This window comes from Vibrio sp. La 4.2.2, from assembly GCF_027586995.1.
In the GTDB taxonomy this organism is placed as follows: domain Bacteria; phylum Pseudomonadota; class Gammaproteobacteria; order Enterobacterales; family Vibrionaceae; genus Vibrio; species Vibrio mediterranei.
Map to the genome: position 1 here is coordinate 403,701 of NZ_JAPPTJ010000001.1, position 57,671 is coordinate 461,371.

A 57,671-nucleotide genomic window follows, 5' to 3' on the forward strand; every position below is an offset into this window, starting at 1 on the left:
ATGGGACCACATTAAAGCGGTCGGCCAATTACCAGAAGTAAAAGTGCGCTGGGTTGCGCAATTCGGCAAAGAGATGAGTGACTCAGATGTAGACGCTATTTACGCTGCTTTCATGCCTTTGCAAAAAGCCAAAGTCGCCGATCATGCCGAGCCTATTCTTAATGCCGTTGAGGTGGTGAATTCATTTAAAGATAAAGGAATCAAGATTGGCTCTTGCTCTGGTTACCCGAGAGAGGTCATGGATGCACTTATTCCTGTCGCTGCGGACTATGGCTACAAACCGGATTATGTGGTTGCCACAGATGATCTTCCTCAAGGTGGCCGCCCTGCACCATTTATGGCACTGAAAAACGTTATTGAGCTTGGTGTTGGCTGTGTTGGCGCTTGTGTGAAAGTCGATGACGCTGCGCCGGGCATCGAAGAAGGTCATAATGCGGGAATGTGGACCGTTGGCCTGCTGCTATCAGGCAACGAAGCAGGCTTAACTTTTGACGAATACCAATCAGCGGATCACGCCACTCTTAATGCAGCTCGTGAGCGCGCTCGCACGAAACTTGGCAAAGCATCACCGCACTACCTCATCGATACCATCGCCGACCTCCCAGACGTCGTAGCGGATATCGAAAAACGTCTTGCTGCTGGCGAACGTCCTTAACGAGGACACTTCGACAGTACAAGAAGCGCGCTAAGCTCCTTTGGCTTATCGAGCATTTGAACGCAAAACCCGCAGCTAGGCTGCGGTTTTTTGCGTTAATGTCGTTTAGCCACCAAGGTAAATTTATATTCACTAGATTTAAAGTAGTTACGACTATACTCGAACACCGTATCTCCGCGTAAATAACCTCTAGTTCGCTTCTCTATGATGGGCTGAGCTGGGTTAATTTGCAGTAGATCAGCAATATCTTCCGGTGGTAATACAGGAATGATCTCTTGTTCGCTGCGATCGATGACCAAGCCTTTTTGTTTCTCAATAAAATCGTACTTAGAGCCTTGCATGACCTGATAAGTCAGGTCTGGGAACATACTCGTTGGCATCCAAGTTTCTTCCACTGTGATTGGGTTATCGTCCAAAAAGCGAACGCGTTTAATGTAAAAGATACGTTCTCCTTCTGAGATCTCTAAATGTTCAGCCATAGTGATAGATGCGGCCTGAATCTCAAAGGCCAGTACATCACTGTGAGTCACACCTTGTAAGTGAGCCCATTTCTCAGCAAAACTGGTTTGTTGGTATATATCGTAATTAACACGGTTTTCTTTTACATATGTACCGCTACCTTGAATACTCTCTAGCTCCTGGTTCTCTACCAATAACTTGATAGCCTGCCTGACAGTCACCCGACTCACAGAAAACTCTTCACGCAACTGAGCTTCAGTGGGCAACGCTTCCCCCACCTTATATTCTCCACTACTAATTTTTTCGCGGATCGCATCGGCAATTCTGCGATACATCGGTAATCTCGCCATACTAACCTCTACTACCTGATTACGGCGTCAATTGAGTCGGAGCACTCAACATTAACTATATTTAACCAATATGATACGAATTGATAGACTAATGACAAGCAGTTGTTACTACAAAAAACTTAAATTTAAATACAACAACAATACATATTTCCAGATAAATGAGATCTTGATCATGGATCATTTGTATCAAATAGGTATTATTCACTCATTGTTGACAGGACAACAATAGATGAATGTAACAATGGGACAAAAGTTATGAACCTAACATCTCTTACCAACCCATCGCTGATAAACCTACAAACGACATTTGAAAGTCGTGATGCAGCGATTGAAGCCCTTGCCGAACAATTACACCAACAAGGCAAGTTGTACAATAAGGAAGAATATTTAAAGGCTGTATTCGAGCGTGAAGCTCAAGGCCCAACAGCGCTAGGTGAAGGCTTAGCGGTACCACATGGGAAAACTGACGCGGTGAAAGAAGCCGCTTTCGCAGTCGCCACCCTTTCAAAAGATCTCAAATGGCAAGGACTTGATGAAGATGAAGACGTTAATCTCATCTTCTTAATTGCGATTCCAAATGCAGAGGCAGGCTCAACACATATGCACCTGCTTACCGAACTGACCACTACGCTGGTTGACGACGATGTGCGCCACGCGGTCCTCAATGCTACAACTTCAGAACAAATTCTGGATTTATTGACTGGGAAAGACAACACTGCCGAAGAACAAGACAACTTAGATACAAATGCACCAACCGTTGTTTGTGTAACCGCCTGCCCTGCTGGTATTGCTCATACCTATATGGCAGCCGAGTACCTTGAAAAGACAGGTAAAAAGCTAGGCTACAAGGTCTATGTTGAGAAACAAGGTGCGAACGGGATTGAAGACCGTTTGACTGCAGAACAGTTGAACAAAGCCACGGCTGTTGTGTTTGCAGCAGAAGTCGCAATCAAAGAAGTTGAACGCTTTAATGGTATCCCACGTGTTGAAGTGCCAGTGGCAGAGCCAATCAAACACGCAGAACGTATTCTGAACGACGCGATTGAAGCAGGTAAGAACAGTGCTGGTGCTGAGCGTACTATCGCAACAGACGATAAACCGAAAAAACTACCGCTGAAAACAGAGCTAAAACAAGCACTGCTCTCGGGTATCTCTTATGCCGTTCCTCTTATTGTGGCTGGCGGTACAGTTCTGGCAGTGGCCGTTCTTATTGCCCAAATTTTCGATCTGCAAGAATTGTATGCAACCGATGGTTCGTGGCTATGGATGTATCGTAAGCTTGGCGGCGGTCTGCTTGGCACCCTAATGGTTCCTGTACTTGCCGCTTACACCGCTTACTCGCTTGCTGATAAACCAGCGCTTGGTCCCGGTTTTGCTGCAGGTATCGCTGCCAACCTAATCGGTTCAGGCTTCTTAGGTGGCGTAGTTGGTGGTCTGATTGCGGGTTATGTAATGCGTTGGGTGAAAGAGAATGTTCGCCTTAGCCCTGCCTTCAACGGCTTCTTAACCTTCTACTTATATCCAGTTATTGGCACTTTGGTTGCAGGTTCATTAATGCTGTTTGTTATCGGTAAACCTGTTGCATGGCTTAACCAAGGCCTGACGGACTGGCTAAACGGCATGTCTGGCACAAACGCTCTACTTCTGGGCGCAGTGATCGGCTGTTTCGTGTCATTCGACTTAGGTGGTCCAGTAAACAAAGCGGCATATGCATTCTGTCTTGGTGCGATGGCGAATGGTGTTTACGGTCCATACGCTATCTTCGGCTCAGTGAAAATGGTCTCAGCTTTCACCGTAACAGCATCGACCATGCTTGCTCCGCGTCTATTCAAAGATTTCGAAATTGAAACCGGAAAATCAACCTGGTTACTTGGTCTAGCAGGTATCACTGAAGGTGCTATTCCGATGGCAATTGAAGATCCTATCCGTGTTATCGGCTCATTCCTACTCGGTTCCATCGTTACAGGTGCCATGATTGGTGCAGCAGGTATCGGTCTATCGACTCCAGGAGCAGGTATCTTCTCAATCTTCCTGCTGCACGATGCCGGTATTGGTAGCTTTATGGCAGCCGCAATATGGTTCGGCGCAGCCTTAATAGGTACCGCTATCTCAACCGTTACCTTACTAGCGTGGAGAGCGCATGCCGTAAAAAAGGGCAAATTTGAAGCTCAGGTAGCCACGCAAAACTAATCAAAATTATTAATCAATAAGCTGAAGGGCACAGATTCTCTGTGCCCTCAATCAGCAACTAGTAACGATCAATCCCTTGATATTAAAGAATTTAAACTCACTGCAAAGCAGTCCAAAGGTTAACACAATGACTACATCTCGCGTTCATATCACTCCTCACATGCACTGGGACCGTGAATGGTATTTCACCACCGAAGAATCTCGAATTCTACTGGTGAATAATATGGAAGAAATCATGCAACGTCTGGAAACAGACCCTGAGTACAAATACTACGTACTCGATGGCCAAACTGCCGTTATTGAAGATTACTTTGCCATCAAACCAGAAAACAAGCAGCGAGTAAAAGCGCTCGTTGAGGCAGGTAAGTTAATTGTTGGTCCTTGGTACTCGCAAACCGACACCATGCAAGTCTCTGGTGAGTCTATTGTACGCAACATGCTTTATGGATTACGCGACTGCCTTGCTCTTGGCGAACCAATGAAGATTGGTTATCTGCCAGACTCTTTCTCAATGAGCTCTCAATTGCCAATGATCTATAACGGTTTCGACATCGACACTGCCATGTTCTGGCGCGGCTGTTCTGAGCGCCACGGTACCGACAAAACCGAATTCTTGTGGCAATCAAACGACGGCTCAGAAGTCATGGCGCAAGTGCTGCCTCTTGGCTATGCGATTGGTAAATACCTACCACAAGACGAAGAAGGTCTGCGTGCGCGTCTCGATAAATACTTCCCCGTGCTTGAAAAGCCATCTGTGACCAAAGACATCCTATTGCCAAACGGTCACGATCAGATGCCAATCCAAAAAGACATCTTTGAGGTGATGGACAAGCTACGTGAAATCTACCCAGATCGTGAGTTCGTTATGAGCCGCTTTGAAGAGGTGTTTGATCGAATCAGCGAAGAGCGTGACAACCTAGATACCATCAAAGGTGAGTTTAACGACGGTAAGTACATGCGTGTTCACCGCACCATTTCTTCAACTCGCATGGACATCAAGCTTATCCACGCAGAGGTAGAAAACAAGATCGTTAATATCCTTGAGCCGCTCGCTTCCATCGCTTGGACTCTTGGGTTTGAATACCACCATGGTCTTATCGAAAAAATGTGGAAAGAGAGTATGAAGAACCATGCTCACGACTCTATTGGCTGCTGCTGCTCAGATAAAGTTCACGCTGAAATTTTAAACCGTTACATCCTAGCGGATGATATGGCGACCAACCTGATCAATTTCTACAAACGTAAGATTGTTGACCATATGCCTGCTCGTGAAGGATGTGACAAACTTGCGTTCTTTAACCTGTCACCATACGAGCGTGAAGAAGTGATCAATACAACCATCACCATTCGAGCTGACAAGTTCAACCTGTTTGATGATGAGGGCAACGCGGTCGAATACTTTATCCGAGAACAACGTGTTATCGACCCTGGCAAAATTGACCGCCAAATTGTTCACTATGGAAACTACGACCCATTTATTGAGTACGATATCCAGATTAAATATTCTGTACCGGCAATGGGCTACACGACGCTTCACATCCAAGGTAACCAAGACGGGGCACAAAAAGCGATTCATTCAAGCGCCGATATACTTGAAAATGAGTTCTACCAAATCACAGTCAACAACAACGGTACGTTGACTGTGCTGGATAAAGACACTCAGATGACGTTCGACCAAGTATTGCGTGTCGAGGATGGCTCTGACGATGGCGACGAGTACGATTACTCACCTTCTCGCCAAGAATGGCTGCTGTATTCCGACGAGTTTGATGTTGAAACCAGCATCAAACATGAAGGCTTCCAGTCTGTCGCAACGATCAAGACTCGCATGAACGTACCTGCAAACCTTGAAGAGCGCGAAGCGCGTTCAGGCCAAAACGGATTTGTTGATGTGGACTGCCAAGTGGTTCTAAAACAGGGCTCTCGCCGTATTGAAGTCCGCATGGAAATGGACAACCAAGCCGACGATCACCGTGTTCGAGTTCTCGTTCCAACACCATTCGTATCTGAAACTGTCGTTGCCGATAATCAGTTTGGTCTCATAACGCGCCCGACGAACGATCCTGCGATGGATGTTTGGGAGCAAGAAGGCTGGAAAGAAGCACCCGTACCCGTTTATCAATTGATGAACTTCGCAGCGGTTGAGAACAACACGGGCGGTATGGCACTAATGAGCAATGGTCTGCGTGAATTCGAAGTCATTTCCAGTCAAGGTAACGCGCAACGTGATACTTTCGCGCTCACGCTATTCCGTGGTGTTGGGGTCCTTGGGAAGGAGAACCTTCTTCTTCGACCAGGCCGACCATCTGGTATCAAGATCCCAACACCAGATTCTCAAACTCGCGGCAAGATCGTGTGTGAGTTTGCGCTGTTTGGTTTTGCTGGCAACCACATAGATGCCAACATCATGGCAGAATCACGTGACAATGTAACGCCAATACAGTGCTACAACAAAATTCCTTATAACGCGATGAAGTTGAATGTGGGCGAGCAAAACAAACCGCTGACTTACTCCTTGCTCAATAAGAATCAAAAAGGGGCCGTTCTGAGTGTGCTTAAGAAAGCAGAAGATGAAGATGCATTGATTCTCCGAGTCTACAACCCATCAGAAACTGCAACCATTGAAGACAATATCGCATTCAAAGAATCAGTTACCTCTTGGAGAGAGGTCAGTATGGACGAACGAATTCGAGATACTAACATTGAGATGCAATCCTTCGGATCGCTGAAACCGTGTCAGGCTAGAAGCTTCCAAATTAAGCTTTAAGCTAAGTTTGTGGTCAGCAAAAAGCATCGTGCTCCGCTTCTTTGCTGACTACTCCCTTTACCAATATCAAGGGAATGGTACTGTCTTTCGGTTATCACCATACCAGCGACGTACCTAGAGCCTGTTTAATTGAGACTTCACAGGCTCACTATTGGTAACTTATGGTCCTGATAAGTTCATAATCAAGCTCTTTGACCAACCCCGCTGCGAGGCGGGTTTTTTCATTAATCTCCTCCTAATTAGCCCCCCTACCAACGCTCCATCTATTGGTTATAACAATGGTTCCTATTTTGAATCCATTAGTTGCTCACTTTAGATTGTCATTCAAACCAAGTAGGTACTTCTTTAGGCAAGGATGTTATCTATCAAAGATTCGGAGCGAACAAATGAAAAAGTCAATTCTTACACTGTTACTAACCGCAACAACCAGTGGGGTAATTGTTGGTACCGCAGATGCATGCACCTATGCAACTTTTGAAGCTAATGATAAATCCTTTGTAGCTCGCACTATGGAATTGCCATTTGAAGCTCATGAGATGCTCACAGTCGTTCCAAGAGGGCATGAGTTCGCTGAGTTTACGGCTAAATATGGCTTTGTTGGGATGCAACATGGTCAAGAAGATATGGTGTCTTCAGGCATTAATGAGCATGGTGTTTCGGTTGAGGCACTAGCACTCGGAGCTGCGGATTATCTACCAGCAGGTAAGGGTGATATTTCACAGATCGCACTTGGGGCTTACATTCTTGGTAACGCACGTTCAACCGATGAAGCAGTCACGATACTTCATAATCTGAAAGTGCATCTTGGTAAAATGGCAGGGGTCGGCGCTATAGGGGTACATCTTGCAATCAACGATGGTGAGCGTAAGGTCGTAGTGGAACATACTCAAGGCGATGGCATAGCCGAGATTTACGAAAACGATCTCGGCGTCATGACCAATGATCCAGTCTATCCTGTTCAAGTAGAACTGGCGCAGATGATGCTTGATGGTAAAGGTTATGATGATGCAAAAGTACAGTTTGCAGAAGAGACCTTTAAAGGTTTTGACCGCTCACCCACTGGACGTTTCCAACAAATGGTGGCATTAAACGCGACTCAAGATAGCACCAGAATCGTTACTGACTTTGATGCAGTTAACCGTGCATGGTCAATGATCAATAGTGTTGATGTGGTGCAAGGGACCCTGTATTGGCGACACTTCGATCCCGAAAATCCACAAATGACCGGCTATTCGAATGTCACTGATATTAACAACAAAGACTATTACTTCCGTACCTACGACAACCAACAGATTCGCAAAGTCGATATCGATACTATTGATTTCGCCAACACTACTTACAAGCAGTTTGACATCTTCAGAACCATTGATGGCTATCAAGTTATTGATATTAATTAATTTATTATTCTATCTATAAACTGTTAAATGTGCGCAAACCTTGTGTGCATTTAACTTTGGCATGATCGGAATTCACAATGGCGTGATCTGATATGAGGTGGCACCATTTGTAGACCTATAATCTCTCCATCAAACAATGACACTTTCATCGTTAACCTAACACTGGGAGAGATTCATCATGGCGAACACAGCACTTATTACTGGCGCATCAAGTGGCATCGGACTTGAACTGGCTAAAGTCCACGCGCAAAAAGGCGGTGACTTAGTTTTAGTCGCTCGTTCTCAAGCGAAACTCGAAGCATTGAAAGCTGAGCTTGAAAGCCAATTTGGCATTAACGTTACCGTTCTACCCGCCGACTTAGCCAAGCTTGACTCTGCGCACTCGTTGTTTGCACAAACGGAAGCGGCTGGGATCCAAATCGATATACTGATTAATAATGCAGGCTTCGGTGGTCATGGTCATTTTCATGAACGTACTCTTGAAGATGAGCAAGCAATGATGCAAGTAAACATGGTTACCTTGACTAACCTCACCCACCTTTATTTAAAAGGCATGGTAGAACGAAACAAGGGTAAGATACTTAATGTTTCGTCCACAGCCTCTTTCATACCCGGTCCTTTGCAAGCCGTTTACTACGCAACAAAAGCATACGTGACCTCTTTTAGCCAAGCGGTCGCTGAAGAAGTAAAGGAACACAACATCTCCGTTACAGCCTTATGTCCAGGTGCAGTCGCGACAGGGTTTGTTGAAGCAGGAAATCTCGAAGGTGTGGATGTTTGGAAGAACGCGAAAACGCCGCGTTCCGTTGCTGAGTGTGGCTATCAAGCAATGGAAAATGGCGAACTGATTGCATTCAATGAGCCAGGTTTGAAGTTCATGTTGAATTGGATTGTTCCTTTCCTTCCCCGTAAGATGGTACTGAAAATTTCGCGCAAAGCGATGGAGAAAAACCGCAAATAACATCACATTACCTCACCTAAATAGAAGTATTGAAATGAAGAGAGCCAATAAGTTCGTTATTCCACCAAACTGGAAACTGATGTTCAGCGACCTAGATCTAAACATAGAGGAAGTACTTGCTTACGCGAAACTGCCCAAAGGGCTATTCGCACAAGAAAAAGTACAGCTTTCCCCGTCTCAATACTTCCAATTGTGGCATGGTGTTGATCTCGCAGCACACGGGCGAGATATGCCGTTAGAATTTGCCAAAGTGATGAGCCTGGAGTTCTTCGATGTCCCTATCTATGCCGCCATATGCACACCTAACCTTAATGCAGCAGCAAAACGTCTTCAGGAATACAAACCCCTTATTGGCCCAATGGCATTGGATATTGATACCAATGATGAATATACGGAGTTACTCATTAGCTGCTACGGATTTGAAGCGCCATTACCACTTTGCCTGAATCTCTCGGAGCTTATTTTCTTCACTCAACTAACGCGTCTAGCAACGCGCCAGAATATTGCACCACTGCGCGTTGAGCTCCCTGCACTTCCAGACAACCTGGATCAGTACGAAAGCTATTTTGGTTGCCCTATTACCCTAGGCAACAACACCAGTATCCGTTTCAGCTCTAAAGATGCAAATACGCCATTTTTGACCCGTAATCAGTTGATGTTAAAGTGCTTTGATAGTGAATTGCAAAAACAGCTCAGCGAAACCGTTGGCAAACAAAACGTTGTCGATCACGTGAAGAAAGTCCTGCTCGATGCACTACCTCAGGGGCAAAGCAGTATCGATTATGTTGCTCGTGAACTGGCCATGAGCAAACGAACATTGCAGCGCAAACTGTCCCATGAAAATCTGACTTTTCAAGAGTTACTTCAAGAGGTTCGGCAAAGCTTGGCGAAAGATTACCTCATTAAATCCGAGCTCCCAGTGAGTGAGATTTCTTTTTTATTAGGCTTCCAAGAATGTAACTCATTTATTCGGGCTTACACCTCTTGGAATGGGCTTTCTCCGGCTCAACAACGTGAGCAGTTAATATAACTACAAACCATCACGTGGCTTGATACGCAAACTGCAACATAACTTTGTCGATCTATTTTCAATCGATATTTGCTATAAGGTTTAATGGAAATAGCGGTAAAGGAGATTTATTTTGTATAGCCACGTATTTTTAGGCGCCAACGATATCCCAGCTTCCAAGGCGTTTTATGACTCAACTATGTCCGTTTTAGGATACGGTGAAGGGGTACTAGACGCAAAAGGGCGCTGTATGTATTTCAGTCCAACGGGGGTACTAGGTCTTACGACACCAATTGATGGTCAACTAGCATCTCACGGCAATGGCATGACTATCGGATTTCTTGCAACCTCGCCAGAACAGGTTGACACATGGCATGAGGTCGGAGTTAGAAATGGTGGGATCGCCTGTGAAGATCCACCTGGAATCAGAGATACCGGTGAACGTAAACTCTATATGGCATACCTAAGAGATCCGGCTGGAAACAAGATTTCGGCGACCTGCTTCTTATAGTTTGAGCATTGCGTTTAATTTAAAGGTCTTCTAAAGGAATGAAGTTTGTCATTCCTTTTTCACATCATAGCTAGCATAGCTTTTACAAAGTGCCTGTCGTTGATCAATACGTTGACCAACACTTTTGCGAACCTCTGTGTCTGATAGTTCTATATTAGTCGGCACTTGAAACTAACAAGCATCCTAATAAAGCTTGATAGTAAGTCATATATTGATATCCTGTAATGCTGCATAAATTTTACCGCACCAGCAGTTGCACTCACCAACCTATCTTAGAAGGTAAAATATGAAGTTTCCGAAATCACTTCCTTCCGCTCATCGTGCACAACTTGAACAAATCGTCAGTGTACTCTCTCAGGATCCTCGATTTTGCGGCATTGGTTGCAGTGGCTCTTACGCGTCTGACACAATGGACCAATATAGCGACTTAGACTTTGTTATTGCTATCGAACCTAAATACTATCAAGAAGTTATGGCACAACGCTTCGATATACTAAGTCAATTTGACGATATGCTAGCAGCATTTACCGGTGAACATGTGGGTGAACCCAGACTCATTGTGTCTGTATTCGGTGAATTGGAACTTGTTCACGTCGACTTCAAGTTTGTTTCTCTACCTGATGCTGCAGTACGAGTCGATGATACTCAAGTTCTTTGGGAAAAAGACAGCATGTTGAGCGATGTGTTTGCCACTGCCAAACCAAGCTACCCTCAGCCTGACCCACAATGGATCGAGGATCGCATCTGGATTTGGACGCATTATGCTGCAACGAAAATAGCTCGAGGTGAATATTTTGAAACGTTAGAGTTTCTCTCTTTTCTGCGTTTTCATGCTCTGTCCCCCCTTGCCCTCAAGCAAGCGGGTTTAACGCCATCTGGCGTACGTACCATCGAAAAAAGGCTACCAGAGTTTGCTAAGAAACTAGAAAAAACTGTAGCGTTACCAGAAAAGGAATCGTTGAAGTCTGCACTTGAACATTGCGTATTAATCTACCTAGAGCTGAGAGCAAACGAAACTATCGAAGTCAATGATAGAGCAAAATTAGCCTGTGTTGATTATCTAAAGAACATAAATTGATGACAAAAATAGAAAAGTAAGAGTTTCCGTGAGTTGCCTCTTAGCAACTCACATTTTTACATCTATTGGCTCGTTTTCTCATGCCACGGTATGACTATCAACCATTTTTATTACATCCTGCACCGACTCCACGACACAATCCGCAATTGAAAACGCAGGGTTATTTTCAAAAGGCATAGCAATGGTGGTGAGCTGCGCCGCAACAGCCGCTTTCACACCTGTTAGGCTATCTTCTAATGCGAATGCCTGCTCCACTGGAACATCTAATCGCTGACAAACTTCCAAATAGACATCGGGAGCTGGTTTACCATTTGGTACGTCTTCTGCGCTTAACATCAAGTCAAAGCTGTCTTGTATACCTAGTTTTTCAGTCACCGCATGAATAATTGGATAAGCAGAAGAGCTGGCTAGAGCGAGGCGAAAGCCTCTTTGTTTTAAGTCTGAAATCAGTGTCGGAATACCCTCTATCGCCTCGCCTTCCTGTTCGACAAGTGCAACTACTCTTTGCATTATCTCTGATTCCAGCACCTTAGCATCCACACTCAAGTTAAACATTTGAATCCATATAGCAGCGATATCGTCAAGTCGTTTTCCCATAGTGTTTTCAATGCAGTCGTCAATCGTGGCGCTCGCTCCGTAATTAGCTAACACTTCAATCTGCGCCTTTCGCCAAAAAGGTTCTGACTCAATAAGTACGCCATCCATATCAAACACAAAAAGTGACTTTGTCGTCATGTCTTATCCTACTTCAATCTGAATAAACTCTATGGATAGTATAAGGTTATGCAGGCCAGTGGAATAGAAAGGTATGCCGCAACCGAAACTTGATTGCAGCACTTTGTGTTTTACAATTTACTCATATCTAGCTTGTGACCCAAAGGCTCGACTTGCACCTCGGCGTAGCCCATTGTCACCGCCTCAAATTGCTTACTCATTTCCAAAGCATGTGCGGCATCTTTGGCAAGCACCGCCACCAAATAAGTGGGTCTGACAACACCATTCTCTAAATTCTGAGTATTGATGTACGACGAGGTTACCGTGCCAACTTGATTAAGTGCTATCACTCGCTGTAAATCAATGCCCAATACTCGGTCAATTTCCAAAGGCTCTACCCCAGACTTCCAAATGAAGGTGAGGCCAAAATTATTCGCTTTCGGTGTGTTGTCTAACCACTTTGATCCTAACAACTCAATGTGGTTTATTCTTACCAAATCTTGTTGGTACAAAGGTAAACTTGCTAGCTGGTCACGCACCGATTGCTCGCTTTCTGCTTCCATAACGAATTTTAGTAGCTGTGTTTTCTGTCCGCCTACTTGGCTATTTTCGACAAACATGTCTTTGATTTTTCCGTTATCCACCAGCTTCTTAAATGATGCTCGCTGTTCCGGCATCGTCTTAAGTACTTGTGCGATATCATCAGTGTTCCACTTCAACTCTACGCCATAATCGTACGCATAAGCAGAGCTAGCCCCTACAAGAAGTGCACCGATAACAAATAGATTTTTGATTATTTTTCTCATGACTTTACCTTCTAATTCAAATGATACTTCTTACCAACGTGAGCGATAGCTGCGGTGACAACTTTTACACGTAGATTCCGCAGCCTTTAGCCCCTTCTCGACTTCTGCAATAGATTGATTTTGCGCACCAAGCGCCACCTGCTGATAGCCTTGTTGCATCTGTTGCATTAATCGATTGAATTTTTCTGGCTTACTCCACACACTTTCTTTCGCTTTACTTCCTTCTTGAGTCCCTAAAACAAAGGCACCGTTTAACGCATCACTGTTAGCTACAAGTTGCTCGCTCGCTTCTAACAAAGTCTGCCAGTCGGTATCACTACCATCGAGCGTTTTTTTAACGGCCTTAGTTTGTGACTCGAGGGCTGTAAAGGCTTTTTGCCGAGCGTCTATGATGTCTAATGTTGCTGAGTCCGGAGCGGAATACGCTAGAGATGAAATACCTGTCGATAGTGCGAGCAAGAATACTAATTTGGTCGTCGAATGATGAGTGAACATATTTCCTCCACCTGTTTTGTATATCGTTGTTGATGCATTTAATTTACACAACAATTATTGCACGCGCAACAATTGTTGTGTAAATTAATGTCAACTATTTAAGACTAGAGGATCAAATTATGCAAAAGGTTAAAGTTTGGGATCTTGCGACTCGACTCTACCACTGGATTCAAGCCCTTGTTTTTGCGGGACTAGTATTCACTGGCTTTAGTAATCAAGGGCCCCATATCCAATTGGGGCTAGTTTTATTTACATTACTACTTTGGCGCGTGATATGGGGTTTTATTGGTAGTGAAAGTAACCGATTCCGTTCTTTTCTTAAGCATCCAAAAGTAATTGTCCGATATACATTCGGTAAGGCAATCTCATATGTTGGGCATAACCCGCTAGGTGCAGTCATGGTTGTTGCAATGATCGGTACATTACTCATTCAATGTGTTACCGGCATGCTTTTAGCTGGAATGTTTGATGGTTTGGAGAGTATCGGCATTTTTATTCCCGACCCTCTTTATGACATTGCAGACACCACTCACGTATTATTCGCTGACATGTTACCAATCATGGTCGCGCTGCACGTTGGAGCCATTGTTATCTACAAACTACGTGGCAAAAGTCTGCTTATGTCTATGTTCACAGGGAAACAGATACTCAACGCAGATGCACTATCTCCTTCTTTATCGAGCAACTTTAAAGCGTTGTTAGTGCTAATCATCTCAATATTAGTTACGATGACAATAGTTGCTTTTTCAATGGTGTAAAAATGAAAACAGAATTCGAACGCCAAACCAGTTTTGGTTGGCTACTAAATGTTGTGGCAAATCATGCATCAAAAGAGTTTGATAAGAGATTGCGAGAAAACGGACTGACGCTCGCGTTATGGCCAACTCTAATGTGTTTGTGGGAAAAGGAGGGCGTCACTCAACGAGAGATTGCGCAAATGTCCAAGGTAGAGAGCTCAACAACGACTAGAACACTCGACAAATTAGAAGCTCTAGAATTGGTCGAGCGACGTGCCGACCCAGAAAGTCGTCGCTCCTTCAGGATCTTTTTGACAGACAAAGGGAAAGCCCTTAAGGAAGAAGTCATTCACCTACCGGTCGAAGTCAATCAAGCGTTGCTAGCCGGGCTTGAAGATGAAGAACAAAGAACTTTGATTGCAACATTGCAAAAGTTGGTAGAGCGTATATGAGTCCATCTGCGCCGCTCACATCGCTTTAACTGAATTGTTTGAATACTTGTGAGTGCCGAAGCGGTTCGACCCAGAAACACGTCGATTATCAATGATGGTTTGATAATCTTTCAAATCTCTCATTATTTTTGTTTTATTTAAGCCAAGATAAGATGTTGTTATCCAGTTATCACCAACCAAAAGATCCATTCTAACGAGGAAATACCATGGCAAAGCTGACTATCGTCGCTAACATCATTGCAAAACCTGATCAGATTGAACTTGTGAAATCAGAGCTTCTTAAACTCATTGATATCACACGTAAAGAACAAGGTTGTATCAACTACGACTTACACCAAGATAATGAAAACCCTGCGCACTTTGTATTTTACGAAAACTGGGAGTCGCGCGAGCTGTTAATGGCACACTTAGCCGCACCACATATTGCTCAATACAAAGCCGCAACCGACGGCGCCGTTGAGAGTTTTACGCTTAACGAAATGACTCAAGTTGGCTAATTGCCACCAAACTATTGGTCAAATAGTAGCGCCCTAATGACAAAAATCGCCCAAATTTGTAAGGCAAGGTATTCTAGTTTTATCCATAAATCCATAGTGTTATCGCAGTCCATTGTATGAACTTTTACGGTAACAAGGTATGTGAGGATTGACAGTGAAGAATTCTCAGAACAATGAATACAGCGTGAAGGTTATTAATAGTGCTGTTAGATGCTGGTCATTAGGGTAACCACTAAAGTACGCCCAAACGATGGTTTGGGCGTACGTTTACTACTGTTTTTCAAAAGTTCCTGTGCTTTTGATCATCACATCTAGGAAGCCTGAAGCGTTGTTTTTATCAGAACCGGAGTTTTTCATCTGGTTTTGAGCACCTTTCAATCTCGCCATCAATTCTTGACGCTGTTTTTCTACATCACTAGTGATTTCTTTTTTATCAGTCATAACAGGTTCTCTTGTGTAGCATTGATAAGAACACGTTAGTTCAAGTTTTAAACTTCAACAAATGACAGCTATTCGTAGATCTAAACCTTCATCACCCCACCTATGAACAATTAGAATCAAAAAGTGGAAATTTCATTTATATCAATACATTAGCTAAGCCACCATCGAATCCCCGACATATTGATAATACTCATAGGACATTATCAAATACTATAGTCATTTCGTTCCGAACTGTTGTTTGAGGAATATTCGACAAACTCAAACTGCATATTATGATCCTCCACGTAATAAGCACTACGACGATGGGGATGCTCTCCTCCCCAATGATCCAATTCATAACCTGCGATTTTTAGCCGTTCAACTGTTTCGTCAAGGTCATCTACGACGATTCCTATGTGTTTTACGCCTGTCCAGTGGTTGTTCCAATCTGCTATTCGACCATCACCTCCCGATTGGACTGCGATGTAAGAGCGATCATCTCCGACATGAAACCACTCCACTTCCTTGCCATACCATTCTTCCATTTTTCCTTGACCTCTAATCCGCCAGTCTGGTAACGCTGCTAATAAAAACTCTATCGTTTTCCTAGGGTTAACTAGCGTAATGTTGGCATGCTCGATATATCCATTCATCGTATTATTCCTTCTGTTAGTGATTGGATCTTAGCGTAATTCCTCAAGTTAACTTGAGGTCAAGGACTATTTAACAGTGGAGTCATAAGCAGGAGTTATCAGACTATTAATAACTGATGATTAGTGTCTTTTTAACCAATCATTACACTAGCCCTCATCGAAACAGAGCACGGAATGCAAACCACAAGCAGGATTGCTTTTACAATTAAGGGTTAGTAATGAAAAAGTTAGTTCTTGCCACCGCTATCGCAGCAATCTCAACTGGCGCATTTGCAGATACAGATTTTAGTGGTCATCGTGTTGGTATAGGTGCTTCAAATTTGAAGTTTAGTGATTCAGAAGGAAGCTGGAGTTTAGGAACCGGCGTTAAAGTTGAATATGGTTATGACTTCAACCAAATCTTTGGTATCAACGTGTCTTACGCGTGGAACCAAGATGATGTTGATTTGCCAATTTACACTGAGACTTCCGATTATAAAGCTCGAACTTTTAAAGTAGACACAGATATTGGCTATGCCTTTGACCTAGGGCAAGCGTGGATCAAACCTTACGGCGTGCTTGGTCTTGCTTTTCTAAGTGATGAAATTAATACACCAAAAGACGGAAAATTCTCAGGCAATGACTCAAGTATCTACTTAGGGGCAGGTGTTCGCGGCCAGTTGGACATGGGACTGTACGCAGATCTTCGCGTCGATTTACCAATGTATGGTGATCTTGACGCAGACTACCTATCATTTACGGTTGGTTACAAATTCTAACCTAATAGATAACAAGCAGTTAAACCACCTATACCAAGCCAATGTGATTCCACGTTGGCTTTTGACGTATTTCTAACATTGCAAGTGCTAACATTCCCATGTCATCCATAAAACCGAGTAATACAGTGCCGAAAGACCGTTTTGCCAATCTCGATCTTAATCTTCTTCGAGTGTTCAAGGTGCTTTACGAAGAGAAAAACATGCGTAAAGCGGCGGAACGTTTGTACGTATCTCAACCAGCTGTCAGTCAATCACTACAAAAATTGCGTCATCAATTTGATGACCCATTATTCGTTAAAGTGAAATCAGGCTTAGCTCCAACTCCATTTTCTGAGCAGCTATCGAGCTTGTTACTTCCTCTATTGTACGATATTGAAAATGTCGTCAATGATAGTGATGTCTTTGACCCGGCTCAGTTAGACCAAGACATTACCATTGCCCTCTCTTCGAGCTTTGTTTTCTCCATTTCTGGTGAATTGTATCGCTATTTTCGTGAACATGCTCCAGGCCTACGAATCCATATTGCATCGTGGAATGATCAAACAGTAACCGCTATCGAAAAGGGAGAAATACTACTAGGGATCAATGCTGAATTAACCGACAGCTACCCTTTCATGGAAAAGCGAACAATTGGTGAGATTAACGCTTGCTTACTCGTTAGAAAAGAGCACCCGATTACTAAGAAAAAGGTAACGGTTGAGTCTATGTCGAAGTATCCATTGGCGCGACTAATCGTCAGTAACTACAGTAAATATACAAGCCCTACCGTTGAAATCTTCAAACGCCTGGGGTATCCACTAGAAGTGGGGTTTAGTTCCGAATACCCAGTTGCACTTATTGATGTTGTGCAGCAATCGGATATGTTTATGGGAACCACCAACTGCTTCCCGATACATAACTACCCAAATTTAGTCATGCTAAGTCCTGACCAAGTATTACCTGAAGCGCAGTATCCTGCATTGTCCTATTTTCACAGTCGCCACCAAAATAGTGCGCTAGTCAACTGGCTTAATGAGTCGATTATTCATATATTTCAGCAACGTAAAACCGAAAATGCCAATCACCACTTATCGTCGGTTAGCAACCCAATAGAAATAGCGTAACGCACTCTTCTATATATTGTTTGCGCTGTGCTTCAGTTTGCACTCCACTCTCACCTAAAAACGCCCAGTAAGCGGCTTTTCCATGGAACATCAGTAGAAGTTGCATCGCTGCATTTTCTGAGTCGTTGGGAAGAGAAATCGTACCTTTTTCATGATGACGTTGAAGATAATTGGCTAGAACATGAAGTGTTTTTTGAGGTCCAGATTGCAAATAGAGTGCAGATATTTGAGGGTGAGACTTCACCTGCCCCACTGCATTTCGAAACGTTTGCAGAACTTGCTCTTCAAGATGCATGTTCTGAAAACGAACACCAAACTCTATCAACGTAGGCTTGATCGGATTATCCAAACTTAACGCCGATTCATCAATCGCGCGCTGCTCACATCGATATTGAATGCAGGTTTCAAACAGCTGGTCTTTAGTTTTGAAATGAGAATAGACCGTTTGCTTTGAGACATCAGCTAGTTTAGCGATCTGATCCATGCTCACCTTGTAACCATGTTCGCAAAACAACTCACCCGCCGCTTTTAATATCTGTAGTCTCTTCTGTTCACTTTTTTGGATCATGCTCACAATACCAGTAGCAACCTTTGGAATAACTAATTTTTAACACAATCAAACTAGACAGTCTAGTTTGATTGTGATTATTCTATGACCAATAGGTTAGGTTTATAGGATGTCTATGATGCAAACAAAGCAATTACTAACAAAAGCATCAGCACTAGCAATTCTGATTTTGCTACAAGGTTGTCAAAAATCAGAGCAACCAGAGGTAGAGGCGGTCGAGCCTTTGACTGTTTCCACCACTGAAATTACGTTAAGCCCTTCATACAAGGTTCAAAGGGAATACGTCGGTACAGTAAAAGCAGGTCAACAAGCTAATCTTGGCTTTGAGCTATCTGGCAAAGTGGATGCGTTATTTGTCGATGTGGGTGATGTCGTAGAAAAAGGCGCACCACTCATTAGACTCGATACGGATTTATTGGTCACCGAAGCTAACCAGTTAAGGGCACAAAATAATGAAGTGCGAGCCCAGCTAAAACTGGTTGAAGCCAATCTAAAACGTCAACAGTCTCTTAAGTCGAAAGGCTTCAGTGCAGAGGCTGAAATCGATGCCCTCACAAGCCAAGAAGGTGTATTGCAAGCCAATCTTGTGAGGCTGCAAGCCGCGTGGAACGCAAATAAGCTAAAACAAGAAAAGTCGACCATCCTTGCCCCTTATTCAGGCGTTATTGCCAAGAGACATGTATCTCTTGGAGATGTTGTCAACGTCGGAACACCAACCTTAGTACTGCTCGCCAGTGCCGGTAAAGAAGCCTTTATCGGTATTCCAGCTCAACAGCTTGAACGCGTCACCCAACTGACTTCTCCTGATGTGCGAGTCTCTAATGCCCATTATGGCGTCACACTTCTTAACCCAGGAGCGATGGTAGACACCAAGTCACGCAGCGTGTCACTGCGCTATCAGTTTCCTGAAGATGCTCATGTTTTGGAGGGAGAACTGGCCTATTTGGCATTCGAACAAACAATTGACGAACCAGGTTACTGGGTTCCACTCACCGCACTTATTGATGGCTTGCGAGGAGTGTGGAATGTTTATGTTATAGGCGCCGATAGTAAAGTAGAACGTCGCAGTGTGAACGTCTTATACGCCGATAGCCAACGTGCCTTTATCAATGGTTCACTTGCCAATGGCGAGTCTATCATTGCCAGTGGCCTGCACCGCGTTGTTCCGGGGCAACCCGTACAAATAAGCTCTCAATAGGTGGTGATATGAAAGCAGTTCAAATCATTACCAATACTCGATTACTCATTTTAATGACTGCTCTGTTGATCGTAAGTGGTCTCGCCGCATTTTCGTCATTACCAAGAGCAGAAGATCCCATTATCACGAACCGTTTTGCCAATGTAACGACAAGCTTTCCGGGCGCAAGTGCCGAGCGAGTCGAAACCTTAGTTACTGAGGTAGTGGAAAACAAACTTAGGGAGCTTAGTGAAGTCAAACTACTAAGTTCAACATCTAGGCCAGGCATCTCTATTGTCACAATAGAGCTGAAGGATGAGATTACAGAGCCAGAGCCAGTCTGGTCCAAAGCAAGAGATAAACTGTCCGACATCACCCCTGTTTTGCCAACCGGTTCAGGCGCCCCTGATTTAGACAGTGACCACACCTACGCCTTTACCATCATTTCCGCGCTAACTTGGGACGGCCCTGGTGAAACCGATATTCTAACATTAGGTCGTTATGCTAAAGAGTTAGCTAAAAGACTCAGAACATTATCAGGCACTGAGTTTGTCGATGAATACGGCATGCCAAAAGAAGAGATTCAAGTTAACCTGCGGACTGCTGACACCGCGGCGTTTGGCCGCTCAAGTATCAACATCGGTGATAGCCTAACAGGCGCAGACGCGAAAAACTCTGCTGGCCAGCTAGTCAACCATTTCGCACGCTTTGGGCTGGAAATTGAGTCAGAATTGGATTCGATAGAGCGAATTAAACAAGTGCCTTTGATCGTTGACGATAACGGTCATATTATTCGACTCGAAGATGTTGCCAGCGTCACTCGCAGCGCTAAGACACCTGAAAGTGAAATGGCACTCATTGATGGTGAACCCGGTGTTATTGTTGCAGCTCGAATGGTGCCTGAGTTACGTGTTGATCAATGGACCGCTAGAGCAATGAAGGTCATTGAACGTTTTCAGCAAGATTTACCCAGCAATATCAAGGTTAACATTCTCTTTGATCAACAAGGTTACACGACGACACGTTTGGTCGATCTGGGGCAAAGCCTGCTTATCGGTTTTAGTCTGATTCTGATTGTACTGTTTGTGACTTTAGGCGTAAGAGCAGCCGTGCTGGTCGCTATTGCGCTGCCCCTGACTTCGATGTTTACCCTGTCACTAATGAAAATGACGGGCATACCTATTAACCAAATGTCGGTGACAGGACTTATCGTCGCATTGGGAATCATGGTGGATAACGCTGTGGTCATGGTGGACACCATCCAAAGCTATCGATTAAAAGGTCAGGCTCGCTTAAAGGCGACCATCAATGCACTGTCACATCTATGGGTGCCGTTGTTAGGTTCAACACTCACCACCATTCTCGCTTTTGCTCCAATTATTCTGATGCCCGGCGCTACCGGAGAATTTGTAGGCGCGATTGCGATCACTGTGTCCTTTTCTTTAGTGGGTTCTTATATCCTCTCACACACCGTCATTGCTGGGTTCGCGACTATGCTATTGCCTAGCCACGCGTCGGGAGACCATTGGTACAATACAGGGCTTCGCATTCCCGCTTTGACCCATGCTTTTGCTCGTTCAGTAAAACTGGCGATCAAACACCCTGCTATTTCTTTGCTACTTGTCTTAGCCGTTCCCATTACTGGCTATTGGAGTATCTCTCAACTGACTGAACAGTTCTTTCCACCTTCGGATCGAGACATGTTTGAGGTGCAAGTATTTTTACCTCCACAAGCCAGTATTTACGCGACTGAGGCGTCTACGGAGCTTGTGGACGACATCATTCGTTCCTATGAAGGTGTAGAGCGAGTCGATTGGTTAGTTGGCGCTAACTTCCCATCGTTCTACTACAATTTACAAGCCACGCAAAACAACGCGCCATACTTCTCACAAGCCATGGTTAAAATGGATTCATTCCAAACCGCTAATAAAGTCATTCCAGAGCTTCAGGAGCGGTTAAACAGAGAAATCCCTTCCGCTCAAATTTTGGTGAGAAAACTAGAACAGGGTCCTCCGTTTAAAGCACCAATAGAGTTACGAGTCTATGGTGAGAATCTCGATACGCTCAAATCTATAGGAGAGGATGTCCGTCTCATTCTTGCCAATACGCCTCATGTCACACACACCAGAGAAACTCTACAACCTGGTACACCAAAAGTCTGGTTAAAAGTAGATGAAGATACTGCCAAGCTCAATGGCATTACGCTCAACCAGTTTGCCAACATGTTGCAAGCGACATTAGTCGGGCGAGAAACCGGCTCGGTCACTGAAGGCAGCGAGTCTATTCCTATTCGTGTACGTGTTGCTAATGAAGAGCGTGAAAACCTATCGCACCTTGGCAACTTACGTCTACCTATTTCTTCTGATACCTATACTACAGGTGTCAGCGTATCGACACTGGCCGACCTTGAACTCACCACCAGCCGTGGCGCTATTACCAGACGCAATGGCGAGCGCGTCAATACCATTGAGGGCTATATTCAAGCGGGAGTGCTACCACAAACGGTACTTAATGAGTTCCAACAACGTTTGTCCCAATATACCTTACCAGCGGGTTATCATATCGATTTTGGTGGTGAGTCCGCAGAGCGAGACCGCTCTGTAAGTCTGCTTATTTCGAATATTTCGGTTGTAGTGGTCTTGATGATTTTGGTCGTCGTCATGTCGTTCAATTCGTTTAGGCTAAGTACGATTATCTTTATGGTGGCGGGATTAGCTGGAGGATTAGGGCTGCTCTCTGTGTGGGTCTTCAACTATCCATTTGGCTTTACCGTCATCATAGCGATGCTGGGCATCATGGGGCTGGCTATCAACGCGGCTATCGTAATTTTGGCGGAATTGAGATTAGATGAGAAAGCATCGTCAGGCGACATCGATGCTTCCGTCGATGCAGTAATGGCGTGTACTCGCCATATTACCTCAACCACTATCACTACCGTTGGCGGATTTATGCCATTGATTATCGCAGGAGGAGGCTTCTGGCCACCATTCGCCGTGGCTATCGCAGGTGGTACCGTCCTCACGACATTGATCTCTTTTTACTTTGTCCCTGTTGTTTATCGAATGATGGTTAAACCTCGCAAGCAGAGAAGCCTTAAGCCAAAAGCAAAACAACAGGCGCTTTAAGCAGTGCTGAAAGAAACAAAAAACACTCACCTCAAAGACTGGGGTGAGTGTTGTTTTCTCTTAACAGCGGTCGTGAGTATTAGACCAACTCCCTTAATAATTTGAACGACTCAGGCGCTCGGCCTCGTGTCGCGATAAAACCTATCATGTCATCGTTGTCATTAAATGCGGTAGCTAAAATACCATTAGTACTAGCGTCGTAGTTCCAGCGAGTAACCTGTTTATCATGGACAACGCCAGCAAACTGAATTGGGTAGTTTGGCGTTTTTACCTTAGTCAGCATAGTTGGTAATGTCAGCTTTGTAGCGTCTCCCGTCAACGTTTTAGCAAGAGCACTCGCACTCATCACGATAGGTTGTAAAAACGCCCTTACTTCTCCTTGAATTTCAGCACAGTCACCTAGGGCGAAAATATTGGCAGTGGAAGTACAGAGGTAATCGTCAACGATAATACCCTTGTTCACTTCCAGTCCCATGTTTTTCGCTAATACCGTGTTGGCCCGAAGACCAGCACACACGAGTATTTCATCAACCATCAACTCTTGACCTTGATTCAAAGTAACAAGTTTTGCTTCTGGACCTTCATCAATATGAGTCACAAACGCATCGGTGATAACCTTAATGCTTTCTTGTTGCAATGCCTGCTTGAGTTTCAATTCGATGTAGTCAGGTAATTGGTTCTGCATTAATCTTGTAGCAGGTTCAACTAAGAAAACCTGCTTTCCAACACTCGCAAGATCCAGTGCCACTTCCACGCCAATTAACCCACCACCCAGTACTAATACACGAGATGCGTTTCGCCAACGTGTTTGATTTTTCTCATAGTCAATTAACGAATTATGAGTAAGGAAATCTTGGGATGCAGAGCCTTTAAAGACTGGAATAAAGGGACTCGCTCCCGTCGCTAAGACCAGTTTTGCAAAGCCTAGCGTTTCACCCTCCACTTCAAGAGTCTGCAGCTGAGGGTCTACATGCTCGACCCAAGTGTTGGTATATAGCGCAATACCATATTCTTGTGCGAACGGTGCTGCCCGCTTAGTGATGACCTGTTCAGCGGTTTGCATTTTGGTGAATACATGACTTAAATCTGGCTTGTTATAGTCATGTCCATCATCACCCGTCACTACAGCCACTGAGACTGAGTTGTCGATACGCCGCAATGACTTAACCAATTGATAGGCAGCAAAACCGCTCCCTACAATGACAATGTCGAACTGCTTCATGCCACGCCCTCTTTAATGTGAGGCGCAAATACGTCTTTCCCTAGGTTACATTCTGGACACAAGAAATAGTCAGGCACATCGTCCCAAGCCGTCCCTGGTTCAACACCTTGATTCGGTTCTCCTTGAATTGGGTCATATATCCAATTACACACCGTACAGATCATGCACTGGCAATCGGAATCATGGGATAACTCGGACGTAGCTTTACCCTCATCGCTCGACGCCGTATTGAATTCAATAGGAGTGACATTGAGATCGCTCAATGCCCACTGCTTGGCGACCTTTTGCCCATAGGCTTTGCACTCTCTCATTGCTTTGCCATCGGGACGCCATTTAGTTTTAATACTCTCGGTTGTTTCAAAGCCTGCGTCTGTCAAGCGTGTATGAATACGGTCAACAGCACCACCGTTCCAACCATAGCTACCAAACGCAGCTGCTTTCTTTTCTTTGAACCTTAAACCTGTTATCTCTTCTAGCATGCCCGCAATTTTCGGCATCATCACATTATTCATGGTCGACGATCCTACGAGTACACCTTTCGAACGGAACACATTCGCCAGTATTTCATTCTTGTCTTGGCGCGAGACATTGAAGACTTTCACTGCGACGCCTGGATCCACATCGTGAATGCCTTGTGCGATGGCATCAGCCATCATTCGAGTGTTATTCGACATGGTGTCGTAGAAGATAGTGATGCGATCTTCTTGGTAGTTATTCGCCCATTGCAAATACTTCTCGATAATTTGAACAGGATTATCACGCCAGACGATACCGTGAGAGGTCGCAATCATCTCCACAGGAAGGTTAAAACTCAGCACTTCTTTGATTTTCGCCGTAACTAATGCGCTGAATGGCGTTAGGATATTTGAGTAGTAACGAAGGCACTGCTCAAACAGTTCCGCTTGGTCCACTTCATCATTGAATAGGCGTTCATCACAATAATGCTGACCAAACGCATCATTACTAAACAGCACCGCATCTCCGGTTAAATACGTCATCATACTGTCCGGCCAATGCAACATTGGCGCTTCGACAAAGACAAGTTGTTTGCCATTGCCAATATCAATAGTGTCTCCTGTCTTGACCGTTTTAAAATTCCACTCTGGGTGATGATGGTGACCTACAATAGAGTCTATGGCGGCTTCTGTGCAGTAAATTGGCGTATTAGGGATTTTTTCCATCAACGCTGCAAGGGCACCGGAGTGATCTTCCTCTGCATGATTGATAACGATGAAGTCGATAGAATGCAAGTCGATCTCCATCTCTAAGTTTTGTAAAAACTGATAACTGAATCTATGGTCAACAGTGTCAATCAATACTGTCTTTTCTTCACGAATAAGGTAACTGTTGTAGCTCGTCCCTTTTGTCATTTTGTATTCTGTACCATGGAAGTCTTGAACTTCCCAATCGCGTTGTCCTACCCAATGAATATTGTTTTTTACGTGAATTGTCATGTTACTACCTTATACATAATCAACGTGGCATTTAATCTATCTCTTCTATTGCATTGAGCGTGCCAACCTCTCATATAAACATATCTCATTGTATTTAAAGAATATTAATTCTACCTGGCATGTAAATATTATCTTTATGACAATGCCTCATAGTAATCATTAAGACTAAAAATTGTTTATATGACAAAATACAAGATAGAAAAAAGGCTCCTGTATGAGGAGCCAAGATGGCCTGGAGGCCTAATTCATTGATTTTTCGATCATCGTGTTTAGTGCATGATGATTACGACTTAGCGTGGAACATTTTTTGGCCTTGCTTATCACTCTCAGACCAGAAATTAATATTAAACTGAGCATCGTCACTTATTTCGATGCGATGCCAGTATTGTGGGGGGCTGGTAGCAAATTGTCCTGCATGAATGACAACTTTTGTTTCTGGCTCTACCGCATTTTCATCCGCAAACCCATAGTAGGTGACTGTACCTTCCATAACACATAACTGTCCAAACACACCCTTTGCAGTATTGTGATGGGTGAGTAACGCCTGTGGCACAGTGTCTGAGGTGAAAAATGGAGTAGAACGTTGAATGGTCCAATGTGAAGGAATTCTTAAATGGCTCATGGAAGTCTCCAATACTTTTATCAGTAAAATTAGAATGTTAGAAAACGTGATAGCAGTGTAGCTAGCCACGACGATGTTCGGTTTGAAACAGCTCTTGGTGTGACTTCAAGGCTGGTAATTTGATACCACTCTGCATTCGCCTCTTGCAAAGGACTGTCTAAGTGTAATTGTGTCATAACGACCTCACCTCTACGCTTAAATAATAATGATTATCTTTACTAATATTAAGCATATCGCGTGCCATGGAGACAGAAACAAGCACTATTTTTGCTAACTACCTGAATACATTTATGAATAAGGCTTATCAGATAACTAAACACTCATCTTTCATATCTTACTTTGTTTATTTGATAATCCTTAAACTTGGTCATTATGATAAATAATTTGTTATAGTGACAAAATTAGCACTGGTAATGGAGCTTCGTTATGAGCCAATTTCGTTCGGCATGGTTGCAGATTGCCCTAGACATCACATCCGGTATTTCAGAACAAGATCGCTTTGATCGTTTACTTTCCACCATTCGCCAAGTTCTTCAGTGTGACGCAGCGGCACTACTCAAGTTTGATGGTAAGTCTTTTGTTCCCTTGGCTACTGATGGACTGAGTGCGGATGTATTAGGCCGCCGTTTTGAAATAGACAATCATCCTCGATTTGAAGCAATTGCGAGAGCAGGAGACATTGTTCGTTTCCCTGCAAACAGTGATCTCGCCGATCCCTATGATGGACTTATCCCAAACCATGAAGGCAATCTAGAAGTTCATTCTTGTGTCGGTCTCTCACTTTTACTACAAGATAATCTCATCGGGGCGATCACCATTGATGCTTTCAATCCAACTCAATTTGATACGACCGCAGACAAAGATCTTAGGATACTAAGTGCCTTAGCTGCCAACAGTCTTCATACCGCTTTGTTAGTAGAAAAGCTCGAGCGTTCTGGAGGAATTTCAGAGTCCTCCAGCTCTACTAAACTGGCCCGTCAGGATGCAGCAGATATTATTGGTCAGTCACGACCTATGGGTGCATTAAAACAAGAGATTTCAGCGGTTGCGGATACCGATCTGTCGGTATTGATTATTGGAGAAACAGGAACAGGTAAGGAGTTGGTGGCACAGTCTATCTATTCACAATCCTCTCGCAAGGACGAAGCTTTGGTTTATCTCAACTGTGCTGCACTGCCAGAGTCCGTCGCAGAAAGTGAGCTATTTGGGCACATCAAAGGCTCATTTACCGGCGCTATCAGCAATCGCAAGGGCAAGTTTGAATTGGCTAACAAGGGAACGTTGTTTTTGGATGAAATTGGTGAGTTGTCTCTCGGATTGCAAGCGAAGCTATTACGAGCGTTGCAATACGGGGATATTCAAAGAGTCGGCGACGATCGAAATATCAAAGTAGATGTCAGAATCATTGCCGCTACTAACCGTGTCATGCACGAAGAAGTGAAAGCAGGCCGCTTTCGAGCAGACCTTTACCATCGACTCAGCGTTTTCCCTATCTTTGTCCCTCCACTGAAAGAGCGCGAGGGGGATATTGTTTTATTATCTGGTTTTTTCGCCGAGCGATGCCAACACAAGCTAAAGGTATCTAGCATCAGTCTAAGCGATGGGGCAATTTCCAAATTACAGGCGTACGACTGGCCAGGGAATGTGCGGGAACTTGAACATGCTATTAACCGAGGCGCTGTCATTGCTAAAGCACAAAGTACCTCGTCGCATGTTTCTATATTAGCGCAACACATCACACTAGATGTTCAATCAGAGCAACACCAGCATGAGAAGGAGCCGCACTTCTCTTCTTCTGGCCATACAACACGTACTTTGAGCACATCCGCCTCGCTCAAAGATGCTGTCGATGAGTTCCAAACTCAATATGTCCAAAAGGCCTTTTTGGATAATAATCAGAATCTAAGTGCCACGGCAAAACAATTAAGCGTTAACCCGGGAAATCTGCATCGTTTAATGAAGCGTCTTAATCTGAAATAGACTCAATTTATAGGCATCATCAAGGGCATCATCGTATGCCCTTTTCTTTTGCCTACAAGATATTCGATAACAATTTCTCACCCGAACGATTAGAAAATGTCGTGTGTAAAAGCCACACAATAGGAGTAGAGATCAACATGTAACAAATTTTGTCTGTTAACATTTATCTGGATATTTAAACCACTTCCTAATAAATACTAAGGATAAAATTATGTGGAATAAACTAAACAAATCCATGATGTTCTGCCAAATGATGTTTGGCCTTTCATTTTATGGGGTGATGGTCATTCTCACGAGGTTTTTTCTAGAAAATCTCGATTACAGTGAAGCGGACACTATGATGGTGGTGGGTGCGTTTTCATCAATCGGTCCTCTATTCGCTATCGCAGGTGGCTTTATTGCCGACAAATTCTTAGGCGCGTACCGCTCATTGACGATTGCTTATTTCGGATTTACCTGTGGTTACGTGTTGCTTGTCATTGGTGCATCTACTGTTAACATCCCTTTAAGTCTAGCTGGTATTGCTTTAGCGAGTTATGGACGTGGCTTAATGTCCCCTTCTTATCCTAGCCTTTACAAGCGTACGTTCAAAAGCCAAGAAGACTTTGAAAACGGATACCCGGTTAACTACTCAGTAAACAACATCGGCGCTTTACTAGGCCAATACCTATTCCCAATGTTCGTGCTCGTTATTGGTTTTTATGGCAGTTTCATGCTTTCTGGTATCTTGGCGTTCGCGGCGCTATTCACATTGATGACGTTCCGTAAACAACTTCAGGGCGTCGGTGCAGATATCGACCAAGCATCTGTCTCTAACGCAAACTGGATTAAATTCGGTATCACTTCTATCGCCATGGTTGGAATGGTGTTCTTTATGTTCTCTAATATGGACATCGGCAAGAACATTGTTTATGCCATTGGTTTGGCGGCAATCGGCTATTTCATTTCTCTGATGTTCAAAGCAGAAAAAGCGGACGCGCTGCGTATGGGCACTATTTTAATCGTAACGGTTCTGACTACTGCATTCTTTGTCTACTATGGCCAAATGATGACATCGATGACCATGGTAACCATCAATACTATGCGTGGTGACCTGTTCGGTATCATTCCAATCGCACCAGAAGCATCAATGTCAATGAACCCATTATGGTGTATTGTTGCAGGCCCAGTGATTGCAGCAACCTTCTCAAGCTTAGAGAAGCGTAACATCCACTTCACTACAGCAACCAAAATTGGTTTCTCTTTCATTCTGACTGCCATTGCGTTTGGTATTCTGGCGCTAGCCGTGAAAAACATCGGCGAGAGCGTCATCATTCGACCTGAAATTTTCTTAGTTATCCACTTCTTCCAAGCCTTTGCAGAAGTGATTGTCGGTTCACTGGTTGTGGCATTTATTCTGTCTGTAGCACCGAAACATATTGAGAACTTCTCCGTGAGTTTATTCTCAGTAGCGATTGCACTGTCTGGGATTGTGGGCGCAGTGTTCTCGACCTCTATCGCTGCGGAAAAAGGCCAAGAAATCACTCAAGAGTTTGTTAAGACAGTATATGGCGACTACTTCTCACTACTTACTATACTTGCGGTAGTAATGGTAGCAGTAGCCTTCACTGCATCCATTGCTATTCGTAAGATGCTAGCAGCCGCTGATAAGCATCAGCCTCAAAACGAAGCCGAACTTACCGAAGCTGAAAGCTAAATCAAACAAAAAGCATAGCTAATTGGTCAGCGGTTACTGGTTTACTAAACACGTAGCCCTGACCATATTCACAACCATGAGAGCGCAAGTATTCAACTTGGTCCCCATTCTCAACACCTTCTGCCACGATTTTTAGAGAAAGCGTTTCCCCCATGACAATGATCGCCTGCACGATAGCGTTGCTGTCATTTTCATCAGGAACATCGCAAATAAACGAACGGTCGATCTTTAGTTTGCTGATCGGTAATCCTTTTAAATACGACAACGACGAATACCCGGTTCCAAAATCATCAAGCGAAATCTCAATCCCCAATTCTCTGATTTGGTTCAGAGTATCAACCGCAAGTTGATGATCAATAAGTAAAAAGCTTTCAGTGATTTCGATCTCCAATCGTTCAGCTGGAAAGTTGGTGTCTAACAGTTTTTGTTTGAGCTTGGTGACAAAGTTAGGATGTTGCAGCTGTAACCCAGAGACATTAACCGCAATTTTGCCGAACTCGATACCTTGGTCGAGCCAACGGCGTCCTTGTTCACATGCTTCACGAATTACCCAAGCACCAATTCGCTGTATTAGCCCCGTTTTCTCCGCAATAGGGATAAATTGAGCAGGTGCAATCACTCCTAATTCAGGATGATTCCAACGCAACAAAGCCTCTACGCCTATCAACGTATTATTCGCTAGATCATATTGGGGCTGGTAAACAAGAGACAATTGTTGCTTCTCAACTGCATCATGCAGCGCAGACTGCACACGTACATGAAGAACCGAACTGTAGGTTAAGTCTGGAGAATAAAACGCATAGCCATTGCGACCATTTTTCTTCGCTAAATACATGGCAGTGTCCGCGTTTTTGAGTAAGGTTTCGCTGTTTTGGCCATCTTGCGGGTACAATGCCACACCAATGCTCCCAGACACTCGTAGCGATTCTTGCGAATCTAACTCAAAAGGACGATTAAACACACCAAGCGTTTCGTCGATTGTGTCCAACAACTGCGCTTCACTGTCATAATCAGTCAGAATAATCACAAATTCATCGCCGCCAATACGTCCGATGCTTGCTCTGTGGTGAAGAACATCCGTCAATCGATCTGCTACTTGCGACAATAATCTATCGCCATACAAGTGCCCCTTACTATCGTTAATGTGCTTGAAGTGGTCCAAATCTAAAAATAGTGTGGCAAATTGCTCGCTATGGCGCTGACCACCTTCAATGCTTTGCTCTAATATACTCGTTAGGTGAGAACGATTCGGTAGATTGGTTAGAGGGTCGAAGAATGCCATTTTGCGCAGTTTTTCTTCATGTGCTTTCTGCTTTGAGATGTCCTCAAATACACAGATGTAATGCAAAAGCGAATTGCCATCGTCATTGATGGTACTAATCGTCGCCATTTGAGGATAAATGCTGCCGTCTTTTTTGCGGTTAATAAACTCGCCTTTCCAAAGACCCGTTTCTGAGAGTTGTTGCCAGAGGTTTTGGTAGAATTTATCGTCATGGTGACCCGATTGTAGGAATCTAGGGTTTTTACCGATCACTTCAATAGCTTGATAGCCCGTGACTTCTGAGAAAGCGCTGTTTACATCCAAAATCTTGCCATTTTGGTCGGTAATCATCATACCTTCTTGAAAGTTATTGAATATTTCTGATGTGATCGACAGTCTGACTTCGACTTGTTTACGACGGGTGACGTTTCTCGTCATACCTATAACACCAATTAGCTCGCCATCTGGTTGCTGAATTGGTGATTTGATGGTTTCTAGCCAGACATCATGACCATATGCGTCACGGCTGGCGCACTCTTCCACCGTCTCTTGGGCACCAGAGTCTATGACTCTATCATCGGCTTTTTGGTAGTGCTCTGAGCGACTTTTCGAGAAGAGCTCAAAGTCAGTCTTACCAAAAATCTCCGAGCGAGGAAGGTTCCATGCGGATTCTACGCTTTTGTTGACGGCGATGTACTTCCTATCCGAATCCTTCACCCACACATGATCGTCTAAAGCATCAATAAATTGTTGTAGGGATGGGATTTGTTTTGAAGACATGATGATATAACTCGAACCAAACGTGATGAAGTCGCCACCTAGATGACGTTTCAACACATCGTACTAAATACTGAACAAGTTTTATAGCAAACCGCTGTTTAATTAACCAAAATGTGCAGACGATATATAAATCCAAATGCACATCTTAGTTTACATTGATGTTACCATCACGCTCATCATACATATCTGGGGTGACATGAAGACCGCCCGAATATCCGGCTTTTTCCAGCATTTCACGCACTTCTTTCACATCATTTGCAGTAACAACGTCTTCTCTAGCGCCTAAATATGACCTCACGAAGGTGATCAATTCTGCTAATCGTGTATCCGATAATACGTCCTCGAAACTTGCCATAGGCATAAAGTTTCTGTCCTTATCAATGTACGTTGGCTGAAGTCCGCGAATCGTTACTGCAATCGTGTTGAATGGATCACTGTGCATAATGATTCCGTTGTTAAGTAGCGTTGGAGCAATAGGATCACGCCCCTTACCATCTTCCCCATGACATGCTCCACATGTTTGGTTGTAAGTGGTATAGATCTCCGCAGCGTAGGCCGCCTCATCAAAGCCCGTTGGTTGTAACTGCACCGCATTCTCATCAATGAAATTGTTAGTGTCGCCGCTCAACAGATAGTAAGACATGGACTCAATGTCTTCGCGAGTCATAAGACTCAGACTGTTTTTGATCACATCTGCCATACCTGCAAATGCCGTCCCTTTCGAGGAGTGACCGGTATGAAGGAAGTCTGTCAGACTTTGAATATCCCAACCGTCAACGTATAGCTCAGTAGCAGTAATATTTGGAGCATTCCAACCATCGATTAAATTGCCCTGGAAGATCCTGTCGTTTTCAAGCGCTTGAGCGATGTTCCTTGGTGTATGACATTCGGAACAGTGTCCTAATCCCGCTACCCAGTATTTGCCAAGCTGCCATTTATCTACATCATCTACTTTATCTTTAAGCTCATCAGGTACTTGGTAGTCAATTGGCGTTCTATCCGCAAATACAATGTCCCAACCAAGTAAACCAAGTCGGATATTTGAAGGAAACATCATCTTATTGGGATCGTTTTTACGAGCAACCGACGCAATGGACTGCATGTATTCCCACAGATCGCGCATATCCTGCTCATTAACGTACTGGTAGGAGGTAAATGGCATCGCGGGATACAAATAGCCATGTTGACCTTTGCCATCGACCAACGCTGCACGGAAGTCTTCGTAGTCGTAACTACCTATGCCTTCTGAAACGTGGGGTGTTATGTTGGTCGAATAAATGGTGCCGAAAGGTGTAACGAATGGCAGACCACCAGCAAACGGTTCTCCCCCTTCAGCACTATGGCAGGCGACGCAATCACCTGCATGTGCGAGATACTCCCCACGCTCCACTGAAGACGCATCTAGCTTGGCAAGTCGAGAATTGTTGTCCAACCGCGCTTTGGTTATGTATGCACCAATAGCCAGAATTTCGTTCTGAGAAAGCTGCTGTCCAAAGGCTGGCATAACATTGTTTAGGCCTGCACGAATGGTGTGCTGAATCTCCTCAATACTGCCACCATGTAACCAGATGTTGTCAGCGAGATCAGGCACGCCTTGTTCTATATTGGGAACACTGCCATCCCCATGACACGAAGCACAATTTTGTATAAACAGCTCTTTCCCTAATTGGACTTTGATTTCAGGCACGTCGGTATGACGTTGATTTAGAGAAGCTAAGTAATACGATATTTTGGAGATTTCATCCGGTCGCAATACATCAATCCACCCTGGCATTGCTCCATTTCGACCTAATTCTATAGAGTGGATAATTGCAGCATCCGATCCACCATACAGCCACTCATTATCGATAAGATTTGGAAAGTGTTTCGCACCTTGCGCATTGTCACGATGGCACGCAGCACAATGAGTCTGAAACAGCATACGTCCGGATTTCACTATATTTGGCTCATTCGCTAAGGCCAATAACGAGTCATCAGTAAGTCCGGAAAACTGCTGCGCTAGTGTGGTATTTGGACTACTCAGTTTATCGTTGGCTTGGTCGTAATCCATTAGCCCTTTCCAACTGCCGACTCCAGGATACAAGATCAGGTAACCAACAGAGATGGTAAATGCAACAAAATACGAAACAAACAACAATTTTGGTGGCGGCGCATCGTTCTCATCAATGCCATCAAAGGTATCTAATACTCTGTCTTTGTCAGCTTTGTGATTGTTGCGCCAGTACTTAACGACCACCAGCACCATTAGGATGAAAAATACAACAGTGCCGACAGCAGCCCAAAGGCTCCAAAAATGACTCATTGTCCATCCTCCTCTGCAGTGTCCACACCCAAACTTTGAAGGTAGTGAATCAGTGCTTCACCTTTTGTTTTTCCTCTCACTTGCAGTCGAGCATTGGCAATTTCATCATCAGTATAGGGAACACCTAAGAATCTAAGGGTTTCCATTTTCTCTGTGATGTCATCTCCCGTCAGAACCTGTTCGAACAACCAAGGGTAAGCAGGCATAATGGAAGTTGGCACAACTCTACGAGGGTCTATTAGATGTATTAAGTGCCACTGGTCAGAGTATTTTCGCCCGAGATTAGTCAAATCGGGTCCTGTACGCTTCGAGCCCCATAAGTTGGGAAACTCATAGATGTCATCTGGCTCTTGGTTAGCCCTGCCGTTTCGCTTCATTTCGGGCTCAAGCGGCCTCACCATTTGAGTGTGACAAACATGACATCCTTCGCTGATATAGATATCACGACCAGCCACTTGGATCGCCGTAAGCGGTTTCGCAGTGCTGTTCGCAACAAGCTCCGGTGTTCGCAATAAGTTTGGAAGTACCCATACTAAAATAGAGAACGACGCGACCACTATGGTAGAGACAATTAATATGAAGACTGACTTGGTAAAATCTGCACTCATGTTAAGCCTCCTTTGCGATTAACGACGTTGGCATTTTGACGGTCTTGTATATGTTTACAGCCATGAGCAGCAAACCAAGCACAAACAGCGCACCGCCAAAGAATCGAAGGAATAACCAAGGCGCTTTAAAGTTCATAGCCTCCACAAAGCTGTATACCAATTCACCATTATCGCTTTGTGCTAACCACATATAACCCTCACCTATACCTGCTACCCAAAGCGAAATGGCATAGATAGCGACACCAGCATGAGCAAGCCAGAAGTGCCACTTGATGAGACGCGGCGACCACAATTCTGTTTTTCCCCATAGTCGAGGAATGAAATAATAGAATACCGCTATACCCGACATTCCAACCCATCCAAGAGCCGCTGAGTGGACATGCCCTATAATCCACTCAGTGTTGTGTGCGACCATGTTGAACCAACGAATCGCGAGTAAGGGTCCCTCAAATGTCGCCAAGCAGTAGTAAAGAATGGCAGAGAAGAAGAACAGCATGATGTAGTCAGATTTGAGCTTTTGTTTGTTCTGAAGCAGGGTCATGGCACTGTTAAATGCGCCCCCCCAAGACGGTAACCAGAGGATCAACGACATCACTATACCGATGTTCTGGACCCACACAGGTACAGAAGAGTAGACCAAGTGGTGAGTGCCCGCCCAAGTGTAAAACCCGACCAAGCCCCAGAAATGAATAATCGACAAACGATAAGAGTAAATCGGACGCTCAGACACTTTTGGGATGAAATAGTAGTTCATGCCAATGATGCCGGCAGTCAACAAGAAACCAACGGCATTATGTCCCCACCACCACTGTACGATAGCATCCTGCGCACCTGCGAAGACAGAATAGGATTTCATTAATGAGGCGGGCATAGCAAGGTTATTGACGATAAATATCATCGCGATAACAATAATGAATGCTGCAAAAAACCAGTTAGCAACGAAGATATGAGAAACTTTCCTTTTCGCTATGGTTCCGAAAAAGAGCACAGCATAAAGCACCCACACTAAAACAATGAGAATATCAATCGGCCACTCGAGCTCCGCATATTCTTTTGAAGTTGTATAACCAAGAGGCAATGAAATCAGTGCAAGCAACAACACTAATTGCCAACCCCAAAAGACCATCCAGGCAAGGCTCTTGTTGAAAATCTCACACTGCCCAGTTCGTTGAACAATGTAGAGCGAGGTCCCCATTAAGATATTGACCACGAAGCCGAAAATAACGCCTGAAGTATGAAGCGGTCTAAGTCGTCCAAACTGGAAATACTCGGAATCAAGGTTAAGCGCAGGCCAATAGAGCTGAGCTGCCAAGATAACGCCAATTGTCATGCCCGCCACAGCCCAAACCAACGAGGCGATGATGAAGTATCGAACAACTTTAGTGCTGTAGTTAGGAGATGTCGTATCCATAGAAGCTCTCCTTATTGTTTAGCATCATCAGAGCCAAGTTGAGAGTAATAATAGGCAATATCGGAGATGTCTTGTTCGCTCAAAGCATCAGCTTGCTGCTGCATAAGGACAGCGAGTCCCCCTGAACGTTCTCTAGTTTGATAACTGCGAAGCGAGGTCATGAGATACCCCATTTTTTGACCCCGAAGATTTGGATAGGATTCAATGCTGGATATGCCATCGGCGCCATGGCAGGTCATACAAACTTTTGCTTTCTGTTCTCCAACTTTGAAGCGTTCATCTGCATGAGTGAAAGGAGAAGCACTGAGTGCTCCGAGAAAACAAAGTAAGGGTATGGAAGAGACATATTTACCCATGACACAATTCCTTATGTGGCCTGTGTGATAAAGCTACTGCGTTACTTCAACTTTATTCGTCTATCTAAAATCTAGCCGATTCAGTACGTTGTTAGTGTTGAATGGCACTCGAGGGTGCCAAGAAACGTTGCTCTAGTAACTCCTACGCCTACTTGTACGGTATGGCGCAATAAATGGGGCAAACTTTAGTTGTCTCTAAAACATAGGAAGGGTAAAGCGGATATTCAAATATTGATAGGGATTAAATCGCCTTCGCAATTGACGAAGGCGAATGGATTTTAGGCAAACAAGGTGTTTTTTAACTCAGCAAGAGACGTTACTTCGTAATGAGGTGCAATACCTTCTGGTCGCGGATGACCTTGTGTATTTAACCAACAGGTTTCAATACCAAAGTTAAGCCCACCGAGTACATCGGAATCAGGGTTATCACCAACCATCAGTATCTTTGATTTACTCGGGAGGCCCATTAATTGGTGGGCGTGCTGAAAGATACCGTGGTCAGGCTTAGCCACACCTACTTCTTCCGAGATAACCACATGCTCGAAGTAGTCACTTAATCCAGTACGCTCAAGACGAATCGCTTGCAGTTCCGTAAAACCGTTGGTAATGATGCCAAGTTTGGCTTGACCGTTTAATGCATCGAGTAGCTCTTTCGCTCCCGGCAGCAAGGTACAAATGTCAGCCATAGCTTCTAGAAATGCACTGTTCATTTCCAGCGGAGTGATACCAAGCTTAGTCGCCCAACCTTCAAAGCGAATATGTTTGAGTTGTTCTGCGGTGATTTTTCCGTCTTGGTAATCAACCCATAATGGTTTATTAACCAACTGATACTCTTCGTAGTCATCACGAGAGAAGTTTACGCCAAAACGTTCAAACATTAGTTTCATACCACCAAAAGAATCAAAGTGGAATAAGGTTTCGTCGGCGTCAAACAAGATCCAATCGTACTTCATTTTTTGTTTTCCATTCTATTTACCGCGAGATTATATACCTAACTCAACTCACGGTGCATCTTGGGATTGTCACTCTCCGTGACAGACTTCGAATACATGCATGCTATGCATAGATTAATTCACAAAATGTCATTTGAGTCATTCAAACCAGATCATTACACTTCGCGCTCTTTTTAAACCACTATTGAGCGTCATGTTTTCACAATCCATTTTTGCTCAACTCGTGAGAATGTTGTTGCTATTGGTTATCACCCTAACCGCAGTGCACCACTCTCCTGTATTGCTGGCCCTTATTGCAAAACAGGCAGTGCATACTGGGTGCCACCAACAGAATCCAACCGATCCTATGGATCATTCTCATCACCATCATTAGAGCGTAATTATTAATGAGTATTTTTCGTTTTCCCCCATTAGTTTGGTTGGGTATCGGCATCTTGATTGTCAGCTTGGGTATACGACAATCATTCGGTATTTTCATGATGCCTATTTCCGAGCACTTCGAAACTGGGCGAGAGTTCTTTAGTTTTGCGATCGCATTGCAAAACCTTTTGTTTGGCCTTTTCCAACCCTTTGTCGGGATGGCAGCAGATAAATGGGGTTCAAAACGCATTATTTTAATCGGTGCTATCGCCTATGCATTAGGTCTCTATCTGACCTCAATAACGAATGAAGCCAGTGTTCTTTATCTATCACTAGGTGCGCTTGTTGGTCTAGGTTTGAGCGCGACAAGCTACGTCATCATTCTAGGAGCAGTCGCGAAAGTCGTGCCGGCGGAACACGCCGCAAAAGCATTTGGCTTAACTACAGCGGCCGGGTCATTCGGTATGTTTGCCATGATCCCAGGTGCTCAATTAATGTTGGATGACATGGGTTGGCAAGGTGCATTACAAGGTTTTGCTGCGTTGTGCACTCTGATGGTTGCGTTTTCACTATTTATGAAATCCTCACGTCAAAATAACGCAGGTAAAACACCGATTGAAGACAACGAGCTAACGCTAAAACAAGCACTAAAAGAAGCATTTCATCACAAAGGTTATTGGTTAATTCATGCTGGCTTCTTTGTTTGTGGCTTTCATGTGATGTTTATTGCTACGCACTTGCCAAGTTATCTTGCCGATAAGAACCTGCCAGCAAACAGCGCAGCCCTTGCGCTCGCTTACGTCGGTATTTTCAATATCTTCGGTTCGTATTTTTGGGGGCTAATGGGTGACAAGTACAGTAAACGCCATGTTATGTCGATGCTGTATTTATTTAGAACAGTGGTAATTGCTGCTTTCGTTTCACTTCCCGTGACAGAGTACACAGCGGCGTGGTTTGGCGGTGCGATTGGCTTCTGCTGGCTTGGCACAGTTCCACTTACTTCAGGTTTAGTTCGTCAGATTTTTGGTGCTCGCTATCTTTCTACTCTTTACGGCTTGGTGTTCTTCACGCACCAAGTGGGAAGCTTTTTAGGTGCATGGGCTGGCGGTCGAATTTACGATTACTATGGTTCTTACGAACCGATTTGGTGGTCGACAGTAGTCCTTGCCTTTGTGGCAGCACTGATTCACTTACCGATAAATGACAAGCCATTACGCGTCGCCGCTACCGCTTAATTGAATAAAAAAAGCCCCTCTAACAAGAGGGGCAACAGTACCATCGCTTATAGTTATAGTGATATGCCAGTAAATTCGGGTCACTCGCTAATTGTTTGATTCAATGGAATCGCGCGATAACTGGAAATTGTGTTCAAATGCGATTAACCGAAGTCGCCATTTACATAACCTTGAGTACGGTCATCCGCTGGGTTTGAGAAAATAATCGGTGTTTCATTATGCTCAACCAGTTCTCCCATTAGGAAAAATGCCGTGCGGTCTGAGATACGACGTGCTTGCTGCATTGAGTGAGTCACGATAACGATGGTGTAGTCTTTCTTAAGCTCTTCCATCAACTCTTCAATTTTATGTGTCGCAATAGGGTCAAGTGCCGACGTTGGTTCATCCATCAGAATGACATCTGGTTCCATTGCAATAGTACGTGCAATACACAGACGTTGCTGCTGACCACCAGATAAACCAAATGCATGTGACTTAAGGCGGTCTTTCACCTCATCCCAAAGTGCGGCACCGCGCAAAGAGCGCTCTACCACCATATCAATGTGCTTCTTATCTTTGATGCCTTGAGCACGCAGACCATACGCCACATTCTCGTAAATACTCATTGGGAATGGGTTTGGTTTCTGGAAAACCATACCGACTTTAATGCGAAGGTCAGCCACATCGATATTGCCATAGATGTCTGTACCATCCATTTCCAGCGAGCCGGTGATTTTCACACCTTCGATCAGATCGTTCATACGGTTTAGACAACGTAGTAACGTTGATTTGCCGCAGCCAGAAGGACCAATCAACGCCGTCACTTGGCGGGTTGGAATCGGTAGGTTGATCGATTTCAGTGCTTGGTTTTCACCGTAGAAAAGGTCTAGGTTTTCAATATTAAATTTGTTCATAGTCTTAATCTCTAAATTCTTTATCGTGCAATGTCGTCATGTATGGAGTGGCGAGGCTCTTTGTGTTCTGGCTTTGCCACTCGACATCAATAATCTCTGTTAGTACGTTGCTGTATTGAAGCGGCTAGCGATAAGCTTAGTCAGCATATTGATAAGTAGTACAACTACAATCAATACCGTTGCTGTGCCATAAGCTTGATTCCACTCTTCTATTGTGAACAGTTCCGTTGTGAGTTTATAAAGGTGAACCGTTAGTGTACGACCTGAATCCATCAATGAATCAGGAATACGTGCCACCATACCAGCCGTTAGGAACACTGGGGCAGACTCACCAATTACACGACCAATACTAAGAATGACCGAAGTTAAGATACCTGGCATTGCGCTTGGCAAAATAAGGCGCCAGATAGTGTAGATTTTTGAAGAACCAAGAGCGTACGAACCTTCACGATAAGTTTGTGGTACGGCCATCAATGCTTCTTCTGTAGTACGGATAATAACTGGCAGGATCAAGATACTCAGTGTTAATGCACCGGAAAGAATCGAGAAGCCAAAACCAAGAATAACCACAAAGAACGTCATACCAAACAGACCGAAGATAATCGACGGAATGCCAGCCAACGATTCAGTACAGAATCGAATGACCTTCACTAACTTACTGCCAACTTTCGCATACTCCGTTAAGTAGATTGCGGTCATGATGCCTAGCGGTGCAGCTACCGCAATCGAGGCGATAACCATGTAAATGGTTGACACAATCATCGGGAAGATACCGTGCTCATCGCCAGTACGCGTATAGTTATCGGTAATAAAGCTCCAGCTTACGTGTTGAAGACCATTTGAAAGGATGTACCAAATAATCCAGAACAAGAAACCCACGGTAAGTGCAGCAGCGGCCCATACGAATGCATTCAGAACCGCGTCTTTATTTTGGCGCGCTTTTTTTAGTTTAACTGTATCCATAATGATTACTTCGCTTTCTCACGGTTCAGGTAAAGTAGTGCAGCGTTTAGCATCATGATAAACACTAATAACACTACGCCAGTCGCATACAATGCATTAGCGTGAACACCACTTGCGTAAGACATTTCGATCGCAATGTTTGCGGTTAGAGTACGCGCTGAGTCGAGGATACTTCCCGGCATCGCAGGCGCATTACCCATGACCATAATGATTGCCATGGTCTCACCAAGTGCGCGACCAATACCTAGAATCACACCCGTCATAATGCCCGAGCGAGCAGCCGGTACGAGTAGTTTGAAAATGGTATAAATCTTTGATGCACCAAGTGCTAGTGAACCTTCTTTATAGGTGCGAGGCACTGCACGAATCGAAGTTTCAGATACGGTAATTACCGTTGGAAGAATCATCACACCCAACACAATGATACCCGCAAGAATCGTATTACCCGCAGGAACATTAAAGATTTGCTGAATCAAAGGAACAATGATGACTAGACCGAAGAAACCGTAAACTACCGAAGGAATGCCTGCCAATAGTTCAACCGCAGGGCGGATAATGTCCGCCAAACGCTTCGGGGCAATTTCTGCGATAAAGATAGCCGTTAGTACACCTACTGGAACACCGACGACAACCGCACCGAGAGTAGAAACCACCGACGCTACAATCATAGTAGCAACACCGTAAAGTGCTGGTGGAAGCCAGTTTTGGCCTAAAACAATGCCAGAGACGCCCACTGCTTGGAAAGCAGGAAGACTTTCTTTGAAGATAAAGTAAGCAATAACCGCTAGCGATACGATACCGATGATTGCACTGGTAAGGAAAAGTCCATGGAAAATTCGTTCTTTCCAATCCACTCGTTTTTGAGCCTTAAGGCCGCTGCCACGAGTTACGGACTGAGTCGCTTCATTACTCATAAGCTTCTCACTATTTGTTGCGATGGTCATAATTAATTTCTACTCGTCGAAAGTTCGAGTTAGACATATAAAAGGCTCAGCCCTAAACGGTGGGCTGAGCAAGGTATTCAATATTTACTGGTAGAGATTAGTTTACTGAGATGTAACCTTTCTTCTCTACGATTGCTTGAGCTTCGTCAGTTAGCATCCAGTCAAGGAACTTCTGAGCTTCAGCAGATGGCTTACCTTGTTGGTAAAGCACTAGGAAAGGACGAGCTACTTTGTATGAGTCGTTCTTAACATTGTCTACAGTCGCTGGCGTACCATCGATTTCTAGAGCGTGTACAGAAGTATCAACCGTACCTAGAGAGATGTAGCCGATTGCGTATGGGTTGCTTGCTACCATAGTCTTTAGTGCACCGTTACCGTTAGCAACTTGAGCACGCTGAGAGATAGCCGTTACTTTCATGCCGTTGATTTTTTGCTTCAGGCTCATGATGTCTTCAAATGCGCCACGTGTACCAGAAGCTGTATCACGAGTGATAGCTACGATAGGCTTGTCTGCACCACCAACTTCTTTCCAGTTGCTGATTTCGCCTTTGTAGATTGCAGTTACTTGCTCAGACGTTAGACCTTTTAGGTCATTCGCTGGGTTAACAACAACTGCGATACCGTCGCGAGCAACAACTTCTTCTACTAACGTTGCTTGTTTTTCATCTTCTTTTAGTGCACGAGAAGACATACCCATGTCTGCTGAGCCATCTTTAGCTGCACGTACACCCGCAGAAGAACCTGGTCCTTGTACTTCAATGAAAACATTTGAGTTTGCTTTCATATATGTTTCAGAGAAAACTTCCATCAGTGGAGTTACGCTGCTAGAACCTACCGCAGAGATAGTTTCTTTAGCTGAAGCTGGAGTCACTGCTAGTGCGCCTAGTAGAGCGATTGCACCGATAACTGTCTTTTTCATCACAATTTCCTTTATTGGCTTGATTGCCGAGTTTCATTTGAACGCTGACAAGATTAGTGCCCGAATATGACAGTTGTGTTTCAATTAGTTGAAAGGTGTATGACAAATGACAAAAACGTTGAGAGGAGCAATTGGGATAAGATCACTAAAAAATCAGTAAGTTAGTGATAGATTTGACTGTAAAACCAAATATGACGACAATATTATTTCGATTATATGACTGTCATATAACTGAGGCTTTCAGTTTGAATAGTATAAAAAAAGAGCCTTGATAAGGCTCTTTAGTAGAAATGATTGATTAAGCGTCTTCGGCTGGCTTCGGTTTTTTCTTAGGAATAAAGACCGAATCACCCACCGCAACATTTTTGTAGAACGTTTTGTCGCGTTGTGCCGGCTTCTTAGTCGTCGCTTTCTTCTGTTGAGGTTTACCTTTAGTAGCAGTCGCTTTTTTGTTAAACGCTGGCTTCTTAGGTCTAAAGCCTTTGAACTTACCTTTAAGCCCTTCTAGCTCAGAGAAAGTCAGGTCTTGTTGTAAGAAAGCTTCAACACGTTTAAAGCTATCCCAGTCTTTAGGACCCACGAGAGATACCGCATCGCCCTTGTTACCAGCACGACCTGTACGACCTACTCGGTGTACGTATTCTTCCGTATGTTTTGGCATATCAAAGTTAATTACGTGCGTTACGCTCGCAATATCGATGCCACGCGACGCCACATCGGTAGTCACTAGGATCTTAAATACATGACGCTCAAATTGACTCATAATCGCGTTGCGTTGAGTCTGATTAAGATTCCCACTTAATGCGACCGCTTTAAGCTTCTTCTCATTGAGCCATTTTGTAAGACGTTCCGTATCGACACGTGTCGCAGTAAAGATGATGACTTGCTTATATTCTGCTTGCTCAAGAATGCGTTCTAGAATCGCTTCTTTATGATCAAGGTGATCACATAGATAGAATTTCTGGGTAATGTCTTTGTGCTCTTCATTCGATACACCAATTGCAATTCGTTTTGGCGCATCTAACATCTCAGCTGCAATATCATTTACTTCAGCATGGTCAAGTGTTGCTGAGAACATCAACGTTTGGCGACGACGGTGTTTAGCCGCGTTATGAATGCGACGTAGTTCTGGTGCAAAACCAAGATCTAGCATGCGGTCAGCTTCATCAAGAATAAGTGTATCTAAGCCATCAAGGAATAGAGAGCGGTGCTCAAGGTGGTCAGCTAAACGTCCTGGTGTCGCGACGATAAATTTTGGGTAACGACGCAGCGCTTTTACTTGATCGTTAAAGTTCTCACCACCTAAGATCAGTGTGGCATCATAAGATAGGCCACCAAGCATCGATTTTAGTTCGCCATAAACTTGCTTCGCCAATTCACGTGTTGGTGCAAGAATAACAGCACGAGGGTCTCTTGCTGAGAACGCTTTGCTCTTGAGCGCTTTATGGAGCATCGGCAATACAAATGCCAAAGTCTTGCCAGAACCAGTCTTCGAAGATGCCAACAGATCCTTTCCAGCAATAGCTACTGGAATAGCTTGCTTTTGAATATCAGTCGCTTTCTTAAAGTCATAATGACTTAAGTTCTTCAGTAGTCGGTTATCAAGGCCAAGTTCTTTAAATTGCAATGCGTGTACTCCTAAAAGGTCGTGCAGATAAAAATGAGCGCGCATAATACCTGATAATTGTCATGGTAACCAGCAATGTCAGTAACCCAGAAATTTGCGTCCCCTTGCTTCATTGTAGGAGATGTCCCACTTAATATGGCCCAAATTCTGCTTTCATTAGATAAAATCTGACGATACAGTGACTTATCGTGTTCTCGCGTTATAATTTTGACAGAGATCACATTATCCTATGCCAAATTATTCTCATAATTAAGAAAGAGGAAGTTTAACCGCAAAATCGCGTAATTTTTTGGTTTTTCTGACTTTTAAATAATTTGCGTTCTTAAAATTAGGCACTAAACTCAAAAATAGCCTCAATGCGATGAATTAAGTAGCAGGGCTGTTTTAAATACTAAATCCTGAAGGAGCTTATAATGAAGAAAGTTTTAATTGCAGCAGCAGCGTCATCAGTTCTACTACTAGCTGGTTGTGCATCTGGTCCAGACGAAGCAACAACAGCAAAAATGGATGACCTAAGCAACCAAGTAAGCCAACTAAGCTCTGACGTGCAAGCACTGAAGAACGAAGTTCAAATGGGTAACAAAAACGCAATGGCTGCTCAAGAAGAAGCTGAGCGTGCAAACGAGCGTATCGACAACATCGCTCAGTCTTACACTAAGTAAGCAACAAGAATACTAAGAAAAACACCCGCTTGATGCGGGTGTTTTTTTATATCTGTAAATCGACCTGTTATTCTAAGTCATTCATAGCCGGTACGACTTCAATCGGCACACCATTTTGTGCTAACACCGCCGCGCGAGCAATTCGGTCATTAATACCGTACTCGTCAAGCCACCACGTCAACTCTTGTGGTATGTCCATTTCCTTTTTAGTTCCGTCACTGCGGGTCAAAGGTTCGTGCGCTTCAATAAACACGCTTCTGTCTGGCTCTAATGCGATCTTTATAGGCTCATCAATGATTCTTACTTGCATACCTACTTTCGCTTGGTGGAACAACCAATCAATGTCTTTTGGGTCCATTCGAATACAACCAGCGCTTACCCTCAGACCAATACCGAAGTCTTTGTTAGTACCATGGATCAAGTAAGAACCTGTCCCGTACGCGAGTCTCATCGCATAGTCTCCGAGTGGGTTCTCCGGACCAGCGGGAACGACTTTAGGTAGCTCGACACCTTTGGCTAAATACTCTTTACGAATTGAAGTAGGCGGCGTCCAAGTTGGAGCCTCTCTCAATTGACTGATTTTCGTTGTCATTTCCGGTGTATCTTGACCAATTCGACCAATACCTACAGGAAAGATGTGAACCAGATTTTTGTCAGGTTCAAAATAGTACAACCTCAGCTCAGCCAAATTGATCACGATGCCTTTATAATCGACATGCGGCAAAATAGCCTGACTGGGAATGGTCAGAACGTAGCCTTCTTTGGGTAAGAAAGGATCCACACCCTTGTTTGCTGCCATTAGAGACAGAAAGCCAACATCATACTGCTTAGCAATATCAGACATGGTTTCCCCAGCCACCACACTGTGATACTGCAACGTTCCCACCATATTACTCCCGTCAGTCGGAAGGTTGTAGGTGGCGGCACTCAACCAGTGTGAAAAGCCCAAACAGGCGGCTAAAAGGGTTTTACGTAACATCAATGTTGGTCCTTTGCATCTTTATACAAAGCTAAGGTTATATCTCTTTGTATCTTATGATCAACTATCGACTGCGGATAATCGACATTCTCGAACTCATTCCAAAGCCAAGGCTTGTGAATAAATTTGTTAGGGACCGAGTTAAGCTCAGGAATCCACGTTCTTATGAACTCGCCATTAGCATCGAATTTTTCCCCCTGACTTATTGGGTTAAAAATACGAAAATAGGGTTGCCCATCACAACCTGTAGATGCGCACCATTGCCATCCACCATTGTTGGCAGCAAAGTCACCGTCAATGAGTTGTGTCATAAAGTACTGCTCCCCCAACCTCCAATCTAAATGCAAATCTTTAGTTAAGAAACTGGCTACTACCATTCTCAATCGATTGTGCATCCACCCTTTGGTATTAAGCTGACGCATAGCGGCATCAACGATTGGATAACCTGTTTTTCCCTCGCACCATTGCTTAAAATGATCAAGCTTTCCTGTCCACTTCAGGTTTTTCTCCCATGATAAGTATCCGTGATGTTTACAAAGCTTGGGTTCGAAATAGATAAGGTGTTGGTAAAATTCTCGCCAGATCAGTTCACTCAACCATGTCTCGGCACCAGTTGATAACGAAGTGTTGGCTGCATCATACTTAAGCCTAGCAACACATTGGCGAGCCGATATTGCCCCAATGGCGAGATATGGACTTAACATACTTGTGCTGTCCAATGCAGGAAAGTCCCGCTCGGCTTGGTAGAGGTTCGCTTTGTCAGCAGAGAAGTCTCTCAGCTGCTGGATGATCTCATGGCTGTCTACAGACCATTCTGAGCTATCTCTAGTAGGATACGAAAATGAGGAACTGGAGTCGAACAAGAGGTTGGCAGGCGCCGTAACTAGTGCGGATACCTGTGGCTTACGCACGATAAATTCACCAACGATTTTTAACCACGCTTTTTTAAAGGGAGTAAAAACCTTAAAGTAATCCCCTTTTTGATTGAGTACCGAACCGGGTTTTAAAATACACTTGTCATCAAACGCCCTTACACGCCAATCTGTCCCGGCTATCTCTGACAGTTCCTGGATTCGGTTAGCTTCATTAATCTCGTAATCACGGTTCAAAAATACCTCTTGCACATCAAATTTATGACAAATTTCGGCCAACCAAGTATTGGCAGCAGCATAATCTTGAGCTTCTTGGTAGATGAGAGGCACATTGATTTGTTTTAGCTCACTTTGCAAAACAGTCAGGCGTCGCCAAATTAAATCAGCTTGAATGGGTGAGAGCGAATGACTTTTCCACTGTTCTGGGGTAGCAACAAACGCTGCAATAACAGGGGTTTCACCATCTATTGCTTCTATTAACGCCGTATTGTCTGTAACGCGTAGGTCTCGATTGAATAGAACTAACCTCATGATTCGGCTCCTTTGCGCACGTCTATTAAATGGGCAATAACTGGGGAAACTTGAATATTGTGACCATCTCTTTGTAGTGCATCTACAATGGTATCGAGCTGCTTATCAGGTAATGACTTTTGTGCAAAGACATAGACTGCTTGGTACTGCACCACATCCGTGAACAGTGTACTCATCTCCTCCACCCCATCTAAAAAAACAACACTCTCACCCTGTTCTACCAACTGAGCGTAGTAAAGCCACGCAAATATGTTTCCTGTTTCATCCAAACTCACCATTAACTTATTTAATCGGTGACCACGTTTACTCTCTGAGTTAACCATTAAGCTCAGATGCTTAATAAACATCGTTTTGAACAAAGCAAGCTGCAAAGAGCGGGGGCCAAGCTTTAAGAAGTGGATAGCACCCAAAATGGGAATAACGAATTTCGATTCTACAATTGTCAATGGATACTCCTTGAGTACCATCGCGATCAAGCGATCGGTTTTTCCCCCGTCTAGCCCAGCTAAACTATCCAATGTCTCTGACACTTCTTCCAATTGATTAGCATCTTCCACTGCACTCGAAACTACTTCAGATTCCAATAAAGACTTTACCTTACCGATAGAAACGCCCTTATTTAACCAACTCTGGATGGTTTTAATCTTTTCGAGGTCATCCACGGTATATACCCTATGGCCCTTTTCAGTGCGAAGCGGCTGAACCAAATTGTAACGACGCTGCCATGCTCGTAATGTCACAGGTTTAATACCAGTCAAATCTGCTATTTCTCTGATGGCATATCGTTTTTCATTACAGCCCATATCGTAAACGCATCTCTTCTGGATGTGGTTGAAGGAAGATTTGACTTGCCAAGTAATCATCTGGGTAAGCATTCAAGTAGTGCTTCAACAACGTTAGTGGCGCTAAGATGGGTAATAGTCCAACACGATAGTCATCAATGACCTTCGCAAGTTCCGCTTTTTCATCTTTGTTGAGGGAACGTTTAAAATAGCCTTGAATATGCATCAATACATTGGTGACATTCTTTCTACTGGCTCTATTTCTGAGAGCCTCCATCAAGCCGTTGCGGTAAGCTGTGTAAAATTCACTTGGTGTATACTCGCTTTGCTTGGCAACAAGTCGTCCAAGAGATTTATAAGCGCTAGGTTCGTGAGCCATCAACGTAAGCTTGTATCGAGAGTGAAATGCAACGATTTTTCCAGGAGTCGGGTTGCCCTCCATTGAGCGATAGAAGTCTTTCAAGCTGTAAACGCGAGATATGAAATTCTCTTTTAACACAGGATCGTTCAATCGTCCGTCTTCTTCCACTGGTAGCCATGGCATTTGTTCCATCAGGTGCTTAGTATATAAGCCGACTCCATCAGTGGATGCGTGACCTTTGCTGTAGACTTTCACGCGCTCCATCCCGCAACTTGGGGATTTAGCGCAAACTATATAGCCGCACATCTCCGTATCTTTTATTTCGGATACTTTCTCCCGAGAAAAGCGCATCATGCCTTCGGTGTGGTCTCGCGTGCTATCTTTCGTATCTACCAAAGCGATGCGCTCTTCATTCGTCATCAATCGAATGGTTGGTCGCGGCACTGGCAGGCCCATGCCTACCTCAGGACATACAGAAACAAAGTCAAAGTAGTCTGCTAATTCTTTGTTAACGTAACTGCTTTGCTTATGACCGGAGTCAAAACGAACTTTCTCTCCTAATAAACAAGAGCTAATACCCACTACGATTGTGTCTTCCATGTTGAATCCCTCGCTTCGCTAAACTGACTGGCTTTTCATTTGTGATTAAGTAAGTGATACAAAATTCTATCTTGTACAATTGTATGCATCGCACAGCAATTTGGTTCACTTCTCCACGAAAAATTTTCTCATCGAGTAATTTTTTCAGAAAAAATCGATTGCCTAACCACTTTCAACAGATTTAGTTATCATTAACTGCCTTTTATATAATTACCGACAAAAATGTGATTAAAATCTCATAGAGCACCGATATATCGTTATAAAATCCCCATCAACGACGAACAACACGTTCAACAGAGTTAGTTAAAACTTTAGGAGTGATACAATGGCTACCCCACACATTAATGCTAATCCAGGTGATTTCGCGGAAACTGTACTAATGCCAGGTGACCCACTTCGCGCGCAATATATCGCGGAAACTTTCCTTGAAGACGTTGTAAAAGTGTGTGACGTTCGCAACATGTTTGGCTTCACAGGTACTTACAAAGGCAAAAAAGTGTCTGTCATGGGCCACGGTATGGGTATCCCGTCATGCTGCATCTACGTTCATGAGCTAATCAAAGATTACGGCGTGAAAAATGTTATCCGCGTTGGTAGCTGTGGTGCTGTACGTGACGACGTTAACCTTATGGACGTTGTCATCGGCATGGGTGCATCAACGGATTCAAAAGTGAACCGTATCCGTTTTAACGATCATGACTTTGCTGCCATCGCAGACTACGGCCTACTTGAAGAAGCGGTAAAACAAGCGCGCTTACAAGAAGTACCAGTAAAAGTGGGTAACATTTTTTCTGCGGATCTTTTCTACACTCCAGAAGCAGACATTTTCGATAAAATGAAGCATCTGGGTATTCTTGGTGTAGATATGGAAGCAGCGGGTATTTACGGTGTAGCTGCTGACCTAGGAGCTAAAGCTCTGACTGTACTAACGGTATCTGACCATATTATCCGTGGTGAGAAACTAAGCTCAGAAGACCGTCAAAAATCATTTAATGACATGATGGTTGTAGCGCTAGAGACTGCAATCAACATTTAAAGAACAAAGCCAGCTCAATGCCTGAATGAGCTGGCTTTTCTTTGCCAAGGAATCGACCGAACCATAGGGGGTGAACGTGTCAGAAGGCAGACTGCCGTTAGCCGCAAATGGATTACAGCTCAATTTTTGTAAAACATTGGCGTGTGACAATTTTGGACGAAGTGATGCAAACCTCTATATCCTGCAGCACAGTAATCCTAAACGGCCAGCGATGGTATGCCGAGAGTGTGGCGCGTTTCCCCCCCTACTTAATAACCAAGAAGTTCTTAACGAACTCGATCGCTTAAGCCAACATCACCATGACGGCCTTCCCTCTTGTAAGGACGCTCAATGTGAAAATTATGGCCTGTCCGTTCATACCCATAAAGATCGTTACCACGCTTTTGGCTTTAGCGGTGATCGTCAACGTTACCGCTGTAAATCCTGTCAGGGCACTTTTGTCGATCGTTGGTCTGGAACCAACAAAAAGCTCTCCTTTCAAGAGACACTCTTAGGTTTATTGTTCACTGGCTACTCGGTAAGAGAAATCTGTCGAAAGCTCGAAATCAACCCTAAGACTTTCTATGATCATATTGATCAAATCGCCAGTCGATGCCGACGCAAGCTTGCTGATATTGATGCGAGATGGATTAATCACGCTGATGAATACCAACTAACATCCAACTATCGGACGCTTCAGCCACTTAGTAACAATGGCGTGTTCTGGTTCGCAACCTGTGACGCTAACTCGGGTTACGTATTGTGTCAGCATACCAATTACTCTGTTGATGCCACGCCAACAAGCTTTACCGATCACAACGCTTTTCAAGTTGACTGCCAAATTGTTCCTTCCGACTACAGTGCAGAAAACAATAGCGAAGTAAATATACCTACCGATGACTTAAAAAGTCGTATCGATGTTAAGTATCAGAACATTCTGGCGCGAAGCAATGTCGAAGATCCTCTCGGTAATTTCGCTGCGTTCAATTATCCGGCCGTCGGAGCGCTGATACGCGCACCTTATACCTCTTATGCGCATTACTTACATATTTTACAGTCGTTAACCGATAGCAAGCGAGTTTCGATTTATATGCCGCAAGATCCGGTATTGCGCTCTGCCGCTCTTACGATTTGCTTGCCTCGTATTCAAGCCGGCACTGTCGATCTTATGTATGTTGAGCAAGATGAAAATTGGGCTGATTCTGAACCATCAGAGATGATCGACGTTGTTCTGATGGGGTGGTGGCGCGACCGCTGGGCAGTGACTCAACAACCTTCCGGTGCGAGTAAAGGAATATGTTATTTAGCCGGGAGTAATCCAAATGTTCCTTATTGGTTGAAATCAGCTTCGACCAAACAGATCGATTTTTACCAAGACCGATTCCAATTGCTGTTCGAAAGCTTTATCAACGAACCAAGAAGAAAGCTAAGACCTGCCGGAATTCATCCGCTATTGGATATCTTCAGAGCGTGGCACAACCTTTGTTACCAAGACAAATCTGGTCAAACTGCGGCGCAACGTTTAGGGGTTACCGACTCGCCTATGACACTAAAATGCCTGCTTAGTTAGTAGGCATTTCGATATTATTTTCTGTTTATCCCTGCATTTGATTACAAGAAAAACAGGGAGATTCCTCCCAATGCACATAATGTCCCTAGTACACTTCGTTTAGTCACGCGTTCCCCACGAATCGCGTAAATGATTAGGATAAACAACGGGCTGGTCGCAATCAGTGTTTGGGCAATAGCAGGGTTGGCGTGCTTTAAGGCTACCTGCTGTAACCACAATGCTAAGAATGTTCCTACAAATATCGCGGCAAGCAACCAGGTCCAATTCTTTTTCGACATATCTCGGCTTTGAATAAGAATCGTCGAAAATGGCTTTTTCTCGACAAAGGGAATGATGGCGGCAACCGCCATGACACCAATGACTAATCGAATGAGTGCACCTAGCAACGGAGGGAGATCCCCTTGCACCAGAGCAAAGTGGGAGATCACCACCCCAGAAGCCTGACAGACACTGGCGACGAGTCCATACCCAACACCCTGAAGATTAAGAGCCGAACCGTCACTTTCGTTAGGTTGGAACACAACTGCTGTCACCGCGATAGTAGTAATGATAACGCCTAACCAGCTTTGCAGTTGCAGTGCTGCGCCCAGAAATATAAGTGCGAGAACTCCTGACAAAGGCGGTGCCAAAGATTCCAGCAACAGAGTTTTATTAGCACCGATTCTTTTTAAAGCTGCAAAGTAGGCACTGTCTCCAATGGCTATACCAATAACACCTGAGATACCTAAAACCCATAGATATTTAGGTTCGATCGCGACCTCAGGCATTGGAGTAAATGGCAGAACAATCAACATCATCAATGACGCGATTGATCCTTTAATGATATTAAGTTGTAACGCAGTAAAGTGATGTGAAAACTGGCTGTAAATCCACGTTGCAATCGCCCAAACCATCGCAGCGCCTACCGCAGCTGCTTCTCCAATAAATCCCACTTTCTATCCTTTTAATTACCGCACAGTGTTGTTTAATACATAAATATAACAGATACTTAACTTACCGAATGAACACATTGTTCTCTTCATTACTTGTTAGCAAGGATGCATTATGTTTCTTGATTATTTTGCTCTAGGCCTTCTTGTCTTCGTTGCTCTGGTTATTTTTTATGGAATTATCGTCATTCACGACATTCCTTATGAAATAGCAAAAGAGCGTGACCATCCTCATCAGGATGCCATACATGTCGCTGGTTGGGTAAGCTTATTTACGCTTCACGCAATATGGCCATTTCTTTGGATTTGGGCAACCTTATGGCGTAGTGAACGCGGTTGGGGTTTTCATAAATTGGAAGAAGAGCAACACGATCTTCATCACCGACTCGAACGTCTTATCGATCAAGTTTCCGAACTTGAGCAAGAAGTCACTTATCTTAAAGGCAAGCAATCTAACGCTGCCGTTCAACAACAAGCAGAGGAGAAGTAATCCATGGATTTATTACTTATACTCACTTATGCAGCGCTATGTATTGCCATTTTTAAGATCTTTAAGATTCCTTTGAACAAATGGACAGTGCCTACTGCAGTGCTCGGTGGCGTGGTACTAATCGGTACTCTTATTCTTTTGATGAACTATAACCATCCATTTAGTCAAATCGGTGGACAGTTTTACAGTACTACTCCCATTGTTTCTAGCGTGCGTGGTAAAGTCATTGAAGTCGATGTCGAAGCGAACCAACAGCTTGAGAAAGGCGATGTGTTGTTCCGTATTGATCCAATTCCATTTGAAGCGGAAGTGATTCGTGCAAAAGCCGCGCTTGCAGACGCGGAGCAAGATGTACTTCAACTAGAAAGCGCGTACAAAGCGGCCCAATCTGACACAATCAAAGCTCTAGCCGAGCGCGATAAAGCTGAACGAGAATATGCTCGTTACCAAAAAGGCTTTAAAAAAGGCGCTTTTACGGCACAACAAGTCGATACTCGCTTGCAAACCTTCAAAGCAAATCAAGCCGCTTTGGAAGCCGCTCAGGCGAAGGAAGAAAGTGCACGTTTAGCGTTTGAGTCGCAAATTTACGGTGAAAACACTACCGTTGCTCAGCTTAAAGCCCAATTGATACAAGCTGAATTCAACCTTCAAGAAACTGTGGTTCGTGCCCCAACAGATGGCTTTGTAACACAGTTGGCTCTTCGCCCTGGCATGATGGCTGTTCCGCTTCCACTCGCTCCTTTGATGACATTTGTCCATACCGAAGAAAATTTCTACATTGGTGCATTTCGTCAAAACTCTTTGCAGCGACTTCAGCCTGGCTTCGAAGCTGAGTTCTTATTTAGAGCACTACCGGGCAAGGTGTTCAAAGGTAAAGTCGTCGAAGTCCTTCCTACAATTCCCGAAGGACAAATTAGCGCTAGCGGCACACTTAGAACTACTCAGAGTTTCAACACCATGGGACGTGCTATGGTGAAATTGGTGATCGAAGATGACATGAGTCAATATGTCCTGCCGACAGGTTCTAATGCAGAAATTGCTATTTATTCAGATAGTTTCACTCATGTTTCTATTATGCGTAAGGTTTTGATACGAATGAAAAGCTGGCAGAATTATCTGTATCTTGATCACTAAATAGATATTTGTATTAGAAACTAGGTACATATTCTCAAGGACACCATATGGTGTCCTTTTTTTGTACTCTAATTCCGACATAGAAAAGTGAGCTTTAGCACAGTTATAAAAACCCACAAAATTAGTGCGCTTATCTATGATTCAAATCAAAACCAAACATACTACTAAAGGAGTAGCGTTATAAATAATCACGAAATGACACATTTATTAATAAATACTTATGAATTTAAAAAAACGATATATTTTGCTCATTACCTGTGTGGGAATATTAATTGGTTGGCTGAGTTTTGGCGGCACTGCTGCAATTATGCACAAAACATCCAGCACCGAATTTTGTCTTTCCTGCCATACGATGCAGATCCCTTATGAGGAATATCAAGGCTCCATCCACTTTACGAACGCAAAAGGTATTCGCGCAGAATGTTCAGACTGCCATATACCAAGTGACCCACTCGATTACGTCATCACTAAAATCCGTGCTTCAAAAGATATCTATCACGAGTTTGTAACCGGCAAAATTGATGATGAAGACAAATATGAAGCACATCGTATGGAGATGGCAGAAACTGTTTGGGCGCAATTGCGTGCGAATGACTCCGCCACCTGTCGCTCATGTCACTCATTTGATGCAATGGATACCTACGAGCAATCTGAAGATGCCGCAAAAATGCACGAGTACGGTATTGCTAACAATCAAACATGTATTGACTGCCACAAGGGCGTCGCTCACTTCGCGCCTGAACCGGAGCTTGATACCGAAGCTTATAACCGTGTCGTTGCGCAAACGGATAACACACCAGCAGATGCAACGACGGTTTACTCCGTAGGGCCTATAGCTCTGCAAGAACTCGGCACCATCAATCCTGCTGTAGAAATGTCCGTGGTTAAACACACTGACACTACTCGCACAGTGGTGCTGTCAGGCTACCAAATGAAAGGGGCAGAACAAGTCCTATATATGGGCAAAGGGCAGCGAAACATCATCGCAACACTTTCAGACGCGGGTCAACAAGCACTGAACGTTGGCGAGTTCGAAGCAGACGAGTATGGAAATGAATGGCGCACTGCCACCCTCACCACCGACATTACTGAACCAGTATTAGGCAGTCCGGATGCATTGTGGGGCTATGCCGAAGAGCTAGACAATGTTTACTGCTCGACTTGCCACGCAAAAATCCCAGCGAACCACTTTACGGTCAATGCATGGGGACCAGTTGCAAAAGGTATGGGTGATCGCACCGATATCTCAGCTCTTGATTTAGAAATTCTCACTAAGTTCTTCCAAAACCACGCAAAAGACGTGGCTGGTCACTAAAAATAAGGAAAGCGTTATGACAGATATTACACGTCGTGGATTCCTCAAAGGTTCAAGTATGGCAGCAGGTGCGCTCGCTTTTACTTCCTTGACTCCCCTATCCGTTTCAGCAGCATCAAAACGAGGCTCAGGTGTTCTAACCGCAGGCCGCATGGGACCGATGCTTTGTGAAGTGGTTGATGGAAAGCTGATTTCCACTAAGAATGCGCTTGCTCAAACGGTACCAAATAGCTTGCAAACTACAGGTCCAGATCAGGTATACACTAAAGCTCGTATCAAATATCCAATGGTGCGCAAGGGGTATCTCGAAAACCCTGAAGCACCAGCAGGCGAACGTGGCAAAGACGAGTATGTTCGCGTGTCATGGGACGATGCCTACAAGCTGATTCACGAGCAGCATATGCGAATCCGTAAAGCTAATGGCGCAGAATCGGTATTTGCTGGTTCGTACGGTTGGCGTTCATCTGGTGTGCTTCACAAAGCGCAAACTCTACTACAACGTTATATGAGTTTGGCAGGTGGCTACTCAGGTCACCTAGGTGATTACTCTACTGGTGCCGCGCAAGTTATCATGCCTCACGTTATGGGCTCGATTGAGGTGTATGAGCAGCAAACTACACACCCAATGGTGCTAGAAAACAGTGACGTCGTTGTGCTTTGGGGTATGAACCCACTAAACACCCTTAAGATCGCTTGGAGTTCAACGGACTGCTCTGGTTTGGAGTTCTTCCACCAGCTTAAGAAGTCTGGCAAAACCATTATCGCTATCGACCCAATGCGCTCTGAAACCATTGATTTCTTCGAAGACAAAGTCCAATGGATCGCGCCTCGCCCAATGACAGACGTTGCTATGCTCATGGGTATCGCACACACCTTGGTTAAGAAAGGTAAGCACGATAAAGCCTTCCTAGATAAGTACACCACTGGTTATGACCAATTCGAAGCTTACTTGTTAGGCAAAGAAGACGGTGTAGAGAAAACTTCAGAGTGGGCAGCGGATATCACAGGTGTTCCAGCTAAACAAATTGAGTTGCTTGCTGACATCTTCAGCGACAATCGCACCATGCTTATGGCTGGTTGGGGTATTCAGCGTCAACAATTTGGCGAGCAGCGTCACTGGATGATTGCTACATTGGCGGCAATGTTAGGTCAAATTGGTCTCCCTGGCGGTGGCTTTGGTTTCTCTTACCATTACTCAAACGGTGGTAACCCAACACGTGACGCTGGCGTTCTGCCTGCAATTTCTGCTTCTATTGGCGGTGGTTCGTCTGCGGGTAATGACTGGGCCATTTCAGGCGCAGTCAATTCATTCCCAGTTGCTCGAATTGTTGAAGCCCTAGAAAACCCTGGAAAAGCGTACCAACACAACGGTCATGAAAAAACCTTCCCGGACATTAAGATGATCTGGTGGGCTGGCGGTGCAAACTTTACCCACCACCAAGATACCAACCGTTTGATCAAAGCGTGGCAAAAACCTGAGCTCATTGTTATCTCAGAGATCTACTGGACCGCAGCAGCTAAACACGCTGACATCGTACTGCCTATCACCACCTCATTCGAACGTAATGATATGACGATGACGGGTGACTACAGTAACCAGCATCTCGTACCGATGAAAAAAGTCGTTGAGCCTCAAGGTGAAGCACGTAATGACTTCGACGTGTTTGCTGATATGTCTGAGCTTATCAAAGCAGGTGGTCGCGATGTCTACACCGAAAGCAAATCTGAAATGGATTGGCTAAAAGGTTTCTATGAAGCGGCTCAAAAAGGCGGTCGTGCTGCACGCGTTCGTATGCCTAACTTTGGTAAGTTCTGGGATACTAATGAACTGATCGAAATGAAGTTCAATAAGAAAGCGGCTGGATTTGTTCGCCACGCTGACTTTAGAAAAGATCCGGTGATGAACCCGCTTGGCACACCAAGTGGCAAAATTGAGATCTATTCGAAAACCATTGAAGGCTAT

Annotated in this window: 52 protein-coding genes (2 of these 52 cut by a window edge); 25 read left to right on the forward strand and 27 right to left on the reverse strand. The window is 44.2% G+C overall.

The features are described 5' to 3' along the window. A protein-coding gene (gene phnX / locus OH456_RS01810) for a phosphonoacetaldehyde hydrolase (RefSeq protein ID WP_038226168.1) crosses the window boundary here: on the forward strand, nucleotides 1-655 show its 3' portion. It extends 164 nt beyond the left edge of the window; 655 of the gene's 819 nt are visible here — the last part of the coding sequence; its start codon lies beyond the left edge, outside the window; the stop codon is at nucleotides 653-655. A 95-nt stretch (nucleotides 656-750) separates the two neighbouring features. On the opposite strand, the gene OH456_RS01815 is transcribed toward phnX, so the two are convergent. After that, entirely contained in the window at nucleotides 751-1,464 is a 714-nt protein-coding gene (locus OH456_RS01815; protein ID WP_006069279.1) for a GntR family transcriptional regulator, read from the reverse strand. A 255-nt stretch (nucleotides 1,465-1,719) separates the two neighbouring features. On the opposite strand from OH456_RS01815, the gene mngA reads away from it, so the two are divergent. The 7 genes from mngA to OH456_RS01850 all read left to right on the forward strand — a co-directional run bounded on the left by mngA (nucleotide 1,720) and on the right by OH456_RS01850 (nucleotide 11,377). After that, on the forward strand, nucleotides 1,720-3,654 hold the full coding sequence (mngA, locus tag OH456_RS01820; protein ID WP_124941760.1) for a PTS 2-O-a-mannosyl-D-glycerate transporter subunit IIABC: 1,935 nt from the start codon (nucleotides 1,720-1,722) through the stop codon (nucleotides 3,652-3,654). A 127-nt stretch (nucleotides 3,655-3,781) separates the two neighbouring features. Then, entirely contained in the window at nucleotides 3,782-6,421 is a 2,640-nt protein-coding gene (mngB, locus tag OH456_RS01825; protein WP_270032679.1) for a mannosylglycerate hydrolase, read from the forward strand. Between the two features lie 386 nt (nucleotides 6,422-6,807). Further along, complete coding sequence (locus tag OH456_RS01830; protein WP_198558649.1) at nucleotides 6,808-7,818, forward strand: linear amide C-N hydrolase; 1,011 nt, start codon at nucleotides 6,808-6,810, stop codon at nucleotides 7,816-7,818. 178 nt (nucleotides 7,819-7,996) lie between these two features. Further along, nucleotides 7,997-8,779 carry an SDR family NAD(P)-dependent oxidoreductase gene (locus OH456_RS01835; protein ID WP_006069283.1) on the forward strand — a complete coding sequence of 261 codons (783 nt, stop codon included), beginning with the start codon at nucleotides 7,997-7,999 and terminating at the stop codon, nucleotides 8,777-8,779. Between the two features lie 34 nt (nucleotides 8,780-8,813). Next, entirely contained in the window at nucleotides 8,814-9,809 is a 996-nt protein-coding gene (locus OH456_RS01840; protein ID WP_006069284.1) for an AraC family transcriptional regulator, read from the forward strand. A 112-nt stretch (nucleotides 9,810-9,921) separates the two neighbouring features. Then, nucleotides 9,922-10,299: a VOC family protein gene (locus OH456_RS01845; protein WP_006069285.1), complete on the forward strand. Its 378-nt coding sequence runs from the start codon at nucleotides 9,922-9,924 to the stop codon at nucleotides 10,297-10,299. A 286-nt stretch (nucleotides 10,300-10,585) separates the two neighbouring features. Next, nucleotides 10,586-11,377, forward strand: a complete 792-nt coding sequence (locus OH456_RS01850) for a nucleotidyltransferase domain-containing protein (protein ID WP_270032680.1) — start codon at nucleotides 10,586-10,588, stop codon at nucleotides 11,375-11,377. Between the two features lie 78 nt (nucleotides 11,378-11,455). On the opposite strand, the gene OH456_RS01855 is transcribed toward OH456_RS01850, so the two are convergent. From OH456_RS01855 to OH456_RS01865, 3 genes are all read right to left on the reverse strand, one after another. Next, nucleotides 11,456-12,112 (reverse strand): HAD family hydrolase, encoded by a 657-nt coding sequence (locus OH456_RS01855; RefSeq protein ID WP_270032681.1) that lies wholly within the window; start codon nucleotides 12,110-12,112, stop codon nucleotides 11,456-11,458. A 110-nt stretch (nucleotides 12,113-12,222) separates the two neighbouring features. Next, entirely contained in the window at nucleotides 12,223-12,897 is a 675-nt protein-coding gene (locus OH456_RS01860; protein ID WP_270032682.1) for a hypothetical protein, read from the reverse strand. 30 nt (nucleotides 12,898-12,927) lie between these two features. Next, nucleotides 12,928-13,392: a c-type cytochrome gene (locus OH456_RS01865; protein ID WP_031495595.1), complete on the reverse strand. Its 465-nt coding sequence runs from the start codon at nucleotides 13,390-13,392 to the stop codon at nucleotides 12,928-12,930. Between the two features lie 119 nt (nucleotides 13,393-13,511). On the opposite strand from OH456_RS01865, the gene OH456_RS01870 reads away from it, so the two are divergent. The 3 genes from OH456_RS01870 to OH456_RS01880 all read left to right on the forward strand — a co-directional run bounded on the left by OH456_RS01870 (nucleotide 13,512) and on the right by OH456_RS01880 (nucleotide 15,078). Continuing rightward, nucleotides 13,512-14,150, forward strand: coding sequence for a cytochrome b/b6 domain-containing protein (locus OH456_RS01870; RefSeq protein WP_270032683.1), 639 nt, complete (start codon nucleotides 13,512-13,514; stop codon nucleotides 14,148-14,150). A gap of 2 nt (nucleotides 14,151-14,152) precedes the next feature. Next, the gene (locus OH456_RS01875; RefSeq protein ID WP_270032684.1) at nucleotides 14,153-14,581 is read left to right on the forward strand and encodes a MarR family winged helix-turn-helix transcriptional regulator; all 429 of its coding nucleotides are present in this window, start codon (nucleotides 14,153-14,155) and stop codon (nucleotides 14,579-14,581) included. 206 nt (nucleotides 14,582-14,787) lie between these two features. Continuing rightward, the gene (locus OH456_RS01880) at nucleotides 14,788-15,078 is read left to right on the forward strand and encodes a putative quinol monooxygenase (protein ID WP_198558642.1); all 291 of its coding nucleotides are present in this window, start codon (nucleotides 14,788-14,790) and stop codon (nucleotides 15,076-15,078) included. A 270-nt stretch (nucleotides 15,079-15,348) separates the two neighbouring features. Here the strand turns inward: OH456_RS01880 and OH456_RS01885 are convergent, their stop codons facing one another. Both OH456_RS01885 and OH456_RS01890 read right to left on the reverse strand, forming a co-directional pair. Continuing rightward, nucleotides 15,349-15,519, reverse strand: coding sequence for a hypothetical protein (locus OH456_RS01885; RefSeq protein WP_270032685.1), 171 nt, complete (start codon nucleotides 15,517-15,519; stop codon nucleotides 15,349-15,351). A gap of 203 nt (nucleotides 15,520-15,722) precedes the next feature. Next, nucleotides 15,723-16,151, reverse strand: coding sequence for a VOC family protein (locus OH456_RS01890; RefSeq protein ID WP_006069294.1), 429 nt, complete (start codon nucleotides 16,149-16,151; stop codon nucleotides 15,723-15,725). A 218-nt stretch (nucleotides 16,152-16,369) separates the two neighbouring features. Between OH456_RS01890 and OH456_RS01895 the strand changes: the two genes are divergently transcribed. Both OH456_RS01895 and OH456_RS01900 read left to right on the forward strand, forming a co-directional pair. Next, a complete protein-coding gene (locus OH456_RS01895; RefSeq protein WP_270032686.1) occupies nucleotides 16,370-16,909 on the forward strand; it encodes a porin family protein in 540 nt (179 codons plus the stop codon). Between the two features lie 98 nt (nucleotides 16,910-17,007). Next, complete coding sequence (locus tag OH456_RS01900) at nucleotides 17,008-18,012, forward strand: LysR family transcriptional regulator (RefSeq protein ID WP_240205631.1); 1,005 nt, start codon at nucleotides 17,008-17,010, stop codon at nucleotides 18,010-18,012. Here the strand turns inward: OH456_RS01900 and OH456_RS01905 are convergent. Then, the gene (locus tag OH456_RS01905) at nucleotides 17,987-18,586 is read right to left on the reverse strand and encodes a TetR/AcrR family transcriptional regulator (protein WP_270032687.1); all 600 of its coding nucleotides are present in this window, start codon (nucleotides 18,584-18,586) and stop codon (nucleotides 17,987-17,989) included. The genes OH456_RS01900 and OH456_RS01905 overlap by 26 nt on opposite strands. A gap of 109 nt (nucleotides 18,587-18,695) precedes the next feature. On the opposite strand from OH456_RS01905, the gene OH456_RS01910 reads away from it, so the two are divergent. Together OH456_RS01910 and OH456_RS01915 are read left to right on the forward strand one after the other, a co-directional pair. Next, the gene (locus OH456_RS01910; protein WP_443088622.1) at nucleotides 18,696-19,778 is read left to right on the forward strand and encodes an efflux RND transporter periplasmic adaptor subunit; all 1,083 of its coding nucleotides are present in this window, start codon (nucleotides 18,696-18,698) and stop codon (nucleotides 19,776-19,778) included. Nucleotides 19,779-19,786: 8 nt separating this feature from the next. Then, nucleotides 19,787-22,882: an efflux RND transporter permease subunit gene (locus OH456_RS01915; protein ID WP_270032688.1), complete on the forward strand. Its 3,096-nt coding sequence runs from the start codon at nucleotides 19,787-19,789 to the stop codon at nucleotides 22,880-22,882. 79 nt (nucleotides 22,883-22,961) lie between these two features. Here OH456_RS01915 and norW read toward each other — a convergent pair whose 3' ends face one another. The 4 genes from norW to OH456_RS01935 all read right to left on the reverse strand — a co-directional run bounded on the left by norW (nucleotide 22,962) and on the right by OH456_RS01935 (nucleotide 26,356). Then, a complete protein-coding gene (norW, locus tag OH456_RS01920; RefSeq protein WP_124941747.1) occupies nucleotides 22,962-24,104 on the reverse strand; it encodes an NADH:flavorubredoxin reductase NorW in 1,143 nt (380 codons plus the stop codon). Continuing rightward, nucleotides 24,101-25,558, reverse strand: coding sequence for an anaerobic nitric oxide reductase flavorubredoxin (gene norV, locus OH456_RS01925; RefSeq protein ID WP_240205634.1), 1,458 nt, complete (start codon nucleotides 25,556-25,558; stop codon nucleotides 24,101-24,103). The genes norW and norV overlap by 4 nt, the downstream gene beginning before the upstream one ends. 283 nt (nucleotides 25,559-25,841) lie before the next feature. Then, nucleotides 25,842-26,180 (reverse strand): DUF1971 domain-containing protein, encoded by a 339-nt coding sequence (locus OH456_RS01930; protein WP_006069303.1) that lies wholly within the window; start codon nucleotides 26,178-26,180, stop codon nucleotides 25,842-25,844. Nucleotides 26,181-26,209: 29 nt separating this feature from the next. Further along, nucleotides 26,210-26,356 (reverse strand): hypothetical protein, encoded by a 147-nt coding sequence (locus tag OH456_RS01935; protein ID WP_164491498.1) that lies wholly within the window; start codon nucleotides 26,354-26,356, stop codon nucleotides 26,210-26,212. Nucleotides 26,357-26,606: 250 nt separating this feature from the next. Between OH456_RS01935 and norR the strand changes: the two genes are divergently transcribed. Next, a complete protein-coding gene (norR, locus tag OH456_RS01940) occupies nucleotides 26,607-28,160 on the forward strand; it encodes a nitric oxide reductase transcriptional regulator NorR (protein ID WP_270032689.1) in 1,554 nt (517 codons plus the stop codon). Nucleotides 28,161-28,371: 211 nt separating this feature from the next. Further along, nucleotides 28,372-29,856, forward strand: a complete 1,485-nt coding sequence (locus tag OH456_RS01945; RefSeq protein ID WP_006069305.1) for a peptide MFS transporter — start codon at nucleotides 28,372-28,374, stop codon at nucleotides 29,854-29,856. A gap of 1 nt (nucleotide 29,857) precedes the next feature. Here the strand turns inward: OH456_RS01945 and OH456_RS01950 are convergent, their stop codons facing one another. The 6 genes from OH456_RS01950 to yjjG form a co-directional block, all read right to left on the reverse strand. Beyond that, nucleotides 29,858-31,897 (reverse strand): sensor domain-containing protein, encoded by a 2,040-nt coding sequence (locus OH456_RS01950; protein ID WP_240645452.1) that lies wholly within the window; start codon nucleotides 31,895-31,897, stop codon nucleotides 29,858-29,860. Between the two features lie 145 nt (nucleotides 31,898-32,042). Continuing rightward, nucleotides 32,043-34,199 (reverse strand): cytochrome c, encoded by a 2,157-nt coding sequence (locus OH456_RS01955; RefSeq protein WP_006069307.1) that lies wholly within the window; start codon nucleotides 34,197-34,199, stop codon nucleotides 32,043-32,045. After that, nucleotides 34,196-34,807 (reverse strand): cbb3-type cytochrome c oxidase subunit II, encoded by a 612-nt coding sequence (locus OH456_RS01960; protein ID WP_006069308.1) that lies wholly within the window; start codon nucleotides 34,805-34,807, stop codon nucleotides 34,196-34,198. The genes OH456_RS01955 and OH456_RS01960 overlap by 4 nt, the downstream gene beginning before the upstream one ends. Before the next feature lies 1 nt (nucleotide 34,808). After that, the gene (gene ccoN, locus OH456_RS01965) at nucleotides 34,809-36,218 is read right to left on the reverse strand and encodes a cytochrome-c oxidase, cbb3-type subunit I (protein ID WP_270032690.1); all 1,410 of its coding nucleotides are present in this window, start codon (nucleotides 36,216-36,218) and stop codon (nucleotides 34,809-34,811) included. A gap of 11 nt (nucleotides 36,219-36,229) precedes the next feature. Continuing rightward, complete coding sequence (locus OH456_RS01970; protein ID WP_006069310.1) at nucleotides 36,230-36,574, reverse strand: c-type cytochrome; 345 nt, start codon at nucleotides 36,572-36,574, stop codon at nucleotides 36,230-36,232. A gap of 278 nt (nucleotides 36,575-36,852) precedes the next feature. Beyond that, nucleotides 36,853-37,527 carry a pyrimidine 5'-nucleotidase gene (gene yjjG / locus OH456_RS01975; protein WP_006069311.1) on the reverse strand — a complete coding sequence of 225 codons (675 nt, stop codon included), beginning with the start codon at nucleotides 37,525-37,527 and terminating at the stop codon, nucleotides 36,853-36,855. A gap of 386 nt (nucleotides 37,528-37,913) precedes the next feature. Here yjjG and OH456_RS01985 point away from each other — a divergent pair, with 386 nt between their 5' ends. Further along, on the forward strand, nucleotides 37,914-39,122 hold the full coding sequence (locus OH456_RS01985; protein WP_006069312.1) for an MFS transporter: 1,209 nt from the start codon (nucleotides 37,914-37,916) through the stop codon (nucleotides 39,120-39,122). A gap of 143 nt (nucleotides 39,123-39,265) precedes the next feature. On the opposite strand, the gene pstB is transcribed toward OH456_RS01985, so the two are convergent. The 5 genes from pstB to OH456_RS02010 form a co-directional block, all read right to left on the reverse strand. After that, entirely contained in the window at nucleotides 39,266-40,015 is a 750-nt protein-coding gene (gene pstB / locus OH456_RS01990; RefSeq protein WP_006069313.1) for a phosphate ABC transporter ATP-binding protein PstB, read from the reverse strand. A 99-nt stretch (nucleotides 40,016-40,114) separates the two neighbouring features. Then, the gene (gene pstA, locus OH456_RS01995) at nucleotides 40,115-40,978 is read right to left on the reverse strand and encodes a phosphate ABC transporter permease PstA (RefSeq protein ID WP_006069314.1); all 864 of its coding nucleotides are present in this window, start codon (nucleotides 40,976-40,978) and stop codon (nucleotides 40,115-40,117) included. Between the two features lie 5 nt (nucleotides 40,979-40,983). Further along, nucleotides 40,984-41,922, reverse strand: coding sequence for a phosphate ABC transporter permease subunit PstC (pstC, locus tag OH456_RS02000; RefSeq protein WP_006069315.1), 939 nt, complete (start codon nucleotides 41,920-41,922; stop codon nucleotides 40,984-40,986). A gap of 97 nt (nucleotides 41,923-42,019) precedes the next feature. Then, nucleotides 42,020-42,841 carry a phosphate ABC transporter substrate-binding protein gene (locus tag OH456_RS02005; protein ID WP_006069316.1) on the reverse strand — a complete coding sequence of 274 codons (822 nt, stop codon included), beginning with the start codon at nucleotides 42,839-42,841 and terminating at the stop codon, nucleotides 42,020-42,022. Nucleotides 42,842-43,139: 298 nt separating this feature from the next. Continuing rightward, nucleotides 43,140-44,513 carry a DEAD/DEAH box helicase gene (locus OH456_RS02010; RefSeq protein WP_050798564.1) on the reverse strand — a complete coding sequence of 458 codons (1,374 nt, stop codon included), beginning with the start codon at nucleotides 44,511-44,513 and terminating at the stop codon, nucleotides 43,140-43,142. A 368-nt stretch (nucleotides 44,514-44,881) separates the two neighbouring features. Between OH456_RS02010 and OH456_RS02015 the strand changes: the two genes are divergently transcribed. Beyond that, complete coding sequence (locus tag OH456_RS02015; RefSeq protein ID WP_006069318.1) at nucleotides 44,882-45,130, forward strand: Lpp/OprI family alanine-zipper lipoprotein; 249 nt, start codon at nucleotides 44,882-44,884, stop codon at nucleotides 45,128-45,130. Between the two features lie 67 nt (nucleotides 45,131-45,197). On the opposite strand, the gene OH456_RS02020 is transcribed toward OH456_RS02015, so the two are convergent. The 4 genes from OH456_RS02020 to OH456_RS02035 are packed head-to-tail and all read right to left on the reverse strand — an operon-like array spanning nucleotide 45,198 to nucleotide 49,255. Continuing rightward, the gene (locus OH456_RS02020; RefSeq protein ID WP_124941741.1) at nucleotides 45,198-46,109 is read right to left on the reverse strand and encodes a L,D-transpeptidase family protein; all 912 of its coding nucleotides are present in this window, start codon (nucleotides 46,107-46,109) and stop codon (nucleotides 45,198-45,200) included. Then, nucleotides 46,109-47,512 carry a deoxyribodipyrimidine photo-lyase gene (gene phrB / locus OH456_RS02025; protein ID WP_270032692.1) on the reverse strand — a complete coding sequence of 468 codons (1,404 nt, stop codon included), beginning with the start codon at nucleotides 47,510-47,512 and terminating at the stop codon, nucleotides 46,109-46,111. Before phrB ends, OH456_RS02020 begins: the two co-directional genes overlap by 1 nt. Further along, the gene (locus OH456_RS02030) at nucleotides 47,509-48,387 is read right to left on the reverse strand and encodes a MerR family transcriptional regulator (protein WP_333482758.1); all 879 of its coding nucleotides are present in this window, start codon (nucleotides 48,385-48,387) and stop codon (nucleotides 47,509-47,511) included. Before OH456_RS02030 ends, phrB begins: the two co-directional genes overlap by 4 nt. Further along, the gene (locus OH456_RS02035; protein ID WP_006069322.1) at nucleotides 48,305-49,255 is read right to left on the reverse strand and encodes a YbgA family protein; all 951 of its coding nucleotides are present in this window, start codon (nucleotides 49,253-49,255) and stop codon (nucleotides 48,305-48,307) included. Before OH456_RS02035 ends, OH456_RS02030 begins: the two co-directional genes overlap by 83 nt. A gap of 325 nt (nucleotides 49,256-49,580) precedes the next feature. Here OH456_RS02035 and deoD point away from each other — a divergent pair, with 325 nt between their 5' ends. Both deoD and OH456_RS02045 read left to right on the forward strand, forming a co-directional pair. Further along, nucleotides 49,581-50,291 (forward strand): purine-nucleoside phosphorylase, encoded by a 711-nt coding sequence (deoD, locus tag OH456_RS02040; protein ID WP_006069323.1) that lies wholly within the window; start codon nucleotides 49,581-49,583, stop codon nucleotides 50,289-50,291. Nucleotides 50,292-50,367: 76 nt separating this feature from the next. Continuing rightward, nucleotides 50,368-51,840 (forward strand): lactate dehydrogenase, encoded by a 1,473-nt coding sequence (locus OH456_RS02045; RefSeq protein WP_038221642.1) that lies wholly within the window; start codon nucleotides 50,368-50,370, stop codon nucleotides 51,838-51,840. A 41-nt stretch (nucleotides 51,841-51,881) separates the two neighbouring features. Here the strand turns inward: OH456_RS02045 and OH456_RS02050 are convergent, their stop codons facing one another. After that, nucleotides 51,882-52,772, reverse strand: a complete 891-nt coding sequence (locus OH456_RS02050) for a DMT family transporter (RefSeq protein ID WP_006069325.1) — start codon at nucleotides 52,770-52,772, stop codon at nucleotides 51,882-51,884. 112 nt (nucleotides 52,773-52,884) lie between these two features. On the opposite strand from OH456_RS02050, the gene OH456_RS02055 reads away from it, so the two are divergent. The 4 genes from OH456_RS02055 to OH456_RS02070 form a co-directional block, all read left to right on the forward strand. Then, nucleotides 52,885-53,259: a DUF3302 domain-containing protein gene (locus tag OH456_RS02055; protein WP_006069326.1), complete on the forward strand. Its 375-nt coding sequence runs from the start codon at nucleotides 52,885-52,887 to the stop codon at nucleotides 53,257-53,259. Between the two features lie 3 nt (nucleotides 53,260-53,262). Then, on the forward strand, nucleotides 53,263-54,393 hold the full coding sequence (locus OH456_RS02060) for an HlyD family secretion protein (protein ID WP_006069327.1): 1,131 nt from the start codon (nucleotides 53,263-53,265) through the stop codon (nucleotides 54,391-54,393). Between the two features lie 220 nt (nucleotides 54,394-54,613). Then, nucleotides 54,614-55,708, forward strand: coding sequence for a NapC/NirT family cytochrome c (locus OH456_RS02065; RefSeq protein WP_270032694.1), 1,095 nt, complete (start codon nucleotides 54,614-54,616; stop codon nucleotides 55,706-55,708). A gap of 16 nt (nucleotides 55,709-55,724) precedes the next feature. After that, nucleotides 55,725-57,671, forward strand: partial view of a molybdopterin guanine dinucleotide-containing S/N-oxide reductase gene (locus tag OH456_RS02070; protein ID WP_270032695.1) — the 5' portion only. The gene runs 501 nt beyond the window's last position; the window shows 1,947 of its 2,448 coding nt (coding positions 1-1,947); its start codon is at nucleotides 55,725-55,727; the stop codon falls past the right edge of the window.

Bases quoted from the DNA above. Each gene is read 5' to 3' on its own strand.
- OH456_RS01815 (WP_006069279.1), bottom strand. From the start codon at position 1,464: ATGGCGAGATTACCGATGTATCGCAGAATTGCCGATGCGATCCGCGAA.
- mngA (WP_124941760.1), top strand. From the start codon at position 1,720: ATGAACCTAACATCTCTTACCAACCCATCGCTGATAAACCTACAAACG.
- mngB (WP_270032679.1), top strand. From the start codon at position 3,782: ATGACTACATCTCGCGTTCATATCACTCCTCACATGCACTGGGACCGT.
- OH456_RS01830 (WP_198558649.1), top strand. From the start codon at position 6,808: ATGAAAAAGTCAATTCTTACACTGTTACTAACCGCAACAACCAGTGGG.
- OH456_RS01835 (WP_006069283.1), top strand. From the start codon at position 7,997: ATGGCGAACACAGCACTTATTACTGGCGCATCAAGTGGCATCGGACTT.
- OH456_RS01840 (WP_006069284.1), top strand. From the start codon at position 8,814: ATGAAGAGAGCCAATAAGTTCGTTATTCCACCAAACTGGAAACTGATG.
- OH456_RS01850 (WP_270032680.1), top strand. From the start codon at position 10,586: ATGAAGTTTCCGAAATCACTTCCTTCCGCTCATCGTGCACAACTTGAA.
- OH456_RS01855 (WP_270032681.1), bottom strand. From the start codon at position 12,112: ATGACGACAAAGTCACTTTTTGTGTTTGATATGGATGGCGTACTTATT.
- OH456_RS01860 (WP_270032682.1), bottom strand. From the start codon at position 12,897: ATGAGAAAAATAATCAAAAATCTATTTGTTATCGGTGCACTTCTTGTA.
- OH456_RS01865 (WP_031495595.1), bottom strand. From the start codon at position 13,392: ATGTTCACTCATCATTCGACGACCAAATTAGTATTCTTGCTCGCACTA.
- OH456_RS01870 (WP_270032683.1), top strand. From the start codon at position 13,512: ATGCAAAAGGTTAAAGTTTGGGATCTTGCGACTCGACTCTACCACTGG.
- OH456_RS01875 (WP_270032684.1), top strand. From the start codon at position 14,153: ATGAAAACAGAATTCGAACGCCAAACCAGTTTTGGTTGGCTACTAAAT.
- OH456_RS01880 (WP_198558642.1), top strand. From the start codon at position 14,788: ATGGCAAAGCTGACTATCGTCGCTAACATCATTGCAAAACCTGATCAG.
- OH456_RS01885 (WP_270032685.1), bottom strand. From the start codon at position 15,519: ATGACTGATAAAAAAGAAATCACTAGTGATGTAGAAAAACAGCGTCAA.
- OH456_RS01890 (WP_006069294.1), bottom strand. From the start codon at position 16,151: ATGAATGGATATATCGAGCATGCCAACATTACGCTAGTTAACCCTAGG.
- OH456_RS01895 (WP_270032686.1), top strand. From the start codon at position 16,370: ATGAAAAAGTTAGTTCTTGCCACCGCTATCGCAGCAATCTCAACTGGC.
- OH456_RS01900 (WP_240205631.1), top strand. From the start codon at position 17,008: ATGTCATCCATAAAACCGAGTAATACAGTGCCGAAAGACCGTTTTGCC.
- OH456_RS01910 (WP_443088622.1), top strand. From the start codon at position 18,696: ATGATGCAAACAAAGCAATTACTAACAAAAGCATCAGCACTAGCAATT.
- OH456_RS01915 (WP_270032688.1), top strand. From the start codon at position 19,787: ATGAAAGCAGTTCAAATCATTACCAATACTCGATTACTCATTTTAATG.
- norW (WP_124941747.1), bottom strand. From the start codon at position 24,104: ATGAAGCAGTTCGACATTGTCATTGTAGGGAGCGGTTTTGCTGCCTAT.
- norV (WP_240205634.1), bottom strand. From the start codon at position 25,558: ATGACAATTCACGTAAAAAACAATATTCATTGGGTAGGACAACGCGAT.
- OH456_RS01930 (WP_006069303.1), bottom strand. From the start codon at position 26,180: ATGAGCCATTTAAGAATTCCTTCACATTGGACCATTCAACGTTCTACT.
- OH456_RS01935 (WP_164491498.1), bottom strand. From the start codon at position 26,356: ATGACACAATTACACTTAGACAGTCCTTTGCAAGAGGCGAATGCAGAG.
- norR (WP_270032689.1), top strand. From the start codon at position 26,607: ATGAGCCAATTTCGTTCGGCATGGTTGCAGATTGCCCTAGACATCACA.
- OH456_RS01945 (WP_006069305.1), top strand. From the start codon at position 28,372: ATGTGGAATAAACTAAACAAATCCATGATGTTCTGCCAAATGATGTTT.
- OH456_RS01950 (WP_240645452.1), bottom strand. From the start codon at position 31,897: ATGTCTTCAAAACAAATCCCATCCCTACAACAATTTATTGATGCTTTA.
- OH456_RS01955 (WP_006069307.1), bottom strand. From the start codon at position 34,199: ATGAGTCATTTTTGGAGCCTTTGGGCTGCTGTCGGCACTGTTGTATTT.
- OH456_RS01960 (WP_006069308.1), bottom strand. From the start codon at position 34,807: ATGAGTGCAGATTTTACCAAGTCAGTCTTCATATTAATTGTCTCTACC.
- ccoN (WP_270032690.1), bottom strand. From the start codon at position 36,218: ATGGATACGACATCTCCTAACTACAGCACTAAAGTTGTTCGATACTTC.
- OH456_RS01970 (WP_006069310.1), bottom strand. From the start codon at position 36,574: ATGGGTAAATATGTCTCTTCCATACCCTTACTTTGTTTTCTCGGAGCA.
- yjjG (WP_006069311.1), bottom strand. From the start codon at position 37,527: ATGAAGTACGATTGGATCTTGTTTGACGCCGACGAAACCTTATTCCAC.
- OH456_RS01985 (WP_006069312.1), top strand. From the start codon at position 37,914: ATGAGTATTTTTCGTTTTCCCCCATTAGTTTGGTTGGGTATCGGCATC.
- pstB (WP_006069313.1), bottom strand. From the start codon at position 40,015: ATGAACAAATTTAATATTGAAAACCTAGACCTTTTCTACGGTGAAAAC.
- pstA (WP_006069314.1), bottom strand. From the start codon at position 40,978: ATGGATACAGTTAAACTAAAAAAAGCGCGCCAAAATAAAGACGCGGTT.
- pstC (WP_006069315.1), bottom strand. From the start codon at position 41,922: ATGACCATCGCAACAAATAGTGAGAAGCTTATGAGTAATGAAGCGACT.
- OH456_RS02005 (WP_006069316.1), bottom strand. From the start codon at position 42,841: ATGAAAAAGACAGTTATCGGTGCAATCGCTCTACTAGGCGCACTAGCA.
- OH456_RS02010 (WP_050798564.1), bottom strand. From the start codon at position 44,513: ATGCGCGCTCATTTTTATCTGCACGACCTTTTAGGAGTACACGCATTG.
- OH456_RS02015 (WP_006069318.1), top strand. From the start codon at position 44,882: ATGAAGAAAGTTTTAATTGCAGCAGCAGCGTCATCAGTTCTACTACTA.
- OH456_RS02020 (WP_124941741.1), bottom strand. From the start codon at position 46,109: ATGTTACGTAAAACCCTTTTAGCCGCCTGTTTGGGCTTTTCACACTGG.
- phrB (WP_270032692.1), bottom strand. From the start codon at position 47,512: ATGAGGTTAGTTCTATTCAATCGAGACCTACGCGTTACAGACAATACG.
- OH456_RS02030 (WP_333482758.1), bottom strand. From the start codon at position 48,387: ATGCTTACCCAGATGATTACTTGGCAAGTCAAATCTTCCTTCAACCAC.
- OH456_RS02035 (WP_006069322.1), bottom strand. From the start codon at position 49,255: ATGGAAGACACAATCGTAGTGGGTATTAGCTCTTGTTTATTAGGAGAG.
- deoD (WP_006069323.1), top strand. From the start codon at position 49,581: ATGGCTACCCCACACATTAATGCTAATCCAGGTGATTTCGCGGAAACT.
- OH456_RS02055 (WP_006069326.1), top strand. From the start codon at position 52,885: ATGTTTCTTGATTATTTTGCTCTAGGCCTTCTTGTCTTCGTTGCTCTG.
- OH456_RS02060 (WP_006069327.1), top strand. From the start codon at position 53,263: ATGGATTTATTACTTATACTCACTTATGCAGCGCTATGTATTGCCATT.
- OH456_RS02065 (WP_270032694.1), top strand. From the start codon at position 54,614: ATGAATTTAAAAAAACGATATATTTTGCTCATTACCTGTGTGGGAATA.